Origin of the sequence: Mycolicibacterium bacteremicum (assembly GCF_002086115.1) — a bacterium.
Lineage (GTDB): Bacteria > Actinomycetota > Actinomycetes > Mycobacteriales > Mycobacteriaceae > Mycobacterium > Mycobacterium bacteremicum.
This window is the reverse complement of sequence record NZ_MVHJ01000012.1, coordinates 111,898-166,811: the sequence shown is the minus strand read 5'-3', so window position 1 is coordinate 166,811 and position 54,914 is coordinate 111,898. Positions and strand designations below refer to the sequence as shown.

Below are 54,914 nucleotides of genomic sequence, written 5' to 3'. Positions count from 1 at the left end.
TAGGTGACCAGTCCCCACCACGCCCCCTGCTCGCACAGGCCCCAGCAGGTCAGCTCGGCCTCGACGACCTTGTGCATCTGCAGCCCGTGCGGATGTTGGCGACCCCACCGGCAGTGCGGTTGACGCGGAAACAGCGCGGCGAGGTCGACCAGCACGGTGCGCGGCGGGTCGACCCGGCGGAAGACCTCACGCGTGGGCTGCCCGCCGTACCCGATGGACTGCATTTCACCCACGGCTCGATCATATGTTCGAACCCCGGTGTGGGGAAGTCAGCGTCCGTGAGCGTCGAAGAACACCGCGGCGGCCTGCGACGCGCTGAACGACCGGATGGCCGGGCCCACCTGATCGGCGGGCAGGATCTCCGGGGCACCCGGCCAGGTGTGCCCGCCCCCGTCGACGCGCATGTAGACCACCTCGGAGCCACCGGCGCAGGCATAGCTGACCCGTTCGACGAACTGCGCGTCCACCCCGGGCTGCGGCTCGATCAGCGGGTCCGGTGCGCAGCCGTTGAGCCGGCGCCAGCTGTCCACCAACGCGGTGGCGGCCAGTATGGTGCTCGGCCCGCCCCGGCCCATCATCGGGCCGCCACCGATCGGCACGATCGGATCCAGGGTGCCGTGCGTGGTCAGCACCGACACCGGTTGCGCGGGATGGCATCCGACATTGGCGCCGAGCGTCGCACCGACCGGGGCGATCGCGGCGAACACATCGGCACGGTCACAGGCCAGGCGGTTGGCCATGAAGCCGCCCGCCGACAGCCCGGTGACGAAGACCCGCCCGGGTGGGATACCGAAGTCGGCCACCAGCCGCTGCGCCAGCGCCGTGAGAAACCCGACGTCGTCGACACCGGTACGGTCGGGCACCGAGGCGCCCCGGCCGTCGGCCCAGCTGAAGTCGATACCGTCCGGGTACACCACGACGTAGCCGTGCGCGTCGGCGACCGGATCGAAGTTCGTCAGCGCCGCATGCTGCCCGCCGGTCTGCCCGCCGGCATGCAGGCTGAGCACCAGACCTGTCGGCGTCCCCGGCGGCACATGCAGCTGATACGTCCGGCTCAGGCCACCGAAGTCCAGGTGCGCCACCGGCGGTTGCGCGCGGGCAGGCGCGGGCGGCCCCGCCACCGAGACCATGACCGCCAGCAACGCTGCCGTGAGTTTGCCCCACACCAGCGCGAGCTTAGATGCTTCAGGTGTAGAGCGACTCGAACTTCTCGATCGACCGCTCGATATCGCCCTTGACCGTGCGCGCCGCGACCGAACCGATCGGGCCGAACAGCGGCGGCCCGCCCAGATCGAGGGTGACGGCAAAGGCGCAGCCCGCCGCGGTCGGCTTGACCGCCATCTTCAGCCCGTACTTGGTGCCGCCCACCCCCTTGCCGGTCACCTCCAGCAGTCGCGGCGCATCCATCTTGCGGACTGTCCAGGTGACGCGGTTGCGCATGCCCTTGGCGCCGGCCACGCCGATCAACGTGGTGCCCTCGGTGAGTTCGTCCGGGATCTCGCTGCGCCAGCCTTCGTGCAGCACCAGCCAGTCGCCGAGTTCGTTGAGATTGGACGCATGGTCCCACGCGGTCTGCGGGTCAAGCGACAACTCGCGGGATAGTTCGAGCTTTGCCATGGCCGGAATGCTAGTAGCTTCGTTGTGGTGGACCGCAGCAAAGTCGACGCCAGCAACCTCACCGGGGTCTCCGAAACCGCACTGCTCACCCTGAACGCCCGGGCGCATCAGGCCCGGCACGCCAACCCCGTCATCGACGACCCGATGGCGATCCGGCTGGTCGACGCCATCAACTTCGACTTCGACAAGTTCGGCCGCAAGGGTCAGGAGATGGCGCTGCGTGCCGTCGGCATCGACCGCGCCGCCGCGGACTACCTGTCCGCGCATCCGTCGGCGACCGTCGTCGCACTCGCCGAAGGTTTGCAGACCAGCTTCTGGCGGCTGGCCGACAAGCTGCCGGACGCCGACTTCCGCTGGATCACCGTCGATTTCGCCCCGGTGGTCGAATTGCGTTCGCGGCTGCTGCCGGACTCGCCGCGCGTCACCGCTCTGGCGCAGTCCGCGCTGGACTACAGCTGGATGGATCATGTCGACACCGACGACGGTGTCTTCATCACCGCCGAAGGACTGCTGATGTACCTGCAGCCCGACGAGGCGATGGGCCTGATCGCCGAGTGCGCCAAGCGGTTTCCCGGCGGGCAGATGATCTTCGACCTACCCCCGGTGATCGTCAAGAGATTGACCCGCAAGAACGGCATGCGATCCTCGCGCCGGTACCGCGTGCCGCCGATGCCGTTCAGCCTGTCCCCCGCCGAGCTCGCCGACCTGGTCAACACGGTGCCGGGGGTCCGCGCCGTGCACGATCTGCCGATCCCCAAGGGCCGCGGGCTGCTGTTCGGCAAGCTGTTTCCGGCCTACTGGCAATGGAATTGGAGCAAGCAGTACCGGGGTGCCTACACTCTGCTGGAATTCGGCTGATGGCCCGATACGTTGCCCTGCTGCGCGGGATCAACGTCGGCGGCAAGAACATCATCGCCATGAAGGACCTACGGGCCGCGCTGGAAGACCACGGTTACGGCAACGTCAGCACCTACATCCAGTCCGGCAACGTGCTGTTCGACACCGACGCCGACCCCACGACGTTGGAAGCCGACGTCGAGGCGGTGCTGGAGAAGACGTTCGGGGTGCCCCTGCTGGTGGTCATCCGCTCGCACCGCCAGCTGCGCAGCGTGATCGCAAAGGCGCCGAGCGGTTTCGGCGCGGATCCAGATACCTACTACAGCGACGCGGTGTTCCTGAAGGCACCCTTGACCGCCGCTGCGGTGATGCGCATCATCGAACTGCGCGACGGAGTCGACCAGGCCTGGCCGGGCACCGGCGTGGTGTACTTCGCCCGGTTGGGCGCCGAACGCAGCAAGAGCAAGATGAGCAGGATCACCGCAAAACCCGAGTACAAGCAGATGACGATCCGCAGCTGGACCACGACGGTCAAGCTGCTGGCCCTGCTCGACGCTCAGAGCCCCAGCAGGTAGGCGATCAGTGCAATCACCGGGACTGATGCCAGCGTGGTGATCAGCGTGGCGTTGCGGGCCAGTGCCTCACCCCGCGCGAAGACCGCCGCATAGGTGTTCAGATTCTGCGCCGCCGGCAGCGCGGCCAGCACCGTGGCAATTGCGGTCTGTTCCGGTGACAGCCCGAACACCCAACGCGCCAACACATATGCCAGCGCCGGCATCACCAGGACCTTGAACACCACCGCCAGCCACAGGTCCACCCGGCTGTCGCGGTCATCGCGGCCACGCTCACTGACCAGCGCGATACCGAAGGCCAGCAGGACCGTCGGAATCGCGAGATCGGCCAGCAACTCCAGAGGCTGGTGGATGGCCCGCGGGAGCGTGACCCCGGTGAGCGCCAGCAGCATACCGATCGCGCTACCCACGATGATCGGATTGGTCGCCAGCCCTCTGATCTGAGCGCCGACCGAGCCGCCGTCGCGGCCGGCGGAATTGATGACCGCCACGCCCAGCGGCACGAGCACCACGGTCTGGAACACGATCAGCGCCGACACCTCGGTGGTACTGCCGAGCACGTAGGCGCTCAGCGGGATGCCCAGGTTGCCCGAGTTCACCCATGACGCCGCCCACGCCCCGATGGTGGCGTCGGCCCGGTCCCGCCGCCGCAACGTCACCGCGATGACGAAGAACACCCCGAACATCACCAGCGTGGTGAGCGCCGAAACCAACAGCGGCATCGAGAACACCTGCCCCGGTGCGGAATCCGCCAGCGACAACAACAGCAGGGCAGGCACACCGACGTGGAAGGCGACGCGGTTGAGCACCATCCGTGCGTTGTCACCGAGGACGTTGCTGCGCCCGGCGACCATGCCGACGACGATGATGACGGCGATGACGGCGAAGGCCTCCAGCACCGCCAGCACCACTCACCTCTTCCCGATTGGCCCGAATGCGATCGGTCAGTGCCGGCGTGCGAGCTCGCGCAACACCAGATCGGTTGTCGCCCAGTCCATGCACTTGTCGGTCACCGACTGCCCATAGGTGAGCGGGGTGGCCTCCGGCGCCTGGGCGCCGGCGACCAGGAAACTCTCCAGCATGACGCCGCTGACCGGCAGACCGTCGCGCACCAACTGGGCGACCTCAGCGGCCACTGCGGCCTGGCGCACGTGGTCCTTACCGGAATTGGCGTGGCTGCAGTCGATCACGAGCCGACCGGGCAGTCCGGCCGCCACCAGCTTGTCGGCCGCCGCGCGGATCGCGGTGGCGTCGTAGTTCGGACCCGCGGTGCCCCCGCGCAGGATCACGTGGCAGTCCTCGTTGCCCGCGGTGTTGACCAGCGCACCGCGACCCATATCGTCCATACCGAAGAAAACATGCTGGGCGGCCGCGGCTTTCACGCCGTCGACGGCGACCTGGATGTTGCCGTCGGTGCCGTTCTTGAATCCGACCGGCATGGACAGACCCGAGGCCAGCTGACGGTGCACCTGGGATTCGGTGGTCCGGGCGCCGATGGCGCCCCAGGCGACGGCGTCGGCGATGTACTGCGGGCTGGTGGGTTCCAGGAACTCGCACCCGACCGGCAGACCGATGTCGATGATGTCGAGCAGCAGTTGACGGGCGGTCCGCAGGCCGCGGGCGACATCGAAGGTGTTGTCCATGCCCGGATCGTTGATCAGGCCCTTCCAGCCGATCGTGGTGCGCGGCTTCTCGAAGTACACCCGCATGACGATTTTCAGCTCATCCCTGAGCTCCTCGGCGACCTTGGTCAGCCGGCTGGCGTAGTCCAGCGCCGCGGCGGGGTCGTGGACCGAACACGGCCCCACCACCACGAGCAGTCGATTGTCGCGACCGGCCAGGATGTCGGCGATCTCGTCACGATCGCGGGCCACCCGCTCGGCCCGCCGGGCGCCGAGCGGGAACTCGGTGAGCACGTCGTGCGGGCTGGGGATCTCGCTAAAACTGCGAATCCGCCGGTCCGAAGTCTCGGGTGCGGTGGCGATCTGCGCCAGATTCATGGGGTGCCTTCCTGGTAAGGGCACCTTCGCGGGTTCCGGCGCCCTGTTATGACGAAAGGCAGCGACCGATACGGTCACTGCCTGGGCTCCGGGTGGATGCGTCGCTTAGTGCTGCGCTTTATCGGCTCCGCCCGGAGCCTCGATAAAGCGCCAATAGCCGACGCATGCACGGATGTTCACGGCGGCCACGTTACACGCCCGTCCCGCGACGGCAAAAGTCAGGGCTTGAGCCTCCACGCGTAGCCGGCGATACCCACCCCGATCAACGCGATGATCGGGCCGAGCACCGACCACGTGGTGGTGTTGCTCATCGGGCTGCCGCCCACCGCGCCGAACCCCTGCAGAGCGAACAGGGTGCCGAACATGGCGACGACGATTCCGATGACCAACACCGCGATACGCATACCCGCGACAGTAGCCTCGGCGGAGACGACTCAAACCACCCCAGCGAGGAGAATCCGTGTGACCGACCGTATGGAAGTCCAACGCACCATCGCCGCACCGGCCGCCGACATCTTCGCCGTGCTGACCGACCCGCACGGACACGTCGCCATCGACGCCTCGGGGATGCTGCAGGACGCCACCGGCGATCCCGCGCGCAAAGTCGGCGATCAGTTCGTCGTGCACATGGATCGCGAGGCGCTCAACGACTTCCCGATGGGCAAGTACGACGTGACGGTCGACATCGTCGAGTACGAGCAGGACCGGCTGATCGCCTGGACCATCCTGGGCCAGATCAAACCGCAGATCGGTCACGTTTACGGTTACCGCCTGGAACCGGCCGACGAGGGCACCGTGGTCACCTCGTTCTACGACTGGTCGGGCATCGACGACAAGTGGCGCGAGGCCGGCATCTTCCCGGTGATTCCCGAGACCGCGCTACGGGCGACGCTGGGCATCCTCGACCGGACGGTGCAGCGCGGATACCCCCGTCCGTAGCGTCAACCAATAGTTGACGATCACGCAAAGTCAACCTACGGTTGACGCATGACCGATTCCGTCAGCCTCGACCAACTGATCCGCGCCATCAAGGCCGTCCACTCCGACGCCCTCGAGCAACTCTCCGACGCCGTCCTTGCCGCCGAGCACCTCGGCGAGGTCGCCGACCACCTCGTCGGACACTTCGTCGACCAGGCCCGCCGCTCGGGCGCGTCGTGGACCGAGATCGGCGCCAGCATGGGCGTCACCAAACAGGCCGCCCAGAAACGCTTCGTCCCCAAGGGCGACACGATCGACCCCGATCAGGGATTCGCCCGCTTCACCCCGCGCGCGCGGGCGGCCGTCGTGTTCAGCCAGAACGCCGCGCGCGACGCCCAGAACACCGAGATCACCCCCGACCATCTGCTGCTCGGGCTGCTGGTGGACACCGACTCCCTGGCCGTCGCGATACTGCAGGCCCACGGCATCGCCCCGGCCGGCATCAGGGACGCGATTACCCTGCCACCGGCGACCGGTCAGACGCTGGACCTCGTCCCCTTCGACGGTCCGGCCAAGAAGGTGCTGGAATTGACCTTCCGCGAGGCACTTCGCCTGGGCCACAACTACATCGGGACCGAACATCTGCTGCTGGCGCTGGTGGAATCCGAGGCGGGCGACGGCCCGCTGCACCGCCTCGGTGTCGACAAGGACCGGGTCACCGCCACCGTCGTCGACCTGCTGGCCGCCATCCCGAGGGAATGAAACCCGGCGCCGGACTGTAGAACTCCGACATGGAACTCAACGCAGCCGCGCGCGAACTCATCGGCGCAGGCGCCGACGCCACCCTGGTCACCGTCAACGCCGACGGCAGCCCGCAGGCGTCGGTGGTCTGGGTCGCCTGGGAGTCCACCCCCGACGGTGACGAGCTCGTCGCCGCGCACCTGTCGGACAAGTACCAGAAGGTGCGCAACGTGCGCCGCGATCCCCGGGTGATCGCGACCATCTTGGCGCCGGCCAAGCCCGGCCAACAGCGTGAGTACCTGTCGGTGACGGGTACTGCGCGCATCGTCGAGGGCGGCGGGCTGAAGGTCCTCAAGGGCCTTGCCGTGGCGATGCTGGGCTCCGACGAACACTTCCCGCCGGCCGATGCGCCGGACGGATACCTGACCCGGATCCGCATCGAGTCCCTCGGCGGGCACGGGCCCTGGGTGGCCTAAACGCCCGAACCCCCTAGCCGCCGCCGGGCATGTGCCATCATGCGAGGCAGCAAAGGGAGGGTGTGTATGTCGCGCTTGTTGTCGGTCCTCATCGCCGCGATGACGATGCTGGCGGTCGGTGTCGCGCCGCCGGCGGCCGCCGCCGAGACGCCGATCGGCAATCTCGGACAGCCGCTGCGCGTCGAGTTCGACGACTTCGTCGCCGACGTCACCGTGCATGACGTGCTGCCGGTGCCGGTGCCCCCGGGCTGGGGCTGGAACGGTTCCCCGCGCTGGCGGGCACAGGGCGGCCCGTGGCGCGCCGACGTGACCGTCAACGTCATCTCCGCGCCCAATCCGTACAAGCTGTCGCTCGCCACCACCTTCAGCGGCGTCACCCCGTACGCGGACGCGTACGCCTCCAAGCACACCGACGCCCCGGACGCCCTGGAGCAGGCGCTGCTGAACGCGCCACCGGGATCGACGGTCAAGGGCGGGGTGTACTGGGACGTCTACCGGGCGCGGGTCACCAACGTGGTGATGCTCAATCCGCAGACCGGCACCCACCTGGCACAGTGGAACATCTGGCAGCCGGGCTCACCGTTGCCTTGATCCGCCCCGCTGAACCCGACGACCTCGTCGAGCTGGCCGCGGTGGCGGCAACCACCTTTCCGCTGGCCTGCCCGCCGGGTGTCACCGAGGACAACGTCGCCGCGTTCATCGCGGCCAACCTGTCGGCACCGGCGTTCGCGGGCTACCTGCACGACCCGGACCGCACGGTGCTCATCGCTTCCGATGAGCGCCGAATCCTCGGCTACACCATGCTGATCCGTGGTGTCCCCGATGACGACGATGTGCAGCGCGCCGTCCCGCTGCGACCGGCCACCGAACTGTCCAAGATGTACACCCTGCCCGACGCCCACGGCACCGGGGTCGCCGCGGCATTGATGACCGAGTCACTGCGGCACAGCACCGCCACCGGCGCGGCCGGCGTCTGGCTCGGGGTCAACCAGGAAAACGTGCGGGCCCAACGCTTCTACGGCAAGTTCGGTTTCCGGGTCACGGGCACCAAGACCTTCCGGCTCGGCGAGAGCATCGAGAACGACTACGTGATGACGGTCAGACTCGACTGAGCACGTCGCGCACCGACGCGAGTGTCTCGTCGGGGTGGGTCAGGTGCACCGAATGCGTCGAACCCGGCCAGCTGAGCAGGGATACCCCGAAGGCATCGGACAATTCCCGGTGCGCGCGCCACGTCGCGCCGCCGCTCGGCCGGTCGGCGGTGACGACGGCCGCAGGCACCCGTGGCAGCTGCGCCACGTCGAAACCGGATGCCACCGCACCCAGCCCGGTCACCGCGTGCGCGAGACCGGCCAGATCGGCCTCGGCGGCGATGCGCTGCTGCGCCGCGGCACAATCCGGCCGCATGGTGCGCGCCTCGCGCAGCGACGCGGCCACCGCCCGGGCGGTCAGAACCCCGCCGATCAGCGGGATCCGGGCCACCGCACCCACGACGCGGAACGCCCACTCGGCCCGGCGGCACAGCGCCGCGTCATTGATCGGCGTGACATCCAGCAGGACCAGACCGGCGACATCCTCGGGGTGATCGCGGGCCAGCAGCAGCGCGATGGCGCCGCCGAGACTCTGCCCCACCACGACCACCGGACCGATCCCGGACGCGGTGATGATCTGATGCAGGTGCGCCGACGCCGCGGCAAGGCCGACCGGGATGTCGTGTTCGATGACACGGCAACCGGGTTCGGCGACAAGCGATTCCACCAGGCCGGGGAAGAAGCCGGCGCAGCGGGCGCCCGCCCCGGGGATCAGCAGCACCCCCGGTCCGGCCTCCCCCACGACCCGCATGGCTACGTCGACTGCGCCGCCGCGGTGAGCGCCAACAGACGCGAGGTGGCGCGCAGGTACTTCTTGCGGAAGCCGCCGGCCACCATCTCGTCGCTGAAGATGGTGTCGAGCTTGGTGCCCGAGGCGAGGATCGGTACGCCGGCGTCATAGAGCCGGTCGGTCAGCGCCACCAGCCGCAACGCCACACTCTGATCGGTGATCGGGTGCACCCCGGTGATGAACACCTCGCGGACCCCGTCGATCAGCGCGTGGTAGCGCGACGGATGCATGGTGGCCAGATGGGCGCACAGCGCGTCGAAGTCGTCCAGCGTCGCGCCGTCCACCCCGGTGGCGCGGGCACGTACCTCGTCATCGGTCAGCGGTTCCGGAGCCGGCGGCAACCCGCGGTGCCGGTAATCCGGGCCCTCGACCCGCACGGTGGTGAAGATCGATGCCAGCGTGTTGATCTCGCGCAGGAAGTCCTGCGCGGCGAAGCGGCCCTCGCCGAGCTGCTCAGGCAGCGTGTTGGAGGTGGCCGCGATGGACACCCCGCGCTCGACCAGCGCCGAGAGCAGCCGCGAGATCAGCGTGGTGTTGCCCGGGTCGTCGAGCTCGAACTCGTCGATGCAGATCACCACGTACCGGCTGAGCAGGTCGATGCACTCGGTGAAACCGAACACCCCGGCCAGCTGCGTCAGCTCACCGAAGGTCGCGAACGCCGTGGGCGCCACCTCGGCCTTCGTCAGCGCGTAATAGGTGGAGGCCAGCAGGTGGGTCTTGCCGACACCGAACCCGCCGTCGAGGTACACCCCGACACCGGGCAGCACCTCCTTCTTGCCGAACAACTTCTTCTTGCCGGCCCGCCGCTGCAGCGCCTGCTCGCAGAACGACCGGCACCGCTCCACCGCGGCGGCCTGCGACGGCTCGGCCGGATCCGGACGGTAGGTGTCGAAGCTGACATCGGCGAAAGTGGGCGGCGGCACCAGCCGCTTGACCAGTTGTTCCGGCGTCACCTTGGGGTGCCGATCCACCAGACCGTCGACACCTGCGCCGCTTTGCATGTCGTGCACCCTATCGACGTGCTGCAATGAAACCCATGTCGGATACCGCCGCTGGGACGGATTTCACAACGCTGGGGCCCGTCGACGACGCCGGCGCCGACCTTGCCGGGCTGTACGCCTACCCCGAGGACCTGAGTTCGGCGTGGGTGCGGGCCAACTTCATCACCAGCCTGGACGGGGCCGCCACCGCCGACGGCAAGAGCGGCGTGCTGGGCGGACCCGGCGACCGGGCGCTGTACCGCTTGCTGCGCGAGCTGGCCGACGTGGTGCTCGTCGGTGCCGGCACGGTGCGCGTCGAGGGCTACTCGGGCGCACAGCTCGGCGTGGCCGAACGGCAGCGCCGCCACGCCCGCGGGCAGGACGAGGTGCCGCCGATCGCCATCGTCACCAAGTCGGCGACGCTGGACCAGACCCTGCCGGTGTTCACCCAGACCGAGGTGGCGCCGCTGATCCTGACCACCCACCGGGCCGCGGGCGACGCCCGTGCCCGGTTCGGTGACCTGGCGCGGGTGTACGACTGCTCGTCCCCCGCCGACGGCGACGAGGTCGATCTGGCCACCACGCTGCGCACGCTGGCCGGCCTCGGCCTGCACCGGGTGCTCACCGAGGGCGGCCCCAGCCTGCTGGGCGCACTCATCGCCGGTGGGCTGCTCGACGAGCTGTGCCTGACCATCGCCCCGACGCTGGTCGCTGGTTCGGGCAAGCGCATCACCGACGGCCACGACGAGGCGCTCACCGCGATGCGGCGCCGGCACACCCTCACCGATGACGAGGGCTATCTGTACACGCGCTACAGCCGCGGCTGATCCGGCGCCCATGATCGCTACTGTGGTCGGCATGCGACGTGCGGTAGCGCCCCTGCGGTCAACAATGGTGCTGTCGGTCGCCGTCCTGCTGACCTCCTGCGCGCCGCTGCTGGCCGCGAACCCGCGCTATGCCACCGATGACGGCGCCGGCCCGCAGGGTGCGCCCGAGCCGACCACCGTCGCGTCCGGCCCGCCCGCGCTGGAGGCCCCCAAGAACGATCTGTCCTGGTCCGATTGCACCGCACAGAGTTTCCGCGATGCCGCCATCCCCGCCGTCCCGGGCGTCACGCTGGAGTGCGCCAACTATCAGGCCGACCTGGATTCCATCAAGGGGGCCGGCGGTGACATCAACATCGGCGTGGTGCGGGCCCGCACCACGGCCACCCCGACCGATGCCGGACCGCTGGTCTTCACCACCGGCAGCGATCTGCCGTCCTCGACCCAGCTGCCGGTATGGCTGTCGCGGTCGGGCACCGACATCCTCAAGACCAATCCGATCGTCGCCGTCGACCGTCGCGGTATCGGGCTGTCCGAGGCGATCGACTGCCGGGACCTGTTCGACCGTCAGGAGATGATCGACCAGACCCAGTTCGAGTCCGGCGACGACCCGGTGGCCAACCTGAGCGCGATCGTGCAGACCGCCACCACCACCTGCACCGACTACATCGCCCCCGGGGACTCCGCCTACGACAACGCGCACGCCGCGGAGGACATCGAGGCCCTGCGCAGCACCTGGGATGTGCCGAGCATCGCGCTGCTGGGCATCGGCAACGGCGCCCAGGTGGCATTGGCCTACGCCGGCTCGCACCCGGACAAGGTCGCCCGCCTGGTGCTCGATTCCCCGCTGCCACTGCCGATCAGCGCGGAGGCCGCCGCCGAGCAGAAGGTGAAGGGCCAGCAGGCCGCCCTCGACGCGTTCGCCGCGCAGTGCACCGCCATCAACTGCCCGCTCGGTCCCGATCCCAAGGGCGAGGTCGACGCACTGCTCAAGGCCGCCCGCGACGGACGCGGACCCAACGGGGCCTCCGAGGCGGCCGTCGCCGACGCCATCACCACCGCGCTGGCCTTCCCACGCGGCGACCGGGTGGCCGCGACGAATGCCCTCGGCGGGGCCGTCGCCGCCGCCCGCTCCGGGGACACCGGGGCGATGACGGATCTGATCGCCCAGGCCGAGGATCTGCGCCAGACCGACGGACAGTTCGTCAACAGCTGTAGCGACGCCCTCAACCGACCGACCCCCGACCGGGTCCGCGAACTCGTCGTCGCCTGGAACCGGATCTATCCGCAGTTCGGCACGGTCGCCGCGCTGCGGATGGTCAACTGCCTGAGCTGGCCCAGCGGGTCGGCCCCCGAGGATCCCAAGGACCTGAAGATCCCGACGCTGTTGCTCGGGGTGCAGAACGACCCCATCAACGGCAATGAGGGCGTCGCCGCCGTGGCCGCGACCATCATCAACGCCGGCTCGAACAGCAAGCGGGTCATCTTCCAGGGCATCGGGCACGGCGCCAGCATCTACTCGCCGTGCGCGCTGCCCCCGGTGATCGGTTACCTCGCCGAGGGCAAACTGCCCGAGACCGACACGTTCTGCCCTGCCTGAGTGGGCCGTCAGGCGGCCCGGTGTAAATTGCGCAGGTGTCGTTCCAGCAGTCCGTCCTGAACGCGTTCCGCCCCCGCACCGCACCGCCGTCCACGGCGACGATCCTGCGGTCGGTCCTGTGGCCCATCGCGATCCTGTCGGTCATCCACCGCAGCTACGTGCTGGGCACCAACGGCTACATCACCGATGACTTCGGCCCCGTCTACCGCGCCGTCATCAACTTCAAGATGGGCTGGGACATCTACAACGAGAACTTCGATCACGTAGACCCGCACTATCTGTACCCGCCGGGCGGCACCCTGCTGCTCGCCCCGTTCGGCTATCTGCCCGTCGACGCCGCGCGCTACTGGTACATCACCTTCAACGTCATCGCGTTCCTGATCGCGGCGTATCTGCTGCTGCGGATGTTCAACTACACGCTGTCCTCGGTGGCCGCACCCGCGCTGCTACTGGCCATGTTCTGCACCGAATCCGTCACCAACACATTGGTTTTCACCAACATCAACGGCTGCATGCTGCTGGGCGGCGTGCTGTTCTTCCGGTTCCTGCTCAAGGGGGGCCGCACCGCCGAGCTGCTGGCCGGCGCTGCGATCGGGCTGACGCTGGTGGTCAAACCGTCGCTGGCGCCGCTGCTGTTGCTACCGGTGTTGAACCGCCAGTTCTACACGCTCATCACCGCTTTCGGCGTCCCGCTGGTGTTCAACGCGGCGGCCTGGCCGCTGGTGTCGGACCCGATGAGCTTCGTGCACCGCACCGTGCCCTACATCTTGGAGACCCGCGACTACTTCAACTCCTCGATCCTGGGCAACGGCATCTACTACGGCCTGCCGATGTGGCTGATCCTGGCGCTGCGCATCCTGTTCCTGCTGCTGGCCGCCGGCAGCCTGTATCTGCTCTACAAGTACTACCGCGAGCGCGATCCGCTGTTCTGGCTGCTGACATCCTCCGGTGTCCTGCTGACGGCGTCGTTCCTGGTGCTGTCGCTGGGCCAGGGCTACTACTCGACGATGCTGTTCCCCTTCCTGATGACGGTGGTGCTGCGCAACTCGGTGCTGCACAACTGGCCGGCCTGGCTGGCGGTGTACGGGTTCATGACGATGGACCGGTGGCTGCTGGGGCACTGGCCGACCACCGGACGCTTCCTGGAGTACATGAAGATCACCTACGGCTGGTCGCTGCTGCTGATCGTGGTGTTCTGCGTGCTGTACTTCCGCTATCTGGACGCCAAGGCCGAGAACAGACTGGATTCCGGGATCGATCCGCCGTGGATGACGGATGGGCGTCGGCGCGCTAGCGTTGAAGCATGACACACCCCGGTCCCAAGCTTGAGCTGACCGACGACCAGTGGCGCGAGAAGCTCAACCCCGCCGAATTCCAGGTGCTGCGCCGTGCGGGCACCGAGCGGCCGTTCACCGGCGAGTACACCGACACCAAGACCGCCGGAATCTACGAATGCCGGGCATGCGGAGCCGAACTGTTCCGCAGCACCGAGAAGTTCGAATCGCACTGCGGCTGGCCCTCTTTCTACGACCCCGCCGACTCCGACGCGGTGATCCTGAAACGGGACGACTCGCTGGGCATGACCCGGGTGGAAGTGATCTGCGCCAACTGTCACAGCCACCTCGGCCACGTCTTCGAGGGTGAGGGTTATCCGACGCCGACCGATCAGCGCTACTGCATCAATTCGATATCGCTGCGTCTGGTTCCCGCGGGCGCGTCCTGAGCAACGCCAGCATCTCCTGCGGTGGCAACGGTTCACTGAAGTAATAGCCCTGGCCGATCTGGCATCCGTACACGCGCAGCAGCGCGGCGGTTTCGGCGCTCTCCACGCCCTCGGCCACGGTGGTCAGCCCGAGTCCACGGGCCAGTTCGATGACCGATTTCACGATGGCCGCCGAGCGCGGGTCCTCGGTCACCGCGGTGACGAATCCCTTGTCGAGCTTCAATTCATCGATGTGTAGATCGCGCAGGTACGACAACGCCGAGTAGCCGCTGCCGAAATCGTCGATCGCCACCCGGACCCCGCTGTCGCGCAGCCGGTCGATCACCTCGGCGGCCTGCTCGTGGTTACCGATCAGCAGGTCCTCGGTGATCTCCACGGTCAGGGTCTCGAACGGCAGGCCGTGGGCGCGTAACGTCCGCTCGATGCGGTCGGGCAACCCTTGGTCGGCCAGTGACGGTGCAAAGATGTTGACCGCGACGGGAACCCGGAAACCGAGCTGACGCCAGATCGCCACCTGACCGAGGGCCTGGTCGAGAACGAGCTCGTTGATCGGGCGCATCAGCCCGTGATCGCGGACCAGCTGCAGGAACTGATCGGGCCCCAGCAGGCCGCGTTCGGGATGTGGCCAGCGGACCAGTGCCTCCACCCCGGTGATCGACTCGTCGGCCAGATCGAACTTCGGCTGGTACACCAGAGTGAGTTCGAGGTTGTCGATGGCGTGCCGCAGCTGCCCGAGCATCTGGAACGCGACGGTGCTGTCATGGGCGCCGCCGTCGACCGTACGCAGCTGTTGGGCCGAATCGCCGATCCCGGTGGGCAGATCGGCCTCGGAATAGGTGTGCACGCCGCTGATCCGGCGTCGTTTGGCCGCATACATCGCCAGGTCGGCGTGCTTGAGCAGGTCGTCGGCCGTCAACCGCGGCCCGCCCGAGCCGGCGACCGCCAATCCCGCACTGGGACATAGTCGCAACTCGTGGCCGTCGATGACGAACGGATCGGCGAAGGCGGCCACCACCTGGTGGGCCACCAGGCGAGCGGCCGCCTCGTCACCCTCCATGAGCACCACGAACTCGTCACCACCCATCCGCGCGACGGTGTCGCTGGACCGGACGCAACGCAGAATCCGCTCCGCGGCCTGCACCAGCAGCCGGTCCCCGGCCGGATGCCCCAGACCGTCGTTGACGAGTTTGAAATCGTCAAGGTCCAGGGACAGCACCGTCACCGACTGCTCGTCGCGGTGATGCAACGCCATCGCGTGCGCCAGCCGATCCTGGAACAGCGCACGGTTGGCCAGGCCGGTGAGCGGATCCCGCATGGCCTGTGCGGCGACCGTCTCCAGCAGCCGGCGATTCTCCCCCACCACGATGAACTGGCGCGCCAGCACCAGGACGATCAGGAGTACCGATGCCAGCAAGGCGGGCGGCATTCCCGGCGAGGCGGCGAAACGCACCGTTGCCGCGACCAGGGCGGCGACGATCGGCACGTAGGGCAGCCACATCGCGGCGCGGGAGATCCGCTGATCGGCGTCGGCATGCACACCGGCGGACCGGCCCGCCACCAGCGCCGCCAGCGCGATCAGCAGCAGCCCCAGTGCCCAGCCGACGCTGCCGAAGCGCACCAGCGCGACATCGTCGTGTGCGTTGGTGTAGACGAAGATGCCGTCCGCGATGGCGATCGAAGTCATGCCGCCGACCAGCAGCGCCAGCGAACGGCGTTGCGCGGCGGGCGCCCGGGCCAGCACCAGGACCGCGACGGTGAGCACCCCGAGATCCAGCACCGGGTAGGCCAGCGCCACACCGACGGCGAACCGACTGCTGCCGCCGGTCTGGAACAGCTGGTCCAGCACCGTCCACCAACCGATCTGGAAGAACGCGACGGCGACGATGAACCCGTCCAGTGCCAACCGGCCGTGGGTGTATCCCGAGACGCCGGCCGGCACGGCCAGCAGACCGATGCAGACGAAGACCGGCAGCGTCAGATAGGCGATGTCGGCGATGGTCGGGAACGGCGACTCGGCCAGCCACCACTCGTAGTAGGCCCAGATGGCCGATCCGATGGTGTAGCCCACCAGGCCGAGCGTGACGCAGACCCAGACGGTGCGCTGACGGCCGTATGCACGCCGGGCCGCGTGAGCACAGCAACCGGTGACGAACACCGCAAGGACGACGAACACCAGGTCTTCGACGGCGATCCGCTGTTCTGGCGAACCCCAGCCGGACACCAGCCAGCCACAGAATGCGAGGGTTGCGGCCGTTGCCCCGCCCCCCACCCGGGCGACTGTCGGCATCGTTGAACGCTAGCAAATTTCGACGTCGCCGGTGCCCCGACCGAGCGGAGTTAGGGCAGCTTGGTCAGCAGGTTTTCCACGCTCACCCGCGGCCCGGTGAAGAACGGGGTCTCCTCGCGGACGTGGCGGCGGGCGTCGGTGTAACGCAACTTCCACATCAACTCGACGATGCGCGCCAGGTCCGGTCCCTCGAAGGCCAGGATCCACTCGTAGTCACCGAGCGCGAACGCCGGCACGGTGTTGGCCCGCACATCCGGGTACTCCCGGCCGGCCATCCCGTGCTCGACGAGCATCTTGCGCCGCTCGTCATCGGGTAGCAGGTACCAATCCAGCGACCGCACAAAGGGATACACGCAGATGTAGTCACCGGGGTCCTCGCCGGCGATGAACGCCGGGACGTGACTCTTGTTGAACTCGGCGGGCCGGTGCAGGGCGACCACGCTCCACACCGGATCGCTCGCCTGGCCCAGCGTGGTGCGCCGGAACGCCGAATAGGTCGCCTGCAGATCCTCGACGCGCTCGGCATGCGTCCAGATCATGTAGTCGGCATCGGCCCGGAATCCGGTCACGTCGTAGAGTCCGCGGACCACGACGTCGCCTTCCTCCTGGTGTTTGAAGAACGTCGCGGTCTCGTCGATGACGGCGCTACGGTCGGCGTCGAGTGCCTCGGGCTGAACCGCGAAGACCGAGATCATCATGTACCTGGTCATCGAGTTGAGCGTGTCGTAATCGAGCTTGGCCATAGGGCTATCCTGCCACCAGCCGGGCCGCGGCTTTGGTGCCGGACCCCACACAGGCGGGCACGCCGATCCCGTCGAGATAGCCGCCCGCGACGGCGACCGTCGGCGGCAACCCCGCGCGCAGCTCGGCCACCAGGTCGGCGTGGCCGGGCCCGTACTGCGGCATGGCCTCGATCCAGCGCTGGACTCGATAGTCGACCGGGTCGACACCGATGCCGAACACCTGCTGCAGATCGGCCAGCGACTGGTTCAGCAGATCGTCGTCGCCGACGCTGCGTGCCAGATTGTCCCCGAATCGCCCGTAGGACAACCGAACCAGCTCGACGTTGCCGCGCCGACCCCACTTGCGCGAGGTCAGGGTGATCGCCTTGGTGTGCAGCTGCTCGCCGCTGGCGACCAGCACCCCGGACTGGTCGGGCAGCGGTGTGCCACCCGGCAGGGCCAGCGCCACCAGGGCGGTGGAGGCCACCGGGATGCGGCGCGCCGCGGCGGCACTGCGTGGGGCGAGATGGTCGACCAGGCGGGCCAACCGCGGCGCGGGAACCGCGAGCACCACGGCGTCGGCCGACCAGTGCACGCCCTCGTCGTCGACCAGATCCCAGCCGTGCCTGTCGCGTGTCACCCGCTCGATGCCGACCTGCGCCCAGTGCAGACCGGCACGGCGGGCGAGCTCGTCGACCAGAACGGCGTAGCCGCCGTCGAGGGCCCCGAAGATCGGGCCCGGCTGCGGTTGCGGCAGCGCGGCGCGCACCGCCTCGGTGAGGCTGCGGGCGCCCCGATCCAGGGCGGCCGCCAGCGTCGGGAACGCCGCGCGCACACCGATGGTGGCGGCCGACCCGGCGTAGACGCCGGTCAGCAGCGGCTCCACCGACCGCGTCACGACCTGGGAACCGAACCGGTCACCGATCAGTTCGGCCACCGAGGGATCCGCCCCCGGGCGCCAGGTCAGCGGACGGCGGGGTTCGTCGGCGATCCGTGCGACGGTCGCATCGTCCACCAGACCGGCCATCGACTCGGCGCGGGCCGGGACACCCTGCAGGGTGCCGGTGGGCAGCGGGTGCAGCCGGCCCTGGCTGTAGAGCAGCGGGCGGGCGCCGGCGCTGGCGACCTGACGGCCGGTCAGGCCGAGTTCACCGAGCAGCGCCGGGACCTCGGGTCTGCGGGTGATGAAGGCCTCGGCGCCCAGGTCCATCGTCATGCCACCGACCTGTTCGGTGCGCAGCACCCCGCCGAGGCGGTCGGCCGGGTCGAAGATTGTGATCCGTGCGTCGGGGCCCACCGATACGCGCAGCCGGTAGGCGGCGGTCAATCCCGAGATACCGCCTCCGACAACGCAGTACGAAGTCACAACGAGTGCACCAGCGCGACGAGGTCGGTCACCACCTCGGGATCGGTGGCGGGCAGCACACCGTGACCGAGGTTGAAGATGTGTCCGGACGCGCCGGCCGCGACCGCAGCCCGGCCGTCCTCGACGACGGCGCGCGCGGCTCGCTCGACAGCCGGCCACCCGGCGAACAGGGTGACCGGATCCAGGTTGCCCTGCAGCGCCTTTCCGGCACCCACCCGCTGCGCGGCCGCCGTCAGCGAGGTCCGCCAGTCGACCCCGACGACGGTGGCACCGGCCTCACCCATCGCGCCGAGCAATTCGGCGGTGCCGACGCCGAAGTGCGTCATCGGCACGCCGTGTACCGCCAGCGTCGCGAAGATCCGCGAGCTGTGCGGCAGCACGTAGGCGCGGTAGTCGGCCAGCGACAGGGTGCCGGCCCAGGAATCGAAGAGCTGGATCGCGTCGACCCCGGCGTCCAGTTGCGCCTCCAGGAAGGCGATCGTCAGATCCGTCAGCGATGTCATCAGCGCATGCCAGGTGTCCGGCTCGCCGAGCATCATCGCCTTGGTCTTCTCGTGATTGCGGCTCGGACCGCCCTCGACCAGATAGGACGCCAGGGTGAACGGGGCACCGGCGAACCCGATCAGCGGAACCTCGCCGAGCGCGGCGACCAGCAGCGACACCGCGTCGCTGACCGGGGCCACCTGGGAGCGTTCCAGTGGCTTGAGGGCATCCACATCGGCCCGCGAGCGGATCGGGTGCTCGATGACCGGGCCGACGTCGGGGACGATGTCCAGCGCGACACCGGCGGCCCGCAACGGGACCACGATGTCGGAGAACAGGATGGCCGCGTCCACCTGGTGCCTGCGCACCGGCTGCAGGGTGATCTCGCAGACCAGCTCGGAATCGAAGCAGGCAGACAACATGCTGTGCTGTGCCCGCAGGGCCCGGTATTCGGGTAGCGAACGTCCGGCCTGCCGCATGAACCACACCGGAGTGTGGGTCGGTGTGCGGCCGGCAGCGGCGGCCAGGAAGGGTGACGCTGGCAGGTCACGACGGGTGCTCATCGGCCCCTATGTTGCCACGCGCCGGACAGTCGGCGCGCCTGCGCAAGGCTGAGACCAGTTGGGGCTAGCGTCCACCAATGTGACATCCGTCGAACCGGCTCAATTCCGCACCGCGGTTGCGGCGATGAATGCCGCAACCGTGCGGCCGGAAATCGAGCTCGGTCCGATCCGTCCGCCGCAGCGACTGGCACCCTTCAGCTATGCGCTGGGCGCCGAGGTCCGCCACCCGGACGCCGCCGTGGTGCCGGAGAAATCCGACGGTGACGCGTTCGGCCGGCTGATCCTGCTGCACGATCCCGAGGGCGCCGAGGCCTGGGATGGCACCATGCGGCTGGTCGCCTACATCCAGGCCGATCTGGACTCCACCGAGGCCGTCGACCCGCTGCTGCCGGAGGTGGCGTGGAGCTGGCTGGTGGACGCCCTGGCCGGGCACGCCGAGGCGGTCACCGCGCTGGGCGGCACGGTCACGGCCACCACATCGGTGCGCTACGGCGACATCTCCGGCCCGCCGCGGGCACACCAGCTGGAGCTGCGGGCCTCCTGGACGGCCACCGACCTGGAGTTGGGTCCGCACGTGCAGGCGTTCTGCGAGGTGCTCGAGCATGCGGCCGGTCTGCCACCGGCCGGCGTGACCAGCTTGGGATCCCGCACGCGCGCCTGATGACCGAATCCGAGGAATCCGGGGCCGAAGTCGAGCCCGACGCCGAACCCGAACCGACTCCCCTGCTGGCACCCGCCGACGGTGTGCCGGCGGTGTCCTTCTACCCCAGCGACATGGTCAAGGCGGCCGAATTGTTGGCGTCGGGAACGGGGCCGTTCGCCGTCGACGCCGAACGCGCGTCGGGCTTCCGGTACTCCAACCGCGCCTACCTGATCCAGATCAAGCGAGCCGGTGCCGGCATCGTGCTGATCGACCCGGTCAATCACGGCGGCGATCCGCTGACGGTGATGGCGCCGCTGGCGGAGGTGTTGAGCACCGACGAGTGGGTGCTGCACGCCGCCGACCAGGATCTGCCGTGCCTGGCCGAGCTCGGCATGACACCCCCGCGGCTCTACGACACCGAACTCGGCGCCCGGTTGGCCGGTTTCGAGCGGGTGAACCTCGCCGAGATGGTGCGCAGGCTGCTCGGCCTGGGCCTGGTGAAGGGACACGGGGCGGCCGACTGGTCCAAGCGCCCGCTGCCGGCGGACTGGTTGAACTACGCCGCGCTGGATGTCGAGGTGCTGCTGGAGTTGCGCGACGCCGTGGCCGCCGTGCTGGCCGAGCAGGGCAAATCCGATTGGGCGGCACAGGAATTCGAATACCTGCGCACCGCCGAACCGACCGTCACCCGGCGCGACAGGTGGCGGCGGACATCGGGGATCCACAAGGTGCGCGATCCGCGGGCGCTGGCGGCGGTGCGTGAACTGTGGATCACCAGGGACCGTATCGCGCAGCGTCGCGATATCGCGCCGGGCCGCATCCTGCCCGATGCCGCGATCGTCAACGCGGCGACCGCCGATCCCGACACCGTCGAGAAACTCACGGCGCTACCGGTTTTCGGTGGTAGTCGCCAGCGCCGCAGCGCGCAGGTGTGGTTGGACGCATTGGCGCGCGCCCGCACGGATCCGAATCCGCCGTCGGGTTCCGAGCCGACCACCGGTCCGCCGCCGCCGGCCCGCTGGTCGCGGCGTAAGCCCGAGGCCGCCGAGCGTCTGGAGGCTGCCCGCGCCGGACTAGCCGCACTCTCGGAACGGGTTTCGGTGCCCACCGAGAATCTGCTGACCCCCGATACCGTCCGCCGGTTGTGCTGGGATTGGCAGCCGGTCGCCGATGTGCGAGCCGGCGTCGAGGAGTTCCTGGTGCAGGCCGGTGCCCGGCCGTGGCAACGGGAGCTGACGGTGCCCGTGTTGACCGAGGCGCTGACCGCGGCGCCCGACGCGTCGTCGGACTGACCGGCGAGAATCTCGACCACCTGCGACCTGGAGGACGATCACCGTGGCCGAGAAAGACGAGACGCACGACGAGAAGGACCGGCAACGGTTCGCCGACCGCGTGCTGAGCATCGTCGAGGACGCCATCTATTGGGCCATCGCGGTCATTTTGGTCGCCGGGGCGGTGGCTCTGCTGGTGGCCCAGGTCAAGACCATGTTCTCGTTACTGGACACGCCCACCTCCAACGTCATGCTGGAGGTCTTGGACGGCGTACTGCTGATCTTCATCTTCGTCGAGCTGCTCTACGCCGTGCGGACCAGCCTGCGGTCCCACGAGATCGCCGTCGAACCGTTTCTGGTCGTCGGAATCCTGGCTTGCATCAAGGAGATCGTGGTGCAGTCGGTGGAGGCGGCCAAACTCGTGGGCCAGGGTCCGGAATTCGCCAGGACCATCGTCCAGACCGGGGTGCTCGGCGCACTGGTGCTGGTGCTCGCGGTGGCGGCGTGGGTGCTCAGGCAACGCCGACTGGCGGGCCCCAGGACGACGGGGACGCCTGAGCGTCATCGGCCGACCGAATGTCCGTCCCACAGCGCCGGTGTGGCCATATCTGCACGACGACGCTCTCAGCGGGACATTGCGGGTACCGCTTGGTCCTGAAATTGGCGTGAAGGCATGTTCTGATCTTCGATTAGGGTAACTGTCGGAGGGACGAAGACGGCGGGGGGCTAACGGTGCAGGTTGACCCAGAGATCCTGCGCGCCTTCGCCGGCCAGGTCGATATTGCGGCAGGCATCATTCGCGAGGCCGACGTCGGCGGCAAGGTTGCCGCCGCGGCCGATGGGCTGGACGGTTCGACCACCCAATGGACGGCCCGCCTTGTGGGTGCCCACATCACACAGATCGCCGACCAGATCGCCGCTGACATTAACCAGATGGGCACCTCGGTGCGGGGCGCCGGCGGCGCCTACGACGTCAGCGATTCTGATCTGGCCGGCAGCTTCGGCGGGATTTTCTGAGACCGTGCTGCCCTCGCGTTCTCGGCTGGAACGGTGGAATCCTGATTCCCTCACGTTCACCGGTCAAGCGGTCAAAGACGGCGGCGTCGCGGTCGACAACGCCGTCACCACGCTGAATACCAACATCGCGACCATGCCCGACACCAAGGCATGGTCAGGTGATGCCCACACTGCCGCCACGTCGATGTTCGACCGTGCGCAGAAGCAAACCGGTGCCTTTTCCACCTATGCGACGGCGGTAGGTGAAGCCCTGATCTCGGGCGCCGGCACCATTGCTCCACCCCGGACGGCGTTGCTGAACAAGGCGGATCAGATCGACATGAGCGGTCAGTTGCGGGTCAACGAGCAGTGGGTTGTGCTGATCGCCGGCGCGCAAATGACCATTGAGCAGGTCGCGGCCTTGGAGCGGCGTGCACAGGCCGAACAGGTCATCGTGAACGGCTTGTTGACAGCCGTGGGATCGGCTGATGACACCGCCGCAGCCGCATTGACCGACGCCGCGCAGCCGCACGGCTTCGTACCACCGAATCCCCTCGACCCCGGAAGTCTGATGATTCCGGGATCTCAGCGTCCAGGTGATGAGGTACCCGATCCGTTGAGTCCGCTCGGAGCGATTCAGCAGGGACTGATCCGCGATACGGAGATGTCGCAGACGGTCCGCGAAACCACGACGGAGAAGCGATACGACCCGATGACCGGAGAGGAGCTGGCGACCGTCACCACCATCTACATGCAGGATGGCAGCAAGCACGTCAGGACGGCGAACGCCAACGCCCAGTTCTCCGATCGAGGTCCGGCCACGACCGAGATCCACTACGACAAGGATGGCAATGAGATCTCAAAATCGACATCGGTGACATTCAATGAGTTCGCCCACCACAGCATTGCCAACGCAGATGTGACGACGATTCAGATGGCCGACGGCACCATCACGACCTTGATTGAGCGTCCGGACGGCAGCAGGACCGGAACGATCAGAACCCCCGACGGCCGACAGGCGGACGTCCCGGTTCAATTGCTCAGCAATCCCGCGCTGATGACGATCGATGCAGGTATCACCGGTTTGGGTGCGCAGGCCGAGCACGGCATTCCCATGCTGAGCCAGGAGGCCCTGGAACACGTCAAGACGGGGGCTAAGTACGGAGGTCCCGCTTTCGGCCTGGCGACCGCGCTCTGGGACGTTGCGGTAGCCGACACGGGCTTTCAGAAGTGTGTGGCTGCCGCGGAAGGTGCGACGTCCTTGACGGCAGGCGCGTTGGCCGGAGTAGCGACCTCGGGCGGCGGCCCGGTAACCGCTGTTCTGGCGGCGACCGTGGCGGCCGGCGGAGGCAAAGCCCTGGGCAACTGGATTGGAAACACGTTTTGTCCACGATGAAGCTCAAACCAAAGCCGGCCGTCATCGCGGTAGCACTCTTCGGATTCGGCGTGTTCGCTGCCGTCTGGGCGGTGATCTGGTTGTCACGCAACAGCTATTTGACCGCTGCGGTAATGCTCGGTCTGGCGCTGTGGGCATTCGGATTCGCCTACTACTTCATCTACGCGACATCCGGTAGGTCAACACCCCGCAGGTCCGTGGGCTCGGGCGCGATTCTGTTGCGGCCGCCGTCGAGTTTGGACACCGTCTTTGTGGTCGCCACCGCCGCGACGACGGTCACGGCTACTTTGTTCCTGGTCTTCAACACGCTCGGCATGCTCGACTACGTACCGACCGGAGTCGAACGGTCCATGGCATACACCGGGTCGGTCTTCCTGCTTCTCTTCGGAATCCCCACCCTCTTCCGAATAATCAAACACGGTGGCGGTGGCCATCTACGGCTCAGCCCAGCCGGTTTCGAAGTGTGGAACGGGCAATGGGGCACCTATAAGCAGGGGCCCTGGAGCGATGTGGAGGACATCCTCGACCATCAACCGAAGCGAAAGAAGTCTTTTCACGACGTCATCGTCTTCATCCTTCCCGAGGGCCGCAGCATCATGCTGGTAGCCGACGCCATCATGGGCGATTCGAACTCACTCCGGCGGTGGGTCCGGTTCTACTGGCAGCATCCCGAGCACCGTGACGAACTGGCGGACAGTCGCGGACTACGCCGGCTCGACGAGCAGGATTTCAGCGTCGACTGAGATCGGCGGCGATGAGCCCGGCAACACATCCCGTCATCGTCTCGATGTCGAGCGGCTCTGCGCTGCCCGGCTCAGCAGGATCGAGTATGTAGTCGCCATCACCATCGATCTGCACCCATTGCACGAATCTGTCGCCGACTCGCAGCGTTCCTGTCGCGGTGATGGACCCGCGGTCGACGATGGTGGCATTCGACCGCTCACGCTCACTGCCCGGAATCAGAAAACCCAGATCGTCATAACGGTCCGCATCGGCATGGCGGTCGGCCAACTCGATGCGCCAGCGTGTACCGGCACCGACCAGCCCGGCCGATTCCGCAACTGCTTGGCTCAGCACATCCGGCGCTGCCGAGTACACGTCAATCGTGTCCATCCCGTCGCATCGGCGTTGCACTGCAACGAATCCCACGCCCTGGCCACGCACGGCATACAGTCGCCGGTCATCGGCGTTTCCGTCCGAATACTCGACCCGACACTGCACACTTACATCGGGCCGGACAAGGGCCGCCACCCATGGCTGCATACGGCGCAGATCACCGTCGCTCAGGCGAGTCTCGATGGGCTCGACGTTTCGGCTGGCCAACCACAGGGACCCGACCGGCCGGCTGCGGCCCAGTGGTTCGGGCAGCACTGTTTCGGCATACAGCTCCAGCGCAGCCTCCAGATCAACGACTGCGATAGAGCCGACCTGAATCAGCACCGACTCAGTCGACGCTGTTCTCGACCCGATCCCCCACCGCTGATCCCAGCGCGGCCACCCACCCGGTGATCTGCCGGGCGATGTGCTGATCGGTCAAGCCGATGTCGGTGAGCACCTCACCCCGCGAGGCGTGCGGCTGGAACTCCTGCGGCACACCCACATCGCGGCACGGCACGTCGATCTCGTTGCGACGCAGGGCCGCCGACACCGATGATCCGATGCCACCGTGCACGCCGCTGTCCTCGACGGTGACCACCAGCTTGTGTGCCTTGGCCAACGTGTGCAGCGCCTCGGGTACCGGCAACACCCAGCGCGGATCGACGACGGTGACGCCGATGCCCTGCTGCTGCAGGCGTTGCGCCACCGACAGACCCATCTGGGCGAAGGAGCCGACCGCGATGAGCAGGACGTCCTCGGACAGTTCGGGGCCGGGCTTGGCCAGGATGTCCAGGCCGTCACGGCGCTCCAGGGCCGGGATGTCCTCGCCGACAGCACCCTTGGGGAACCGGATGGCCGTGGGGCCGTCCTTGACGTCGAGTGCCTCACCGAGTTCCTCGCGCAACCGCGAGGCGTCCCGCGGTGCGGCGACGCGCATTCCGGGCACGATGCCGAGGATGGACAGATCCCACACACCGTGATGGCTGGCCCCGTCGGGACCGGTCACGCCCGCACGGTCGAGCACGATCGTCACCGGCAGTTTGTGCAGGGCAACGTCCATCATCATCTGATCGAAGGCGCGGTTGAGGAAGGTCGAGTAGACCGCCACCACCGGATGCAGGCCGCCCATCGCCAGACCCGCCGCCGAGGTCATCGCGTGCTGCTCGGCGATGCCGACGTCGAACAGCCGGTCGGGGTAGAGCTGGCCGAAAGCCGCCAGTCCGGTGGGTCCGGGCATGGCCGCGGTGATCGCGACGACGTCGCGGCGGCGCTTGGCGATCTTGATCAGTTCGTCGGAGAACGTGCCGGTCCACCCCGGCGCTGAGACGGCGGTCGCCTGCCCGGTGACCGGATCGATGACGCCGCAGGCATGCATCTGCTCGGCCTCGTCGGCCTCGGCCGGGGCGTAGCCCATGCCCTTGCGGGTCACCACGTGCACGATGACCGGCGCGTTGAACCCACGTGCGTGCCGCAGCGCCGCCTCGACCGCGTGCTCGTCATGACCGTCGATCGGGCCGACGTACTTCAGGCCCAGATCGGTGAACATGGCCTGCGGCTGCAGCGCATCCTTGAGACCCGCCTTGACGCTGTGCATGGCCTGGTAGCAGATCTCGCCGATGACCGGCACGCCGCGCACCACATCGCGGCCCCGCTCCAGGAACTTCTCGTACTCGGGCTGCAGCCGGAGCGCGGCCAGATGGTCGGCCAGGCCGCCGATGGTCGGCGCGTAGCTGCGGCCGTTGTCGTTGACCACGACGACGACGGGCCGGTTGGACCCGGCGATGTTGTTCAGCGCCTCCCAGCACATACCGCCGGTGAGCGCGCCGTCACCGACGACGGCGACGACATGGCGGTTACGGTGCCCGGCCAACTCGAATGCCTTGGCCAACCCGTCGGCATAGGACAGCGCGGTGCTGGCGTGGCTCGACTCGACCCAGTCGTGTTCGCTCTCGGTGCGGGCCGGATAGCCGGAGAGGCCGTCCTTCATCCGCAGACGGTCGAAGTCGTCGGCGCGTCCGGTCAGGATCTTGTGCACATAGGACTGATGTCCGGTGTCGAAGATGATCGGATCATGCGGCGAATCGAACACCCGGTGCAACGCCAGGGTCAGCTCGACGACGCCGAGGTTGGGGCCCAAATGTCCGCCGGTTGCAGCTACCTTGTGAATCAGGAATTCACGGATCTCACCGGCCAGCTCGCCGAGCTGAGACTGCGACAGGCGCTGCAGATCTGCGGGTCCGCGGATCTGTTTAAGCATCCCGCCAGCTTACCCACGCGATACCCCTCAGTCCTGTCGAGGCTGGTAGATGTCGGGCACGCCGTCGTGATCATCGTCGGCTGTCTCCGCCGCCTGAATTCGGCGATATGTGGCGTTTCTCGTGGCCAGCAGCACCGACGCCAGTACCGCGGCGGTCAGCGACCCGGTCAGCACCCCGACTTTCACGAACTCCTCGCGTGTCGTGTCGCTGTAAGCCAAATCACCGATCAGCAGCGACACGGTGAACCCGATCCCGGCGAGCATCGACACTCCGAGCACGTCGACCCACCGCAACGACGAGTCCAATTCGGCGCGGCTGACCTTCGAGAGCGTCCACGTCGTCAGGAAGATGCCGACCGGTTTGCCGAGCACGAGGCCGGCGATGATGCCCAGGGTGATGGGATTGGTCAGCGCCTCGGCCAAACCACTGAATCCGCCCAGGGCGACGCCCGCGGCGAAGAAGGCGAAGACCGGGATGGCGACACCCGCCGACAGCGGGCGGGTCTTGTGCTCGAAGTATTCGGCCATTCCCGACCCGAGCTCGGCGCCGGCGCGGGTCACCGAGCGGTGGACGGGCACTGCGAAGCCGAGCAGCACGCCGGCGACGGTGGCATGGACACCGGATTCGTGCATCAGCACCCACGTCGCGATCGACAACGGGACCAGGATCCACCAGGCCTTGATCCCGCGTTGTACGCACAGCGCGAACAGGGCCAGCGGTATGACCGCCGCGGCCAGCGCGCCGATGTCGAGATCATCGGTGTAGAACACGGCGATGACCGTGATGGCCAGCAGATCGTCGACCACGGCCAGGGTCAGCAGGAACATCCGCAGCGCCGAGGGCAGGTGCGTGGAGATGACCGCGAGCACGGCCACCGCGAAGGCGATGTCGGTCGCCGTGGGGATGGCCCAGCCGTGTAGCGCCCCCTCGCCTCCCCGCCAGGCGATGGCGGCGAAGATCAGCGCGGGGGCTGCCATGCCGCCGACGGCCGCGGCGATGGGCAGTGCCGCGCGGCCCGGGTCACGCAGGTCGCCGGCGACGAACTCGCGTTTGAGCTCCAGGCCGACGACGAAGAAGAACAGTGCGAGCAGGCCGTCGGCGGCCCAGTGTCCGATCGACAACGACAGGTGCAGACCGAATGGCTCGCCCCCGATGTGGAAGTCGCGGATCGCGAAATAGCTGCCGGCCCATGGCGAATTGGCCCAGATGATCGCGGCCCCGGCGGCGACGAGCAGGATGACGCCCCCGACGGTCTCCTTGCGCAGGATCTCCGATACCCGCTTGGCCTCCGGCCAGGAACCGAGTGCGAGAAGTCTGCGGTTGCTCATGGGTCTCCCTTGGTCAGCGCGATGTGAACGCCGACCAGACTTCCCGGCACACCGGGGATGACCCTATTACACGTCGTCGGGTTCGGGGTCGGGGCGAGTCCAACCGAGGATCATCGCCGGCGCGCATCCGCCGATGAGCAGCACCGTCAGCGCCATCGAGCCACCCGCATAGGCCATGTTCACATCGGTGCCGCCGGTTATGACGGAGCCGAAGATCAGGTAGAAGACCGGGATCATCATCAGGTTCTGGGTGATGGTGAGCCCGATCGACCGGGCGCTGTTGCGCTGGGCGATCTCGAATTCGTCGAGAGCACCCTGTGGCGCGTCGCCGCGCCGACTGGAAACGATCTGCATGACGATCCAGACCGGGAAGAACACCAGGCAGGCAGGAAGCCAGAGCACCGGTGCCCAGGGCACGCCGAACGCACACAGCACGCTGATACCGAACATGACGGCGAAGGTCACCACGAGGGTGACGACGAGCGCGCGCCTGCGGCGCTTGGCACGCCAGGCCGGCAACGAATTCGCCCACACCTGTTCCTGTTTCAGAAACCGCTTGGTCCGGAAGTCCTGATACCGCTCGATCAGATCCGTATCAGCCATCGCTCAACCGCCTCCTTCGATGCGTCGGTACACCTGCGCGGACAGCGGTGCGAACGCGGTCCGCGAGAACACCGCCTCGACCGGGAGGTCGAACACCTCGCAGATCCGGAACGCCAGATCGAGGCTCGGGTAGTGGTCGCCCCGTTCCAGCGCGCCGACGGTCTGCGGGTTGACCTCAATGCGTGCCGCCAGGTCGGCCCGGCTCATCCCGCGCTCCGCACGCAGGACGCGGATGCGGTTGTGGATCGGGAGAGTTTCCGCCCGCCTCACCGGACTCATACAACTAATTGTTAGGAAAACCCAACATTTCGTCAAGTAGCAGTGGTGAAGCGGCAGGCCGTCGCCCGAACCGTCAAGCGGCCCGGGTCGACGAGCGACCGACCCGGCCGCGCCGCGATCGACCGCGGTATCTGGCCTTATAGACACGCAGATCGTCGTCGGTGACCGGCTTGGCCCAGACACTGCCGAACCGGCGCGCCCCGATCCGGAAGCCCGCGACCGCCGCCGCGAACGACGCCACCGACACGATCGCGCACACCAGAGCCGAGGCACTGCCGACGGCCAGTGCCGTGACGAACAGACCCAGCGATATGAAGCCGACGATGAAGAACACATAGCCGCCGTAGGCGACCGCCGTACCCGAGATCTTTTTCATGACTTGCTCACCCCGAACGGCGGGTACCCGCTTCGGCGATTTTCACCACGGCTTGTCAGAGGGCCGCAGTAGAGTCGGAAACGTGTTCGAAAGTTTGTTCGATATCGATCCCGAAGCCTCCGAGGCGGATCTGCGGGACGTGATCGAGCGCTGCGAACGCCTCAAGTCAACGGCCGCCGCAGCCCAGGCGCGCGCGGCCGCTCAGTGGTCGACTGCGCGGCGGGACGCCGAAGCGGCCGCCGGGGTGGCGCCGACGAGGCGCGGACGAGGGTTGGCGGCAGAGATCGCCCTGGCCCGCCGCGACTCACCGAAGAAGGGTGACCAGCACCTCGGCTTGGCCAGGGCTCTGGTGCACGAGATGCCCCACACCCTCGCGGCCCTGGAGGCCGGCGTGCTCTCCGAGTGGCGGGCGACCATCCTCGTTCGCGAGTCGGCCTGCCTGACCGCCGATGATCGACGCCGCCTCGACCACGAGATGTGCGCCGACCCCGCTCAGCTCGAGGGCCTGGGCGACAAGCGCATCACGGCCGAGGCCAAGCGAATCGCCTACCGGCTGGATCCGCATGCCGTGGTCGACAAGGCCGCCAAGGCACCCCAGGACCGCACCGTCACCACCCGGCCCGCCGCCGACAACATGGTCTACCTCACCGCGCTGATGCCGCTGGCCCAGGGCATCGCCTGCTACGCCAGCCTCAAACGGGAGGCCGACGCCAATCCAAATGGCCGCTCGCGCGGGCAGACGATGTCCGACACCGTGTACGAGCGTCTCACCGGACGGTCTGTGGCGGAACCGGTGCCGTTGACGGTCAACGTGGTGCTCTCCGACGAGGCGCTCATCGGCACCAGCGACGATGCCGCGACGGTGGCAGACCACGGGCCGATCCCGGCCGAGGTGGCCCGGAAACTGATCACCGACGCCATCGACGAGCAGGGGTGGGTCGAGCTGCGGCGGCTCTACGCCGCCCCGGGTACCGGCGCGCTGGTCGCCTTGGAATCGCACGCCCGCACGTTTTCCGGCGGGCTGGCACAGTTCATCCGGCTACGCGACCAGACCTGCCGAACACCGTTCTGCAATGCACCCATCCGCCACATCGACCATGCCGAGCCACACCGGCGGGGCGGGTCCACCGACGCGCGCAATGGGCGTGGTTGCTGCGAACAGTGCAACTACTCCAAGGAAGCACCCGGCTGGCGGGTCAAGACCTACTTCGACCCGCACGGTCGGCACGTCGCCGAGCACATCACCCCGACCGGGGCCGTCTACCGCTCGACCGCGCCGCCGGTGGCCGGCGGGATGCGCATCCTCACCCGTGACGTGCACCTCGTCATGGTGCACAAAGCGGCCTGAGTCAGCGCGTCAGCACCGCCATGCATTCGACGTGGTGGGTCAACGGGAACGAATCGAACACCCGCAGGGATTCCACGGTGTAGCCCTGACGCAGGTACTCCCCCACGTCCCGCGCGAAGGACGCTGCCTCACAACCGATGTGGATGATTCGCGGCACCCCGGCCAACGCCTCGATGATCTCCTTGCCGGCACCCGAGCGCGGCGGGTCCAACACGGCGACATCGGGCCGGGAACGCTGCGCCCCCACCACCCGGCGCACCGAATCGGTCACCACCGACACCTGCGGCGCGTCGGCCAGCGCGGCCCGCGCCGCGCGGGCCGCACCGCGCGAGGTGTCGACCGTCAGCACCTTGCCGCTCTCCCCCACCCGGTCGGCGAGTACGGACGCGAACACCCCGGCGCCGCCGTAGAGATCCCACGCCGTCATGCCCGGCTGCAGCGCCGCGGCGTCGCCGACCAACGCGCTGTAGGTACGCGGCGCATCCCGGTGCGCCTGCCAGAACGCGGTCACCGGAACCCGCCAGCGCCGGCCACCGATCTGCTGGACGGCCTCGTACTCGCCCTCCACCACCTGCGTGCTCGCCTGACGTCCGGTGCGTGGGCCGGCCTGCACGACATGCCGGCGGCCCTCGTCATCGACGGCGATGTGCAACTGCGCCCCGGGCGGCCACCGGGATCCGTCCAGGCCATCGAGCATGCCGCCCGGCAGCTGCGCGCAATTCAACGATTCGGCCAACTCGTCGCTGTGATAGCGGTGAAACCCGGCGCGGCCGGTCTCGGAGACGTCGAGGCGCACCCGGGTGCGCCAGCCGGTCGCCGAGCCGTCGCCGACTTCCTCGGCGACACCGTCCCAGTCGAATCCGCCCAAGCGGCCCAACTGATTGGCCACCACCTCGCCCTTGATGCGCCGAGCGGCCGACGGCTGCGCGAACGCCAGATCGCAGCATCCAGAACCCTGCGAACCGGCGATGGCACACAACGATTTCACCCGGTCCGGTGACGGCTCGACAACCTCCACGACATCGGCGTGCCAATAGGATCCCCGCTCGGAGACCACCCGCACCCGCACCTGCTCGCCGGGTAGCGCATAGCGAACGAAGACCACCCGGCCGTCGTGACGCGCGACGCAACTGCCCCCGTTGGCCGCAGGCCCGGTGGTCAGTGTCAGTTCGGTCAATCCAGAAATCCTCTGCGTGCATCGCCGGGAGCGGATTGCGGTTGCATGGTCTTGAGCCGTTCCGACGAGTTGAGCTGCCAGGGTACCGAAGTCACCATGACGTTCGGCTCGAAGAGCAACCGGCCCTTGAGGCGCAGCGCGCTCTGGTTGTGCAGCACCTGCTCCCACCAGTGCCCCACCACGTATTCGGGGATGAACACGGTGACCACCGTGCGCGGCGATTCCTTGGTGACACGCTTCACGTAATCCAGTACCGGCCTGGTGATTTCACGGTACGGCGAGGCGATCACCTTCAGCGGTGTGCTGATGTCGCTCTCCTCCCAGGTGTGCACCAGTGCACGGGTCTCGGCGTCGTCGACGCTGACCGTGATGGCCTCCAGCACATCCGGGCGGGTGGCGCGGGCGTAGGCCAGCGCACGCTTGGTCGGCAGGTGCAGTTTGGACACCAGCACCACCGCGTGGTTGCGACTGGGCAGCACCACGTCCTCGACCTCGGCCTCCTGCTCGTCGAGTTCCCGCGCGACGGTGTCGTAGTGCCGGCGGATCAGCTTCATCAGCACGAACAGCGATCCCATCGCCAGGATCGCGATCCACGCGCCGGCCATGAACTTGGTGATCACCACGACGATCAGGACGGAGCCGGTGCACGCACACCCGACGGCGTTGATCACCCGCGAGCGCATCATGTGCCTGCGCACCGCCGGGTCGGTCTCGACCTTCAGATAGCGCGTCCAGTGCCGGACCATGCCGATCTGGCTGAGTGTGAACGATACGAACACGCCCACGATGTAGAGCTGGATCAGATGCGTCACCTCGGCCTGGAACGCCACCACGAAGGCGATGGCCGCCAAGGCCAGGAACAGGATGCCGTTGGAGAACGCCAGCCGGTCACCGCGGGTGTGCAACTGGCGCGGCAGGAACCGGTCCTGGGCCAGGATCGAACCCAGCACCGGGAAACCGTTGAACGCGGTGTTGGCCGCCAGCACCAAGATCAAGGCGGTCACACCGGCGATGGCGTAGAGACCGACCGGGAAATCGTGGAACACCGCGTCGGCGAGCTGGGCGATCAGCGTCTTCTGGTGATACCCCTCCGGAGCGCCCACCAGCTGGGTCTCCGGATGCTCGGCGATCTTCACGCCGGTTTCCTTGGCCAGCATGATGATCCCGATGAACAGCGTGGTGGCGATCACACCCAGCATCAGCAGTGTGGACGCCGCGTTGCGGGACTTGGGCTTCTGGAATGCCGGCACCCCGTTGCTGATCGCCTCGACACCGGTCAGTGCCGCACAGCCGGACGAAAATGCGCGCGCCACCAGGAACACCATGGCCACCGCCATCAGATCGCCGTGGTCGGAATTCACGTCGAAGGACGCCGACTCGGCCTTCAGATCGTGGCCCAGGACGTAGATCTGGAACAGGCCCCAACCCAGCATGACGAAGATGCCGATCATGAACGCGTAGGTCGGGATCGCGAAAGCGGTGCCGGATTCCCGGATGCCGCGCAGGTTCAGCGCGGCCAGCAGCAGGATCGCCACCACCGCGAACAGCACCTTGTGCTGGTTGATGAACGGCACCGCCGAGCCGATGTTGGCCATCGCCGAGGACATCGACACCGCCACCGTCAGCACGTAGTCGACCAGCAGCGCGCTGGCCACCGTCAGGCCGGCCGTACCGCCCAGGTTGGTGGTCACCACCTCGTAATCGCCGCCACCGGAGGGATAGGCATGCACGTTCTGCCGGTAGCTGGCGATGACGATCAGCATCACCGCGGCGACAGCCAGACCGATCCACGGGGCGAACGAGTACGCCGCCAGGCCGGCCACCGACAGCACCAGGAAGATCTCCTCTGGTGCGTAGGCAACCGAGGACAGCGCGTCGGAAGCGAACACCGGCAAGGCGATCCGCTTCGGCAACAGCGTGTGCGACAACTTGTCGCTGCGAAACGGTCTCCCCAGGACCAACCGCCGGGCGGCGGTCGAAAGCTTGGACACGAGTGCCAAGAGTAAGCGCACCGGCGAGTGGCTGTAGCGTTCCGGGTGCGCTGGTTCAATCGCGTGTTGGATGGCGTGTGGGAAGTGACGGTATTCCTGGACGACGGCCAGAGAGGACCGAGTGTGCGGGTAGTGGTGATGGGGTGCGGCCGGGTTGGCGCATCGCTGGCGGACGGACTGGCCAGGATCGGCCATGAGGTCGCCGTGATCGATCGTGATTCGACCGCGTTCAACCGGCTGTCCCCGGAGTTCACCGGCGAGCGCGTGCTCGGCATGGGCTTCGACCGGGATGTGCTGCTGCGCGCGGGAATCGAGGAAGCCGGGGCCTTCGCAGCGGTGTCCTCCGGCGACAACTCGAACATCATCTCGGCGCGGGTGGCCCGGGAGACCTTCGGCGTCGAGCGCGTCGTCGCCCGCATCTACGACGCCAAGCGCGCCGCGGTCTACGAGCGGCTCGGGATCCCGACGGTGGCCACCGTGCCGTGGACCACCGACCGGTTGCTCAACGTGCTCACCCGCGAGTCCGAGACCACCAAGTGGCGCGACCCGTCCGGCAACGTGGGGGTGGCCGAACTGCCGCTGCACGAGGACTGGGCCGGTCATCCGGTGACCGAACTCGAAGCCGCGACCGGCGGGCGGGTGGCGTTCATGCTGCGCCTGGGGACCGGCCTGCTACCCGACGGCAAGACCATCATCCAGGCCGGCGACCACGTGTTCATCGCCGCCATCTCCGGCCACATCGCCGAGGCGCTGGCGATCTCGGCCCTACCGCCCAGCGAGGACAACGAATGAAGGTCGCCATCGCCGGGGCCGGGGCGGTCGGCCGGTCCATCGCGCGCGAGCTCGTCGGCAATCACGAGGTGACGCTGCTGGAACGCGACCCCGAGCACATCGACGTCGACGCCATCCCGGCCGCGCACTGGCGCCTCGGCGACGCCTGCGAGTTGAGCCTGCTGGAATCGGTGAAGCTCGAGGACTTCGACGTGGTGATCGCCGCCACCGGCGACGACAAGGCCAACGTGGTGCTCAGCCTGCTGGCCAAGACCGAATTCGCGGTGCCGCGCGTGGTGGCCCGGGTCAACGATCCGCGCAACGAGTGGCTGTTCGACGAGAACTGGGGCGTCGACGTCGCGGTGTCCACGCCGCGCATGCTCGCCTCACTCGTCGAGGAGGCCGTGGCGGTGGGCGATCTGGTGCGGCTGCTGAGTTTCCGCAAGGGTCAGGCCAACCTGGTCGAGATCACCCTGCCCGACGACACCCCGTGGGGCGGTAAGGCGGTCAAGCGGCTCAACCTGCCGCGGGATGCCTCGCTGGTGACGATCCTGCGCGGCCCCCGCGTGATCGTGCCCGAGGGCGACGAACCGCTGGAGGGCGGCGACGAGCTGGTGTTCGTGGCCACCACCGAGGCCGAGGACGAACTGCGCGAGCTACTGCTGCGGCCGCAGGCGCGCTAGCGTGCCGTCAAGGGCGAGTCGCTGACTCCTGCAGCGCCCTCTGCGCGGCGCGGATGGCGAACCAGGTGATCAGTGCGGCCACACCGGTCAACGGCCAGCCCATCGCGATCCGGGCCACGCCGAGCATGCCGACGTCGTCGGCGTCGTAGAGGTGGCGCTGCACCACGAAGCGGGAGGCGAACACGATCGCCCAGGCGCACGTCGCCACGTCGAAGGCCAGGACCGCGCGGCGCACCGAGCGCCAGTCGCGACCGTGGCCGCTGAACCAGCCCCACGCGTAACCGACCAGCGGTCGGCGGACCAGTACCGACAGGGTGAACACGGCCGCGTACACCAGCGACATCCAGATGCCGTAGGCGAAGTAGCCGCGGGATTCGCCGAGCCACCAGGCGATCAGTGCGCTGATGCCGACGCCGATGAACCCGGACACCGCCGGTTGCACGGACTCGCGGCGGATCAGCCGCCACACCAGGACCAGCGCCGCGGTCCCCAGGGCGGCGTAGATGGCGGGCATCAACCCGAACTTGGTCGAGACCGGCACGAACACCAGGACCGGCAGCGAGGAGTAGATCAGGCCGCTGAGGCCGCCCATCTGCTCGAGGATCGCCTGCCCGCCCTTCTTGGCAGGTTCCTCGGGTGTGGCGGTCTCGTCTTCGGCGGGTTTGGGCTCCGTCACTTCTGAATCTCGTAGTGCGGGTTGTAGATCGCCTTCGCACCGTTGTCCAGCTTGCCGATCCGCCCGTGCACACGCAGGGTCCGCCCGGTCTCGATGCCCGGGATCCGGCGCTGTCCCAACCAGACCAACATCACCGCGTCGGTGCCGTCGAACAACTCGGCCTTCACCCCGCCGGCGCAGGCCTTGCCGTTGCATTCGACGCTGCGCAGGGTGCCGACCATGGTGACTTCCTGGCCACGCTCACAGTCGATGGCCTTCTGCGCGCCGGTGCCGGCCGCCTCATCGCTGAGTTCCTCGACATCGCGTTGCTCGGGGTCTTCCGTCAACCGGCGGGTAAGCCGGCGAAGATACCCTTCGGCCGTAGCCATGACCTCTCCCTCACCGTGAATCGTCTTCGATCCACACGTTGACCAACGCCACGGTAGACCTGTTGGTTCCGATTCGCCACGCCGGGCTTCGGCGCGGCACGATCGAGTGATGACCGTCGACCTGAGTGGTGTCACGACCGTTCTGATGGCAGGCACCGGCTCCGACGACGACTACGCCTATCGGGCGTTCGCCGGGCCGCTGCACGAGGCCGGCGCGGTGGTGCTGACCCCCGCCCCCGATCCCCACCGGCTGGTCGCCCACTATCTCGACGTGCTCGACGAGGCCCTGCGGGCCGGCGGACCGATCGCTGTCGGCGGCGTGTCGATCGGCGCAGCGATCGCAGCCAACTGGGCGCTGGCGCATCCGGACGGCACGGTGGCCGTGCTGGCCGCGCTGCCGGCCTGGTCGGGGTCGCCGCACGCCGCCGCGGCGGCGCTGGCGGCCCGGGCCTCGGCGCAGCAGTTGCGCACCGACGGACTGACCGCGACCGTCGCGGCGATGCGGGTGTCGACACCGGCCTGGCTGGCCGATGAGCTGGCCCGATCCTGGACCGCACAGTGGCCGGGGCTGCCCGAGGCGATGGATGAGGCGGCCGGCTATGTGGCGCCGACGGTCGAGGAGCTGCGGACACTGCGGGCGCCGATGGGTATCGCGGCGGCCACCGACGACCCGGTGCATCCGGCCGAGGTGGCCGTCGAATGGGCGGCGGCGGCACCGCGCGCAGCACTGCGCACGGTGACCCTCGACCAGCTGGGTACCGACGCGTCGTGCCTGGGCCTGTCGTGCCTGGCCGCGCTGTCAGAGGCCGCGCAGCGTTAGCCGCCGGTGATGGTGCTGCGCATCTGCTGCATGGCCGTGCCCTGTGCGCTGCGGCGGGCGGCCGGCTCGGGTGGGGTCTGCCCCTGGGCCTGGGCCTGCGCGGCGGCCTGCTGGGCGGCGGCGGCACGCAACTGGGCGGCCATCGCCTCGGGAAGTTGCACCGCCAGCGGGGTGCGCACCGGCAGCGGGGTGTCACCGCGACGAACCACGGTGTCGGCCAACGCTTCCCGAGCCTCGACCGCCAGGGCCTCGACGTTCTCGGGCAGCCCGTTGACCACACAGCGGATCATCCAGCGATAGCCGTCGACGCCGATGAAACGCACCACGCCGGGCTGCTGTCCCTGCGGCGCCGAAGTGCTGGCACCCACCACCTCACGGCCCCACTTGCCGTCCTCGATGCGGACCTTCGCGCCGTCCTTGCGCAGTGAGTCGGCCAGCTCGCCGGCCACCTCCCGCCACAGGCCGGCCGATTTGGGTGCCGCGTAGGCGGCGATGGTGAAGCGGCCGTTGGGGGTGACCACCCACACCGAACTCGGCACCCCCTGATCGGTCAGCTCGACCTGCACCTGGCCCGCGGCCGGCAGCGGGATGAGCACCGAGCCGAGGTCCAGGCGCGCCACCGTCGCGGACTCCGGATCGTCGAAGTCCTCGATGTCGAACGGGCCGTCAAAATCGTCGTCGTTATCTACCATCACAAACTCGCATGTCCGCCTGAAGAGCCGTGGCCACCACTGCCACGGGAGGTGTCAGCCAGCCCGGCCTCGTCGAACGACGACACCTCGACCAGCTCGGGAAGTTCGACCCGCTGCACCAACAGCTGTGCGATGCGATCTCCGCGCCGCACCGCTATCGGCTGCTGCGGGTCGAGGTTGATCAACGCCACCTTGATCTCACCACGGTACCCGGCGTCGACGGTGCCCGGACTGTTGACGATCGAAAGGCCAACGCGCGTAGCCAATCCCGACCGCGGATGAATCAGACCGACCATGCCGTGCGGGATGGCCACCGCGATCCCGGTGGGCACCAGACTGCGGTGCCCGGGTGCCAGATCGACGTCCACGGCGCTGTACAGGTCGACACCGGCATCGCCGTCGTGGGCCCGGCTGGGCATCGGAAGGTCGCGATCCAGTCGCACGACCGCCAGAGAAGTGGGCACGGCCGATGAGATTACTCTTGGGCACGTGTCCGACACGCGCGCCATCGCCCAAACCGTGCGTTACCGCGAGCGCCTCCGGGTGCCGTGGTGGTTCTGGCTGCCCGGCCTGGGATTGGCGGCCCTGATCGCCGCCGAGGTCAACATGGGTGTCGCCGCCCTGCCCGATTGGCTGCCGTACGCGGTGTTGTTGCCGGTCGCGGCGGCGGCGTTGATGTGGATGGGCCGCATGGAGGTCCGGGTCGTCGCGAGCGGCCCGTCAGGTGATGCGGCGGTCGAATTGTGGGCGGGCCCGGCACATCTGCCGGTGAATGTGATCGCCCGGTCGGCCGAAGTTCCCCGATCGGCCAAGTCGGCGGCCCTGGGTCGCCAACTGGACCCAGCGGCCTATGTGCTGCACCGGGCCTGGGTCGGCCCGATGGTTCTCATAGTGCTCGACGATCCCGACGATCCCACCCCCTATTGGCTGGTCAGCTGCCGGCACCCCGATCGGGTGCTGGCTGCCTTGCGGAGCTGACCGCCCGGGATCGCCGGGCCTGCGCTGCCGGTGATCAGGCCGCGCAGTCCGTGCAGATCATCACGCCGCCCTTTTCACTCGCCAGTCGGCTGCGGTGGTGGACCAGGAAGCAGCTCGAGCAGGTGAACTCGTCGGCCTGCTTCGGGACGACACGCACCGACAGTTCCTCACCGGACAGATCGGCACCGGGCAGCTCGAACGATTCGGCAGACTCCGATTCGTCGACGTCCACGACGGCCGACTGGGCCTCGTTACGTCGCGCCTTGAGCTCCTCGAGCGAATCCTCCGAGACATCGTCGGTCTCGGTCCGTCGCGGAGCGTCGTAGTCGGTTGCCATTCAATCCCCTCCAAAATCCTTGTGCGTGGTGCAGCAGAGCTTTGTACCAGCGCAGAACGCCTACGCCAAATGATTCGTGCCCCGAATCGGTCCGGATTGACTGTGATTTATATCACAGTACAAAACTCCTGGTAGAGGCTGCGAGGGCGGCATACCTCTAAGGTGCAGGGGTGGTCGCATCCATCACCGAGGGCACGGCGTTCGACAAACACGGCCGGCCGTTCCGTCGCCGCAACTTCGTTCCCGTGCTGTGCCTGTTCGTGGCGCTGGCCCTGGTCACCGGCGTGGTGTGGGTGATCGCGCTCAACCAGTCCACCGCGGTACCGGAGGCGGTGGCCTGCAACGCACCCCCACCTCCGGCCGGCGGTGACTCCGCCACCCAGACCCAGCTCGGCGAGCCGGTGTCGCGCACCGAGATGGCCGAGGTGATGCCGGCCCGCCTGGCAGACACCAAGATCCAGGTCCTCAACGCCAGCGGGCAGGGCGGCCAGGCCGCCGAGGTGTCCGGGGCGCTGCAAGGCCTCGGCTTCGCCCAGCCGACCGCCGCCAACGATCCCGTGTACGCCAACAGCCGCCTGGAATGCCAGGGCCAGATCCGGTTCGGCGAGGCGGGCCGGGCGGCCGCGGCCGCGGTGTGGCTGGTCGCCCCGTGCACCGAGCTGTTCCAGGACAGCCGCACCGACGACACCGTCGACCTCGCGGTCGGCACCGAGTTCACCGAGTTCAGCCGCAGCGACGATATCGACGCAATGCTGGCGGGTCTGCGTCCCGACGCGACCCAGCCCGCCGATGCGGCGCTGCTGACCAAGATCCACAGCGCGACCTGCTGACCTACCCGATCCGGGCCGCCAGCGCCTCGGCGATCCCCGGCGCGGCGGCCATCAGTGCGGTACCGGCGTCCTCGCTCGGCAACCGGACCACCGCCCCCGCCTCGGCGGCGATCAGCGCACCGGCGGCCCAGTCCCACACCCGCACGTCGTTCTCGAAGTAGGCGTCGAGCCGGCCCTCTGCGACCATGCACAGGTCCAGCGCGCAGGATCCGATGCGTCGGACATCACGCACCTGGGCCAGCAACTCGGCCAGCACCGCCGCCTGCCGGGCGCGCTGCTGGGCCTGATAGGAGAACCCGGTTCCCACCAGGGCCATCGACAGATCGTCAATGACGTTGCAGCGCAGTGCCGTCTGCGTGCCCGCTCCGGTCAGCGTGGCACCGTGGCCCAGCGCCGCCGAGTACACCTCGCCGGTAGACACGTTGGCCACCGCACCGGCCACCGACACCCCGTCGATCTGCACGCCCACCGAGACGGCGTAGGCCTCGATGCCGTAGACGAAGTTCACGGTGCCGTCGATGGGGTCGATGACCCAGACCGGGACGCCGGGCTCGCCGACCGCCGAACCGCCCTCCTCCTCGCCGAGCACATGATCACCGGGCCGCAGCTCGGCCAGCCGCTCGCGCAGCAGACGCTCGGTCTCCTTGTCCACCACCGTCACCGGATCGGTCGGCGTGCTCTTGGCCTCCACCGCGCCCTGCACCGGGGTCGCGCCGAACACCTCGGCCCGCCGGGTCTGTACGAAAGTCGCCGCCTCCGTGGCCAGTTGCTCGGACACCGTGCGCAGGGTCTGCGGATCAGTCATGGCATACATCGCACCACAACCCGTTAGGGTGGTGTCGAATTGCGTTGTCTCCCCGCCTGCCTAGGAGCGCTCCCGTGACCGATTCGCCCAATACCGGCTTCGGCGTCGATGTCGGCGGCAGCGGCATCAAAGGCGGCATCGTCGACCTCGACACCGGCGCCCTCGTCGGCGACCGCTTCAAGCTGGCCACCCCGCAGCCGGCCACCCCGGAGGCCGTGGCGGCCACGGTCGCAGCCGTGGTGCGCGAGTTCGGCTGGACCGGCAAGCTGGGGGTCACCTATCCCGGTGTGGTGACCGGCGGTGTGGTGCGCACCGCGGCCAATGTCGACAAGGCCTGGATCGGCACCAACGCCGCCGAGACCATCTCCGGAGTCCTGGACGGCCAGCCGGTCACCGTCCTCAACGACGCCGACGCCGCCGGACTGGCCGAGGAGCGCTACGGCGCGGGCAAGGACAACAGCGGGCTGATCGTGCTGCTGACCTTCGGCACCGGCATCGGGTCGGCCGTCATCCACAACGGCGTGCTGCTGCCCAACACCGAGTTCGGCCACCTCGAGGTGGGCGGCAAGGAGGCCGAGCACCGCGCGGCGTCCTCGGTGAAGGAACGCAAGGAATGGAACTACCAGCGCTGGACCGAGGAGGTCACCAAGGTGCTGGTGACGATCGAGAACGCGATCTGGCCCGATCTGTTCATCGCCGGCGGCGGCATCAGCCGCAAGGCCGACCGGTGGATCCCGATGCTGAAGAATCGCACCCCGGTGGTCCCCGCGGCGCTGCTCAATTCGGCCGGAATCGTCGGCGCGGCGATGGCCGCCGAGGGCATTCACGTGCAGTAACACGCCGCCGAATTTGCCGCGCGGCGCGGTGCTGGACCACACTGTCGTTACAATGGTCGATGGCGGCCGCCTTGAGAAGATAGCGGCGGATATCCCAGCAGAGATATGACGCCAATATTCGAGACAGCCGACGAACTTGCGGTGACGCCTGCGCGCGGTCACCGTCCAGCATTACCGAGAGGGTGTACGTGGCAGCGACAGAGGCAAGCCCGGCAACCGAAGAGCCGGTGAAGGCCACCGCCACCAAGACCGCCGCGAAGAAGGCGCCGGCCAAGAAGGCACCGGCCAAGAAGGCCGCGAAGAAGGCTCCCGCCAAGAAGGCACCGGCCAAGGCCGGGTCACCGCGGGCCAAGAAGGACGAGTCCGGCGAGGAAGTGAACCTCGGCGAGGAACTCGACGGCGCCGACGACCTGGAAGCAGAACCGGGCGACGAGCTCGAAGACGTCGAAATCGACGATCTGGACACCGATGACGACGCCGACGGTGCCGAGGCCGAGGACGCCGACGAGGAGGCCGAGGGCGACGACGCCGCGCCGGTCACCGCGGCCAAGCCGGCCAAGGACGGCGACGACGAGCATCCCGAGCCGACCGAGAAGGACAAGGCCTCCGGCGACTTCGTCTGGGACGAGGAGGAGTCCGAGGCGCTGCGCCAGGCCCGCAAGGACGCCGAACTCACCGCCTCGGCCGACTCGGTGCGCGCCTATCTCAAGCAGATCGGCAAGGTCGCGCTGCTCAACGCCGAGGAAGAGGTCGAGCTCGCCAAGCGCATCGAGGCCGGGCTCTACGCCACCCAGCTGATGACCGAGCTCGCCGACAAGGGTGAGAAGCTGCCCGCCGCGCAGCGCCGCGACATGCAGTGGATCTGCCGCGACGGCGACCGCGCCAAGAACCACCTGCTGGAGGCCAACCTGCGCCTGGTCGTCTCGCTGGCCAAGCGCTACACCGGCCGCGGCATGGCGTTCCTGGACCTCATCCAGGAGGGCAACCTCGGCCTGATCCGCGCGGTCGAGAAGTTCGACTACACCAAGGGCTACAAGTTCTCCACGTACGCCACCTGGTGGATCCGCCAGGCGATCACCCGCGCGATGGCCGACCAGGCCCGCACCATCCGTATCCCGGTGCACATGGTCGAGGTCATCAACAAGCTGGGCCGGATCCAGCGCGAGCTGCTGCAGGACCTGGGTCGCGAACCCACGCCCGAAGAGCTGGCCAAGGAGATGGACATCACGCCGGAGAAGGTGCTGGAGATCCAGCAGTACGCCCGGGAACCCATCTCGCTGGACCAGACCATCGGCGACGAGGGCGACAGCCAGCTCGGTGACTTCATCGAGGACTCCGAGGCCGTCGTGGCCGTCGACGCGGTGAGCTTCACGCTGCTGCAGGATCAGCTGCAGTCGGTGCTGGAGACGCTGTCGGAGCGCGAGGCCGGTGTGGTCCGGCTGCGGTTCGGCCTGACCGACGGTCAGCCGCGCACCCTGGACGAGATCGGCCAGGTCTACGGGGTGACCCGTGAGCGCATCCGCCAGATCGAGTCCAAGACCATGAGCAAGCTGCGCCACCCGAGCCGCTCACAGGTGCTGCGCGACTACCTGGACTAGCAGAGCGTCACGACGACGAAACGGTCGCCTCCGGATGCGGGGGCGACCGTTTCGTCGTCAATGCTTGATTCTGCGCTCGCGCAGCTTGTAGCTCATGGGCCAGGACTCCCGTGATTCGTCCCCGGTCAGCGGCACGCCCTGGCTACCGAGCTTGACGTCATAGGCCTCCAGATCCGGCCCGGCCTCGCGCTCGGCCCGCTCACGCGCGAGGTAGTACAGCTGGTCGATCTCCAGTTCCTTGAACGCCACGAATGTCGACTTCCGCACGGTGTGCGGACTGGTCGCCTCCGCGACCATCCGCTCGGTGAGCACCCGCCCGGCCAGTACCGCGGCACCGAGGAAGGCGAACGGCAGCACCCAGTAGCAGACGAATGACAGTGGGGTCCGGGTGTCGAGGATGGTCGCGTCGCCATAGACGATCGGCGGGATGGCCGCGGACACCGTCATCGCGGCGAACGCCGCCACCCAGATCCAGGTGACCAGCGTGGTGATCCGGCCGAACAGCTCGCTCTTGATCACCTCCGGTGACTGGTCGGCCTCGGCGAACTCACGCACGAACGGCCGGCCGGCCAGCACGCCGATCAGGGCGACCAGCAGGATCCCGGCCGCGCTCAACGGCTGGATCCAGCGTTCCATGAAGGCCTGGCTGGTGGTCAGCGTGAGCACGGCCAGCACCACGAAGGTGGCGATGGCGCCGATCTCCAACGTCCTGGCCCGTGCGCCGCGCACCCTGCCGATGACGAAGGACGCCACCGCGACGGCCAGCGCCACCAGTACCGCGGCTGGGAACGGCACGTTGCCGACCAGAATCCAGTAGACGATCCACGGCGCGAAGCCGGACAGTATTGCCACAGTTGGTCAGTTTACGAAACGGGACCGATGTGTCACGCGAGTCAGCGCAGCACGACGCTACTGGGCGCCCGCGGGGCACCGAGCATCTCGCGGTGCGACGGCGGCGTGCGCCCACCCGCGTCGGTGATGCCGTACCGCTGCGCGAGTTCGGCGCCGATCACCGTCTGCCCGGACAGCGCCGCCAACTCGGGGTCAGCGAACACCGCGTCGATCAGATGTCCGGTGAACTCCGGGGTCTCGGCGTGCTGGGCCGTCGCCGCCAGCGCCTCGGGCTGCCCGGCGAAGGCGGCCCGCAGCCGCTCGGTCAGCAGGATGCCCATCCAGATGGACAGCGTGGCGACCCCGGTCCCGCGGAAGTCGACGGCCATGTCCGCGGCCATCTTGTCGATGCCCGCCTTCTGGGCGCCGTAGGCGGGACCGTGCATGTAGCACACCGATCCCGGTGACGAGGTGAAGGCGATCAGCCCGCGCGGCCTGCGCACCAGCAGCGGCGCGGCGTGCCAGGACGCCACATAGGCCGATCGCAGTCCGACATCGAGCACATTGCCCAATTCGATCGGCTTGTCCCAGAACGGTTTCGAGCCGGTCAACTCGTCGTGCACGACGGCCGCGTTGTTCACCAACAGGTCCAGCCCACCCGATTCCCGGCCGACCCGCTCGAACAGGGCCGCCACCGCGTCGTCATCGCGGTGGTCCAGCCGCACCGCGACGCCGCCGGGCGGCGCCGCCCCGATGGTCCGGCCGGTGCCGTAGACCTTCCAGCCGCGCTCGCCCAGGGCCGCCGCGATCCCGCGGCCTGCGCCGCGACTGGCTCCGGTCACCACCGCGACCCGCTGGGCTGCCGTCACCGCATCAACCTACTTCGACGATCGGGTGACTACCATGGCGACGTGCCCGAACACCGTCAGTCCATCGCGGCGAATGTGCCGTCGGCCGATGGCAGATAGGGCGTGACACTTGTCACAGCAGCGGCCGGCAACGGGCCGTAAAGATGTGGGAACAACATTGATTCGGGATCACCCGGCACCCCCGGTTCCCAGCGCACCTCGTCGGTCAGCGCGGCGGGGTCGATGCGCAGCAGGACGAGGTCGGTCCGCCCCGCAAAGAGCCGATTGGCCGGGAGATGAACCTGCTCAGGCGACGAAAGATGGACGAACCCGACTTCGCTCAGCGATGCCGGCCGGTGTTCGCCGACGACACGCGCCCGCTCCCAATCGGTGTCGGCGCACAGGTGCAAAAGGACGTCAGTGTGGGTACTCACGCTGTCCAGGTTGCCCGCACGGTAACGCAGGTGCAGTGAGACACGACACACCGGTGAACCACCAGGGAACAAGGCCAGAACCGAAAACGTCTGACACAGTAGACATACGCACCAAAGCAGAACGGAGGAAGCGCCGTGAACGCAACCTTGACCAGTCCGGAACTGACTCGGGCCGATCGCTGCGACCGCTGTGGTGCCGCCGCGCGGGTACGCGCGAAGCTGCCCTCCGGAGCGGAGCTTCTGTTCTGCCAGCACCACGCCAACGAGCACGAGGCGAAGCTGATCGAACTGGCGGCCGTCATCGAAGTGAGTCCGGTCGACGCCTGACCAATGAACCACACCGCCCGACCGGGCGGTGTGGTTCGGCGTCCGGAATGCTGGAGCGGTGATGACCGACCAGCCACCGGCAAAGCCATCACGCCATCACATCTGGCCCATTCTCAAGCGCACCCTGTCGAAGGCCTGGGATGACTCCATCTTCTCGGAGTCCGCGCAGGCGGCCTTCTGGTGCGCGCTGTCGTTACCGCCCCTGCTGCTCGGAATGTTGGGCAGCCTGGCGTATCTGGCCCCACTGTTCGGACCGGACACGCTGCCCACCATCGAAGACCAACTCATCGGCACCTCGGAACGGTTCTTCTCCCAGAACGTCGTCAACGAGATCATCGAGCCGACGATCTACGACATCGTCCGGTCGGCGCGCGGCGAGGTGGTGTCGCTGGGCTTCGTCATATCGCTGTGGGCCGGATCATCGGCGGTGTCGGCGTTCGTGGACTCGGTGGTCGAGGCGCACGATCAGACCCCGCTGCGGCATCCGGTGCGGCAGCGCTTCTTCGCCCTCGGGCTGTACGTGATCATGTTGGTGAGCGCGGTGCTGACCGCCCCGTTCATCGCGCTGGGCCCGCGCAAGATCGTGGAGTTCATCCCGGAGAGCTGGTCACACGTACTGCAGTACGGCTACTACCCGGTGTTGGTGGTCGCGCTGATCGTGGTGGTGACGGTGCTCTACCGGGTGTCGCTGCCCAGCCCGCTGCCCACCCATCGACTGGTCGTCGGGGCCGTGTTGGCCACGGCGGTGTTCCTGATCGCCACCTTCAGTCTGCGGTTCTACCTGACCTGGATCACCGCCACCGGGTACACCTACGGGGCGTTGGCGACGCCGATCGCCTTCCTGCTGTTCGCGTTCCTCGCCGGTTTCGCGGTGATGATCGGTGCCGAACTGAACGCCGCGATCCAGGAGGAATGGCCGGCACCGGAAACCCATGCCCGGCGGCTGCGCGCATGGATCGCCGTGAAGACCGAGAAGGCCGAGAAGAACCCGGCTACTTCTTGAGCTGCTCGTAGATCTTCTTGCAGTCGGGGCACACCGGCGAGCCAGGTTTGGCTGCCTTCGTCACCGGGAACACCTCTCCGCACAACGCGACGACATGCGTGCCCATGACCGCACTTTCGGCGATCTTGTCCTTCTTGACGTAGTGGAAAACCTTGGGGGCGTCGTCATCTGTCCCATCGTCGACGCGTTCGTCGGTATCGGGACGTTCGATGGTCTGGGTCTGCATCCCACCATTGTGCCCGGCAGGTGCGGGAGGTGTCGCAGGTGTGGGACAGTAAAGATATGAAACAAAGCCCTGAGCTGAGTTTCGACGACGAAGGTCGCCCGGTGCTCATCACGCGCGCTGCACTGCCCCACGACGAGCAGCATCGCGCACGGGTGCGCAAATACCTCACGCTCATGTCCTTCCGCATCCCGGCACTGGTGCTCGCCGCCGTCGCCTACGGCATCTGGAACAACGGCCTCATCTCGTTGGCGATCATCGTCGCGTCGATCCCGCTGCCGTGGATCGCGGTGCTGATCGCCAACGACCGGCCACCGCGCACCGCCTCGGAGCCACGCCGCTATCCCGACGCGCGGGACGGCCGGCGTACGCCGTTGTTCCCCACCGCCGAACGCCCGGCGCTGCAGGCGCCCGTGCGTCCCCGCCCGAGTACCGGCGGCCCGCAGGCCGGTCCCGGCGTTCCCGACTGAGCAGGCTCTTCGCCACTTCTCAGGACATTCTCAGGTCGACTGTTTAAAGCCGCAGGTCAAGTGGTACGCCACCAGGACCGGGTGGGAACTCACTGACCCCCTCGGGCGTTGTACGCAGTGACAGTTCCGCCGAGCAGGAGGCCGTAAATGGCGATCGCCACCGCAAGCCGCATCGATTCCGATCTGGACGCCCAGAGCCCCGCCGCCGACCTGGTCCGCGTTTATCTCAACGGCATCGGCAAGACCGCGCTGCTCAATGCAGCCGACGAGGTCGAGCTGGCCAAGCGCATCGAAGCGGGCCTGTACGCACGGCACGTGTTGGACACCAAGAAGCGTCTCGGCGAGGCCAAGCGCCGCGACCTGGCCGCCGTGGTCCGTGACGGCGATGCCGCCCGCCGGCATCTGCTGGAGGCCAACCTGCGTCTGGTGGTGTCCCTGGCCAAGCGGTACACCGGCCGCGGTATGCCGCTGCTGGACCTCATCCAGGAGGGCAACCTCGGGCTGATCCGCGCGATGGAGAAGTTCGACTACGCCAAGGGATTCAAGTTCTCCACCTATGCCACCTGGTGGATCCGGCAGGCGATCACCCGCGGCATGGCCGACCAGAGCCGCACCATCCGGCTGCCCGTCCATCTGGTCGAGCAGGTCAACAAGCTGGCCCGGATCAAGCGCGAGATGCACCAGAACCTCGGCCGCGAGGCCACCGACGAGGAACTGGCCGAAGAGTCCGGGATCCCGGTCGAGAAGATCACCGACCTGTTGGAGCACAGCCGGGATCCGGTGAGCCTGGACATGCCGGTCGGCAGCGATGAAGAGGCCCCGCTGGGCGACTTCATCGAGGATGCCGAGGCGATGTCGGCCGAGAACGCCGTCATCTCCGAGCTGCTGCACACCGACATCCGGTACGTGCTGGCCACCCTGGACGAACGCGAGCAGCAGGTCATCCGGCTGCGTTTCGGTCTCGACGACGGCCAGCCACGCACCCTGGATCAGATCGGCAAGCTGTTCGGGCTGTCCCGCGAGCGGGTCCGTCAGATCGAGCGCGAAGTGATGTCGAAGCTGCGCAACGGGGACCGGGCCGAGCGCCTGCGGTCCTACGCCAGCTAGACCGAATCTTCCTCACCCGTGATGCCCGTCGCGTTCCGCGGCGGGCATCACAACGCTGTGGGGATGTTGGAACCCTGTTCAGACCACCGGACCGCTAGACTCGGGTGGTAATTGCAGGGCCTGGAAGGTAGGGCATGAACGATCTCATCGATACCACCGAGATGTACCTGCGGACCATCTATGACCTCGAGGAAGAGGGCGTGGTGCCGCTGCGGGCGCGCATCGCCGAACGTCTGGAGCAGAGCGGCCCGACCGTGAGTCAGACCGTGTCCCGGATGGAGCGCGACGGCCTGCTGCACGTCGCCGGCGACCGCCACCTCGAGCTCACCGAGAAGGGCCGCTACCTGGCCATCTCCGTCATGCGCAAGCACCGCCTGGCCGAGCGGCTGCTGGTCGACGTCATCGGCCTGCCATGGGAAGAAGTGCACGCCGAGGCATGCCGGTGGGAACACGTGATGAGCGAGGATGTCGAGCGCCGCCTGGTGCAGGTGCTCGACAACCCCACCACGTCGCCGTTCGGCAACCCGATTCCGGGCCTGTCCGAGCTCGGCTTCGGTGGGGCCGGCAACGGTGAGGACGCCAACCTGGTGCGCCTGACCGAACTGCCCGCCGGCTCGCCCGTGGCCGTCGTGGTGCGACAGCTGACTGAACACGTCCAGGGTGATGTCGAATTGATCGGCCGACTCAAGGACGCCGGGGTGGTTCCCAACGCCCGGGTGACCGTGCAGGCCAGCGATGATCCCGGCGATCAGGGCGGCGTCCTGATCCTCATTCCGGGGCATCAGGAAGTCGAACTCCCCCACCACATGGCGCACGCCGTCAAGGTCGAGAAGGTCTAACCGGCCCGCCTGCCGAACGTCAGCCGCGGGGGCAGCCGCACCCCGAGGGTGCCCGCCGCCCGGTAGCCCGACATCGCCAATTCACGGATCTGTTCCGGCCGCATCCCGGACTGCAACGCGCAGTCGAGCATGCCGGCCATCCGATGTCCCGGATCGAGGGTCACCGCGGCCGCCAGCGCGATCCCGGCCAGCGGCCCGTCACCGCGCGCGTACGCCGAAAAGGCAAGCAGCGTCAGCACTTCCTGCCGCCACGGGGCGGGCAGCACCCGGGCCAGCACACCCCACAGCGCCTCGGCATCGGCAGCCGCAGCACCGACCGCCAGGGCGTAGAGCATGTCGCGCACCCGCGGATCGCGTAGGGCCGCGACGACGGTGACGATCTCGTCGTCGGCCGGGTCTTCCCCGGCGCCCACCCGGGTGGCCAGGACGATCGCCGCCTCGATCGCGCGCCGCGCCGACCGGGCACTCGCCGACCCGCGGCGCACCGACCGCAACGCCTCGGCGATCCGCTCGCCGCGCGGGCCGTCGGACACCTCGATGACCGCCTGTAGGTCATCGCGGCGCCGGTAGAGCCGACGACCGTCCAGTACGGCGGCCGCGGCCAGTGGCGAGGACTCCGGGTCGTCGATGACACCGTGCGCGCCGCACCCACAGACGCAGGACCACCGCCCGCCGGCGACTATCCGGTCGACCAGCAGGACGGCCAGCAGGTCGATGCCCTCGTCGGCCATCGACATACCCAGATCGTCAGCCAGTGCCTCGTGATCGGCGGACCGCTCGTCGACGATCACCGCCACCGCGCCGTCGTGACCGGATGCGGCCACCACCTCGGCCAGGTGCGCGGTGTTGCCGACCAGTCCGGGTTCCAGGTCGACCCGCATGACGCAGCCCAGATCGCCACGGTCGAGGGTGACGACGGTCAACGAGTTCTCCGGGACAAATCCCAATACCGCCGGCAGCGCGGCGATCAGCGTTGCGGGTCGGCCGAGGTCGAATCCGCGAGGTTGTTCTGTCATGCGCTGATCGTGACCGCACCCGCCGACCGGGCCGGCCGACACCGACCCCGACGGCGGTGCGGCTGTGGATCAATCCGCGACTGTGGGTAACTCAGCTCGCGGCATCGGCCGTCGGCAGCAGTCGCTGCAACACGTCGGTCAGCGTGATCAATCCGAGGATGTGACCGTCGGTATCGGTGATCACCACCAGATGGTTGCGGGTCTCCCGCATGGTCCGCAGCGCGGCATAGGCCGGGGTCTCGGCTGCCATGGTGAGCGCCGGGCGCATCAGGTCGGCGGCCGTCGTCTCGGCGCCGGCGGCGACGGTGTCCCGGACGTGCACGACACCTTCGACCGTCCCGTTGTCGCGGACCAGCAGGCGCAGATGCCCGGTGCGCTTGGACTCGGCCTGGATCTCGACGCGGGTGGCCGCCGAACGCACGCTGCTGGGCGCGGCCCCGGTGCGCAACATGTCACCGACGGTGAGCGCCTGCAGTTCCAGCGCGCTGACCAGGTGGCCGTGATAGCGCTCGTCGAGTGTGCCGACGGTGGCCGAATGCTCGACAAGATGCCGCAGCGCGTCGGGATCCTGGCCGGTGGCGACCTGGTCGACCGGTTCGACGCCGACCTTGCGCAGACACCAGTTCGCCAACCGGTTCAGCGTGCCGATCAACGGACGGGTCACCCACATGAACGCCCGCATCGGCAGCGCCAGCATGGTTGCCGACCGCTCCGGGTGCGCGATGGCCCAGGACTTGGGGGCCATCTCACCCACCACCAGATGCAGGAAGGTGACGATGATCAGTGCCAGGACGAAACCACCGACATCCGCCAGCCAGGCCGGCGCTCCCCAGCCCGCGATGGCCGGCGTGAGCCAGTGGTGCACAGCGGGTTTGGTGATGGCGCCCAGCGCCAGGGTGCAGATGGTGATGCCCAGCTGCGACCCGGCCAGCAGCACCGAGAGCTCGGAGGCCGAGCGCAGTGCCGCGCGCGCCGAGCGACTGCGCGGGGCCGCGTCTTCGAGTCGGTGACGGCGCGCCGCGATCAGGGCGAACTCCACGGCCACGAAGAAGGCGCTGGCCGCGATCAGCCCGATGGTGACCAGTACGACGGTCCAGGGGTTACTCATCGGCGGCCCCCTCCTCCTCGGGTTCGACGGGTATGTCGACCACGGTCACCAGAACGCTTGCCGGAACATGCTTTTCGACCGCCTGCACGGTCGCGTCGAGGCGCCGGCGCAGCGGCGGATGATCGGCGATCAGCTCGTACGGTTCGACTCCCAGGTCGACCGAGATGCTGTCGCCGACGGCGGGCAGACCACCGAATTCGGCGATCAGCAGACCGGACAGGGTTTCGTAGTCGCCCTCGGGCAGGTCGTGTCCGACGGTGCGGCTGAGCTCGTCGAGAGCCACGTCTCCGCGCACCAGCCAGCCGTCCCCACTGGCCACGATGTCGTCATCGGCGCTGTCGATATCGTGTTCGTCGTCGATCTCGCCGACCAGTTCCTCGGCGAGGTCCTCGACGGTCAGTACGCCGGCGAATCCGCCGTATTCGTCGATCACCAAGGCCATCTCGTCGTGGGCTTCCGTCAGCGAGCGCAGCGCGACCGGTAAGGGCAGCGTCTCGGGCACGATCACCGCGGGGCGACACGAGGTGCCCGCCGTCGCGGACGGATCGGCCACGCCCAGCAGATCGTGCAGATGCACCACACCGACCAGGTCGTCGGGCGACTCGCCGATCACCGGGTACCGGGTATGCCCGGTGGCCATCTTGGCCAGCACCGCCTCCACCGGTTCATCGGCTCCGACGACATCGACGCGGGCACGCGGGATCATCGCGTGTTCGGTGGTGCGGGTCGGGAAGTCCAGGATGCGATCGAGCAGGGTGGACAGCTCCTCGGGGATGTCGCCGGCCTGCCGCGAGTCGGCGACGATGTGCTCCAGATCGCGTGCGGTGGCCGAGTGTTCGACATCGTGTACCGGTTCGATGCGCAGCGCACGCAACAACAGGTTCGAGGACGCATCGAACAGCTTGATCAGCCAGCCGAACACCCCGAGATAGATGTTGGTGGACAGCGCCAACCGGCGGGCCACCGGCTCGGGCCGGGCGATGGCCAGGTTCTTCGGGAACAGCTCGCCGAAGACCATCTGCACCACCGTGGAGAACACCATGGCGAGCACGGTGCCGATCGCGATACCGACGGCCAGCGGGACACCGACACCGCCGAGCAACTGGCCCATCCCCTCGCCGATCAGTGGTTCGGCGACATAGCCGACCAGCAGACCGGTGACGGTGATACCCAGCTGAGCGCCGGACAGCATGAACGAGGTGCGCCGGGTGACCTGCAGTGCCCGGGCGGCCCCGCTGTCACCGGCCTCGGCGCGCGCCTTGAGCCGCGACCGGTCCACCGCCATGTAGGCGAACTCCTGGGCGACGAAGTAGCCGGTCAACGCCGTGATGGCGGATACCACCAGAATGCCGGCGAGGATTCCGAGCGCGGTCAGCATCGGATCGCCAGGGCGGCGCGGTGGGGCTGGTCGGTGCCGGCCTCAGCGGGTCGGCGGCGGGGTCTTCGGGGTTTGCGCTTGGCGCGTCGCATTGTGCTCTCTGTGTGGTCGGAAACTCCGTCACGATGACAGACGAACGGTACCGCCGGGAAGTTCCCGGACAGCGAAATTTCGCCCGGCCGGAAATGTTCACACGGATTTTGCCGTCCACGGCGTGCGCGGCCACCGGCGCGGGCGTAGGACTGCACCCATGGCATCCACGCAGGACTACGACCTCGTCGTCATCGGCTCCGGACCGGGTGGCCAGAAGGCCGCCATCGCCGCGGCCAAGTTGGGCAGATCGGTGGCGGTGATCGAACGCGGACGCATGCTCGGCGGGGTCTGCGTGAACACCGGCACCATCCCGAGTAAGACCCTGCGCGAGGCCGTCGTCTACCTCACCGGGATGAACCAGCGCGAGCTCTACGGGGCCAGCTACCGGGTCAAGGAGAAAATCACCCCCGCCGACCTGCTGGCCCGCACCCAGCACGTCATCGGCAAGGAGATCGATGTGGTGCGGTCCCAGCTGATGCGCAACCGGGTGGAGCTCTACGTCGGGCACGCCCGCTTCGTCGACGCGCACACCATCGATGTGCAGGATCCGGGCCGGGCCGAGCGCGTCACGGTGAGCGGCCGCAAATTCGTCATCGCCACCGGCACCAAACCGGCCCGGCCCGGCGGGGTGGACTTCGACGACCACCGGGTGCTCGATTCCGACGGCATCCTCGACCTCAAGACCATCCCGACCTCGATGGTGGTGGTCGGCGCCGGCGTCATCGGGATCGAGTACGCCTCGATGTTCGCCGCGTTGGGCACCAAGGTGACCGTGGTCGAGAAGCGTGCCAACATGCTGGAGTTCTGCGATCCCGAGATCATCGAGTCGTTGAAGTTCCACCTGCGCGATCTGGCGGTGACGTTCCGCTTCGGCGAGGAGGTGACCGCCGTCGACGTCGGGGCGGCCGGGACCGTCACCACACTGGCCAGCGGCAAGCAGATCCCGGCCGAGACGGTGATGTATTCCGCGGGCCGCCAGGGTCAGACCGCCGAACTGGATCTGCCCGACGCCGGTCTGGAGGCCGACGACCGCGGCCGGATCTTCGTCGATGACAACTACCAGACCAAGGTGGACCACATCTACGCCGTCGGTGATGTGATCGGCTTTCCCGCACTGGCCGCGACCTCCATGGATCAGGGCCGGCTGGCCGCCTATCACGCGTTCGGCGAACCATGCCACGCGATGACCGACTTGCAGCCGATCGGCATCTACTCCATTCCCGAGGTGTCCTATGTCGGGGCCACCGAGGTGGATCTGACCAAGGGCTCGGTGCCGTATGAGGTCGGGGTGTCGCGCTATCGCGAACTGGCCCGCGGCCAGATCGCCGGAGACTCCTACGGCATGCTCAAGCTGCTGGTCTCCACCGAGGACCTGCGGCTGCTCGGCGTGCACATCTTCGGCACCAATGCCACCGAGATGGTGCACATCGGTCAGGCGGTGATGGGCTGCGGGGGCACCATCGAGTATCTGGTCGATGCGGTGTTCAAC

The 54,914-nt window shown here is 68.1% G+C and carries 64 protein-coding genes (2 of these 64 only partly in view); 31 read left to right on the top strand and 33 right to left on the bottom strand.

Features of this window, described 5'->3' with window-relative positions; translation table 11 throughout:
• The 3 genes in view from BST17_RS16515 to BST17_RS16505 are tightly spaced (at most 55 nt apart) and all read right to left on the bottom strand, a layout consistent with a single transcriptional unit that may run on beyond the window.
• Positions 1-233 carry the 5' portion of a hypothetical protein gene (locus BST17_RS16515; RefSeq protein WP_083059855.1) on the bottom strand. It extends 73 nt beyond the left edge of the window, so only the first 233 of its 306 coding nucleotides appear in the window; the start codon lies at positions 231-233; its stop codon lies beyond the left edge, outside the window.
• Positions 234-269: 36 nt separating this feature from the next.
• The gene (locus BST17_RS16510; RefSeq protein ID WP_083059903.1) at positions 270-1,130 is read right to left on the bottom strand and encodes an extracellular catalytic domain type 1 short-chain-length polyhydroxyalkanoate depolymerase; all 861 of its coding nucleotides are present in this window, start codon (positions 1,128-1,130) and stop codon (positions 270-272) included.
• A gap of 55 nt (positions 1,131-1,185) precedes the next feature.
• Positions 1,186-1,617 carry a type II toxin-antitoxin system Rv0910 family toxin gene (locus BST17_RS16505; RefSeq protein WP_083059853.1) on the bottom strand — a complete coding sequence of 144 codons (432 nt, stop codon included), beginning with the start codon at positions 1,615-1,617 and terminating at the stop codon, positions 1,186-1,188.
• Positions 1,618-1,644: 27 nt separating this feature from the next.
• Between BST17_RS16505 and BST17_RS16500 the strand changes: the two genes are divergently transcribed.
• Positions 1,645-2,475, top strand: a complete 831-nt coding sequence (locus tag BST17_RS16500) for a class I SAM-dependent methyltransferase (RefSeq protein WP_083059902.1) — start codon at positions 1,645-1,647, stop codon at positions 2,473-2,475.
• A complete protein-coding gene (locus tag BST17_RS16495; RefSeq protein WP_083059851.1) occupies positions 2,475-3,029 on the top strand; it encodes a DUF1697 domain-containing protein in 555 nt (184 codons plus the stop codon). Before BST17_RS16500 ends, BST17_RS16495 begins: the two co-directional genes overlap by 1 nt.
• On the opposite strand, the gene BST17_RS16490 is transcribed toward BST17_RS16495, so the two are convergent.
• The 3 genes from BST17_RS16490 to BST17_RS16480 form a co-directional block, all read right to left on the bottom strand.
• Positions 3,011-3,937, bottom strand: coding sequence for an AEC family transporter (locus tag BST17_RS16490; protein ID WP_083059849.1), 927 nt, complete (start codon positions 3,935-3,937; stop codon positions 3,011-3,013). The two genes, BST17_RS16495 and BST17_RS16490, sit on opposite strands and share 19 nt — an antisense overlap.
• Positions 3,938-3,970: 33 nt before the next feature.
• Positions 3,971-5,026 carry a 3-deoxy-7-phosphoheptulonate synthase gene (locus BST17_RS16485; protein WP_083059847.1) on the bottom strand — a complete coding sequence of 352 codons (1,056 nt, stop codon included), beginning with the start codon at positions 5,024-5,026 and terminating at the stop codon, positions 3,971-3,973.
• A 218-nt stretch (positions 5,027-5,244) separates the two neighbouring features.
• Positions 5,245-5,430: a hypothetical protein gene (locus tag BST17_RS16480; protein WP_083059845.1), complete on the bottom strand. Its 186-nt coding sequence runs from the start codon at positions 5,428-5,430 to the stop codon at positions 5,245-5,247.
• A gap of 58 nt (positions 5,431-5,488) precedes the next feature.
• Here BST17_RS16480 and BST17_RS16475 point away from each other — a divergent pair, with 58 nt between their 5' ends.
• From BST17_RS16475 to BST17_RS16455, 5 genes are all read left to right on the top strand, one after another.
• On the top strand, positions 5,489-5,965 hold the full coding sequence (locus tag BST17_RS16475) for an SRPBCC family protein (RefSeq protein ID WP_083059844.1): 477 nt from the start codon (positions 5,489-5,491) through the stop codon (positions 5,963-5,965).
• Between the two features lie 48 nt (positions 5,966-6,013).
• The gene (locus BST17_RS16470) at positions 6,014-6,706 is read left to right on the top strand and encodes a Clp protease N-terminal domain-containing protein (RefSeq protein WP_083059842.1); all 693 of its coding nucleotides are present in this window, start codon (positions 6,014-6,016) and stop codon (positions 6,704-6,706) included.
• A 29-nt stretch (positions 6,707-6,735) separates the two neighbouring features.
• Complete coding sequence (locus tag BST17_RS16465) at positions 6,736-7,161, top strand: PPOX class F420-dependent oxidoreductase (RefSeq protein WP_083059840.1); 426 nt, start codon at positions 6,736-6,738, stop codon at positions 7,159-7,161.
• A gap of 66 nt (positions 7,162-7,227) precedes the next feature.
• Positions 7,228-7,752 (top strand): hypothetical protein, encoded by a 525-nt coding sequence (locus BST17_RS16460; RefSeq protein ID WP_083059839.1) that lies wholly within the window; start codon positions 7,228-7,230, stop codon positions 7,750-7,752.
• Positions 7,716-8,273 carry a GNAT family N-acetyltransferase gene (locus tag BST17_RS16455; protein ID WP_083059838.1) on the top strand — a complete coding sequence of 186 codons (558 nt, stop codon included), beginning with the start codon at positions 7,716-7,718 and terminating at the stop codon, positions 8,271-8,273. The genes BST17_RS16460 and BST17_RS16455 overlap by 37 nt, the downstream gene beginning before the upstream one ends.
• On the opposite strand, the gene BST17_RS16450 is transcribed toward BST17_RS16455, so the two are convergent.
• Positions 8,260-9,003, bottom strand: a complete 744-nt coding sequence (locus BST17_RS16450; RefSeq protein ID WP_083059837.1) for an alpha/beta fold hydrolase — start codon at positions 9,001-9,003, stop codon at positions 8,260-8,262. The two genes, BST17_RS16455 and BST17_RS16450, sit on opposite strands and share 14 nt — an antisense overlap.
• Positions 9,004-9,005: 2 nt before the next feature.
• A complete protein-coding gene (gene zapE, locus BST17_RS16445) occupies positions 9,006-10,043 on the bottom strand; it encodes a cell division protein ZapE (protein WP_083059901.1) in 1,038 nt (345 codons plus the stop codon).
• A 35-nt stretch (positions 10,044-10,078) separates the two neighbouring features.
• Here zapE and BST17_RS16440 point away from each other — a divergent pair, with 35 nt between their 5' ends.
• The 4 genes from BST17_RS16440 to msrB are packed head-to-tail and all read left to right on the top strand — an operon-like array spanning position 10,079 to position 14,169.
• Entirely contained in the window at positions 10,079-10,849 is a 771-nt protein-coding gene (locus tag BST17_RS16440; protein WP_083059836.1) for a pyrimidine reductase family protein, read from the top strand.
• 31 nt (positions 10,850-10,880) lie between these two features.
• Positions 10,881-12,446 (top strand): alpha/beta hydrolase, encoded by a 1,566-nt coding sequence (locus BST17_RS16435; RefSeq protein ID WP_207573655.1) that lies wholly within the window; start codon positions 10,881-10,883, stop codon positions 12,444-12,446.
• A gap of 35 nt (positions 12,447-12,481) precedes the next feature.
• Entirely contained in the window at positions 12,482-13,753 is a 1,272-nt protein-coding gene (aftC, locus tag BST17_RS16430) for an arabinofuranan 3-O-arabinosyltransferase (RefSeq protein ID WP_234807699.1), read from the top strand.
• Positions 13,750-14,169 carry a peptide-methionine (R)-S-oxide reductase MsrB gene (msrB, locus tag BST17_RS16425; RefSeq protein WP_083059833.1) on the top strand — a complete coding sequence of 140 codons (420 nt, stop codon included), beginning with the start codon at positions 13,750-13,752 and terminating at the stop codon, positions 14,167-14,169. Before aftC ends, msrB begins: the two co-directional genes overlap by 4 nt.
• Here msrB and BST17_RS16420 read toward each other — a convergent pair.
• From BST17_RS16420 to hemE, 4 genes are read right to left on the bottom strand one after another with little or no spacing between them, the layout of a single operon-like run.
• Positions 14,126-16,456, bottom strand: coding sequence for a putative bifunctional diguanylate cyclase/phosphodiesterase (locus tag BST17_RS16420; protein ID WP_083059831.1), 2,331 nt, complete (start codon positions 16,454-16,456; stop codon positions 14,126-14,128). The genes msrB and BST17_RS16420 overlap by 44 nt on opposite strands.
• Positions 16,457-16,506: 50 nt before the next feature.
• A complete protein-coding gene (gene hemQ / locus BST17_RS16415; protein ID WP_083059829.1) occupies positions 16,507-17,199 on the bottom strand; it encodes a hydrogen peroxide-dependent heme synthase in 693 nt (230 codons plus the stop codon).
• Between the two features lie 4 nt (positions 17,200-17,203).
• Positions 17,204-18,544, bottom strand: a complete 1,341-nt coding sequence (locus BST17_RS16410) for a protoporphyrinogen oxidase (protein WP_083059827.1) — start codon at positions 18,542-18,544, stop codon at positions 17,204-17,206.
• The gene (gene hemE / locus BST17_RS16405) at positions 18,541-19,590 is read right to left on the bottom strand and encodes a uroporphyrinogen decarboxylase (protein ID WP_083059825.1); all 1,050 of its coding nucleotides are present in this window, start codon (positions 19,588-19,590) and stop codon (positions 18,541-18,543) included. Before hemE ends, BST17_RS16410 begins: the two co-directional genes overlap by 4 nt.
• A gap of 124 nt (positions 19,591-19,714) precedes the next feature.
• Between hemE and BST17_RS16400 the strand changes: the two genes are divergently transcribed.
• From BST17_RS16400 to BST17_RS16375, 6 genes are all read left to right on the top strand, one after another.
• Positions 19,715-20,251, top strand: a complete 537-nt coding sequence (locus BST17_RS16400) for a DUF3000 domain-containing protein (RefSeq protein ID WP_234807704.1) — start codon at positions 19,715-19,717, stop codon at positions 20,249-20,251.
• A complete protein-coding gene (locus BST17_RS16395) occupies positions 20,251-21,525 on the top strand; it encodes an HRDC domain-containing protein (protein WP_083059822.1) in 1,275 nt (424 codons plus the stop codon). The genes BST17_RS16400 and BST17_RS16395 overlap by 1 nt, the downstream gene beginning before the upstream one ends.
• 43 nt (positions 21,526-21,568) lie before the next feature.
• The gene (locus tag BST17_RS16390) at positions 21,569-22,162 is read left to right on the top strand and encodes a phosphate-starvation-inducible PsiE family protein (protein WP_234807698.1); all 594 of its coding nucleotides are present in this window, start codon (positions 21,569-21,571) and stop codon (positions 22,160-22,162) included.
• Between the two features lie 74 nt (positions 22,163-22,236).
• Positions 22,237-22,521, top strand: a complete 285-nt coding sequence (locus tag BST17_RS16385; RefSeq protein ID WP_083059821.1) for a type VII secretion target — start codon at positions 22,237-22,239, stop codon at positions 22,519-22,521.
• Positions 22,522-22,525: 4 nt separating this feature from the next.
• Positions 22,526-23,896 (top strand): hypothetical protein, encoded by a 1,371-nt coding sequence (locus tag BST17_RS16380; RefSeq protein ID WP_083059820.1) that lies wholly within the window; start codon positions 22,526-22,528, stop codon positions 23,894-23,896.
• The gene (locus BST17_RS16375) at positions 23,893-24,639 is read left to right on the top strand and encodes a hypothetical protein (RefSeq protein WP_234807697.1); all 747 of its coding nucleotides are present in this window, start codon (positions 23,893-23,895) and stop codon (positions 24,637-24,639) included. Before BST17_RS16380 ends, BST17_RS16375 begins: the two co-directional genes overlap by 4 nt.
• Here BST17_RS16375 and BST17_RS16370 read toward each other — a convergent pair.
• The 6 genes from BST17_RS16370 to BST17_RS16345 all read right to left on the bottom strand — a co-directional run bounded on the left by BST17_RS16370 (position 24,626) and on the right by BST17_RS16345 (position 29,838).
• Positions 24,626-25,336 carry a hypothetical protein gene (locus BST17_RS16370; RefSeq protein WP_234807696.1) on the bottom strand — a complete coding sequence of 237 codons (711 nt, stop codon included), beginning with the start codon at positions 25,334-25,336 and terminating at the stop codon, positions 24,626-24,628. The genes BST17_RS16375 and BST17_RS16370 overlap by 14 nt on opposite strands.
• Before the next feature lie 4 nt (positions 25,337-25,340).
• Complete coding sequence (gene dxs, locus BST17_RS16365) at positions 25,341-27,251, bottom strand: 1-deoxy-D-xylulose-5-phosphate synthase (RefSeq protein ID WP_083059818.1); 1,911 nt, start codon at positions 27,249-27,251, stop codon at positions 25,341-25,343.
• A gap of 27 nt (positions 27,252-27,278) precedes the next feature.
• Positions 27,279-28,580, bottom strand: coding sequence for a Na+/H+ antiporter NhaA (gene nhaA / locus BST17_RS16360; protein WP_083059817.1), 1,302 nt, complete (start codon positions 28,578-28,580; stop codon positions 27,279-27,281).
• A 66-nt stretch (positions 28,581-28,646) separates the two neighbouring features.
• On the bottom strand, positions 28,647-29,183 hold the full coding sequence (locus BST17_RS16355; RefSeq protein WP_083059815.1) for a hypothetical protein: 537 nt from the start codon (positions 29,181-29,183) through the stop codon (positions 28,647-28,649).
• A gap of 3 nt (positions 29,184-29,186) precedes the next feature.
• Positions 29,187-29,462, bottom strand: coding sequence for a helix-turn-helix transcriptional regulator (locus BST17_RS16350; RefSeq protein ID WP_083059814.1), 276 nt, complete (start codon positions 29,460-29,462; stop codon positions 29,187-29,189).
• Between the two features lie 73 nt (positions 29,463-29,535).
• Positions 29,536-29,838, bottom strand: coding sequence for a hypothetical protein (locus BST17_RS16345; RefSeq protein WP_083059812.1), 303 nt, complete (start codon positions 29,836-29,838; stop codon positions 29,536-29,538).
• 82 nt (positions 29,839-29,920) lie between these two features.
• On the opposite strand from BST17_RS16345, the gene BST17_RS16340 reads away from it, so the two are divergent.
• A complete protein-coding gene (locus tag BST17_RS16340; RefSeq protein WP_083059810.1) occupies positions 29,921-31,186 on the top strand; it encodes an HNH endonuclease signature motif containing protein in 1,266 nt (421 codons plus the stop codon).
• Position 31,187: 1 nt separating this feature from the next.
• Here the strand turns inward: BST17_RS16340 and BST17_RS16335 are convergent, their stop codons facing one another.
• Together BST17_RS16335 and BST17_RS16330 are read right to left on the bottom strand one after the other, a co-directional pair.
• Positions 31,188-32,363 carry a class I SAM-dependent RNA methyltransferase gene (locus BST17_RS16335; RefSeq protein ID WP_083059809.1) on the bottom strand — a complete coding sequence of 392 codons (1,176 nt, stop codon included), beginning with the start codon at positions 32,361-32,363 and terminating at the stop codon, positions 31,188-31,190.
• Complete coding sequence (locus BST17_RS16330; protein WP_207573657.1) at positions 32,360-34,363, bottom strand: APC family permease; 2,004 nt, start codon at positions 34,361-34,363, stop codon at positions 32,360-32,362. The genes BST17_RS16335 and BST17_RS16330 overlap by 4 nt, the downstream gene beginning before the upstream one ends.
• Positions 34,364-34,477: 114 nt before the next feature.
• Here BST17_RS16330 and BST17_RS16325 point away from each other — a divergent pair, with 114 nt between their 5' ends.
• Positions 34,478-35,146, top strand: coding sequence for a potassium channel family protein (locus BST17_RS16325; RefSeq protein WP_109750172.1), 669 nt, complete (start codon positions 34,478-34,480; stop codon positions 35,144-35,146).
• Positions 35,143-35,808 (top strand): potassium channel family protein, encoded by a 666-nt coding sequence (locus tag BST17_RS16320; protein ID WP_083059806.1) that lies wholly within the window; start codon positions 35,143-35,145, stop codon positions 35,806-35,808. Before BST17_RS16325 ends, BST17_RS16320 begins: the two co-directional genes overlap by 4 nt.
• A gap of 7 nt (positions 35,809-35,815) precedes the next feature.
• Here the strand turns inward: BST17_RS16320 and BST17_RS16315 are convergent, their stop codons facing one another.
• Together BST17_RS16315 and BST17_RS16310 are read right to left on the bottom strand one after the other, a co-directional pair.
• Positions 35,816-36,484 carry a DUF3159 domain-containing protein gene (locus tag BST17_RS16315; protein WP_234807695.1) on the bottom strand — a complete coding sequence of 223 codons (669 nt, stop codon included), beginning with the start codon at positions 36,482-36,484 and terminating at the stop codon, positions 35,816-35,818.
• On the bottom strand, positions 36,481-36,852 hold the full coding sequence (locus tag BST17_RS16310; RefSeq protein ID WP_019512968.1) for an OB-fold nucleic acid binding domain-containing protein: 372 nt from the start codon (positions 36,850-36,852) through the stop codon (positions 36,481-36,483). Before BST17_RS16310 ends, BST17_RS16315 begins: the two co-directional genes overlap by 4 nt.
• A 109-nt stretch (positions 36,853-36,961) precedes the next feature.
• Between BST17_RS16310 and BST17_RS16305 the strand changes: the two genes are divergently transcribed.
• Positions 36,962-37,672 carry an alpha/beta fold hydrolase gene (locus tag BST17_RS16305; protein WP_083059805.1) on the top strand — a complete coding sequence of 237 codons (711 nt, stop codon included), beginning with the start codon at positions 36,962-36,964 and terminating at the stop codon, positions 37,670-37,672.
• Here the strand turns inward: BST17_RS16305 and BST17_RS16300 are convergent.
• Positions 37,669-38,364 (bottom strand): DUF3710 domain-containing protein, encoded by a 696-nt coding sequence (locus BST17_RS16300; protein ID WP_083059804.1) that lies wholly within the window; start codon positions 38,362-38,364, stop codon positions 37,669-37,671. The genes BST17_RS16305 and BST17_RS16300 overlap by 4 nt on opposite strands.
• A complete protein-coding gene (dut, locus tag BST17_RS16295; protein WP_083059803.1) occupies positions 38,364-38,828 on the bottom strand; it encodes a dUTP diphosphatase in 465 nt (154 codons plus the stop codon). The genes BST17_RS16300 and dut overlap by 1 nt, the downstream gene beginning before the upstream one ends.
• Before the next feature lie 25 nt (positions 38,829-38,853).
• Here dut and BST17_RS16290 point away from each other — a divergent pair, with 25 nt between their 5' ends.
• Positions 38,854-39,342 (top strand): DUF3093 domain-containing protein, encoded by a 489-nt coding sequence (locus BST17_RS16290; protein WP_083059802.1) that lies wholly within the window; start codon positions 38,854-38,856, stop codon positions 39,340-39,342.
• 34 nt (positions 39,343-39,376) lie between these two features.
• Here the strand turns inward: BST17_RS16290 and BST17_RS16285 are convergent, their stop codons facing one another.
• A complete protein-coding gene (locus tag BST17_RS16285; RefSeq protein WP_083059801.1) occupies positions 39,377-39,679 on the bottom strand; it encodes a DUF4193 domain-containing protein in 303 nt (100 codons plus the stop codon).
• 170 nt (positions 39,680-39,849) lie between these two features.
• Between BST17_RS16285 and cei the strand changes: the two genes are divergently transcribed.
• Positions 39,850-40,509 (top strand): envelope integrity protein Cei, encoded by a 660-nt coding sequence (gene cei, locus BST17_RS16280; protein WP_083059800.1) that lies wholly within the window; start codon positions 39,850-39,852, stop codon positions 40,507-40,509.
• A 1-nt stretch (position 40,510) separates the two neighbouring features.
• Here cei and BST17_RS16275 read toward each other — a convergent pair whose 3' ends face one another.
• Positions 40,511-41,314: an inositol monophosphatase family protein gene (locus tag BST17_RS16275; RefSeq protein WP_083059896.1), complete on the bottom strand. Its 804-nt coding sequence runs from the start codon at positions 41,312-41,314 to the stop codon at positions 40,511-40,513.
• A 74-nt stretch (positions 41,315-41,388) separates the two neighbouring features.
• On the opposite strand from BST17_RS16275, the gene ppgK reads away from it, so the two are divergent.
• Both ppgK and BST17_RS16265 read left to right on the top strand, forming a co-directional pair.
• Positions 41,389-42,150, top strand: a complete 762-nt coding sequence (gene ppgK / locus BST17_RS16270; RefSeq protein WP_207573654.1) for a polyphosphate--glucose phosphotransferase — start codon at positions 41,389-41,391, stop codon at positions 42,148-42,150.
• A 188-nt stretch (positions 42,151-42,338) separates the two neighbouring features.
• The gene (locus BST17_RS16265; protein ID WP_083059894.1) at positions 42,339-43,748 is read left to right on the top strand and encodes an RNA polymerase sigma factor; all 1,410 of its coding nucleotides are present in this window, start codon (positions 42,339-42,341) and stop codon (positions 43,746-43,748) included.
• Positions 43,749-43,805: 57 nt separating this feature from the next.
• Here BST17_RS16265 and BST17_RS16260 read toward each other — a convergent pair whose 3' ends face one another.
• From BST17_RS16260 to BST17_RS16250, 3 genes are read right to left on the bottom strand one after another with little or no spacing between them, the layout of a single operon-like run.
• The gene (locus BST17_RS16260) at positions 43,806-44,600 is read right to left on the bottom strand and encodes a hypothetical protein (protein WP_083059798.1); all 795 of its coding nucleotides are present in this window, start codon (positions 44,598-44,600) and stop codon (positions 43,806-43,808) included.
• Between the two features lie 41 nt (positions 44,601-44,641).
• The gene (locus tag BST17_RS16255; RefSeq protein WP_083059797.1) at positions 44,642-45,448 is read right to left on the bottom strand and encodes an SDR family NAD(P)-dependent oxidoreductase; all 807 of its coding nucleotides are present in this window, start codon (positions 45,446-45,448) and stop codon (positions 44,642-44,644) included.
• Between the two features lie 56 nt (positions 45,449-45,504).
• Entirely contained in the window at positions 45,505-45,861 is a 357-nt protein-coding gene (locus BST17_RS16250; protein ID WP_234807703.1) for a DUF952 domain-containing protein, read from the bottom strand.
• A gap of 135 nt (positions 45,862-45,996) precedes the next feature.
• Here BST17_RS16250 and BST17_RS16245 point away from each other — a divergent pair, with 135 nt between their 5' ends.
• Both BST17_RS16245 and BST17_RS16240 read left to right on the top strand, forming a co-directional pair.
• Entirely contained in the window at positions 45,997-46,188 is a 192-nt protein-coding gene (locus BST17_RS16245; protein WP_083059795.1) for a DUF7455 domain-containing protein, read from the top strand.
• Positions 46,189-46,249: 61 nt separating this feature from the next.
• The gene (locus BST17_RS16240) at positions 46,250-47,191 is read left to right on the top strand and encodes a YihY/virulence factor BrkB family protein (RefSeq protein WP_083059793.1); all 942 of its coding nucleotides are present in this window, start codon (positions 46,250-46,252) and stop codon (positions 47,189-47,191) included.
• Here the strand turns inward: BST17_RS16240 and BST17_RS16235 are convergent.
• Entirely contained in the window at positions 47,181-47,417 is a 237-nt protein-coding gene (locus BST17_RS16235) for a DUF3039 domain-containing protein (RefSeq protein ID WP_030135100.1), read from the bottom strand. The genes BST17_RS16240 and BST17_RS16235 overlap by 11 nt on opposite strands.
• Before the next feature lie 56 nt (positions 47,418-47,473).
• On the opposite strand from BST17_RS16235, the gene BST17_RS16230 reads away from it, so the two are divergent.
• The 3 genes from BST17_RS16230 to BST17_RS16220 all read left to right on the top strand — a co-directional run bounded on the left by BST17_RS16230 (position 47,474) and on the right by BST17_RS16220 (position 49,830).
• A complete protein-coding gene (locus BST17_RS16230) occupies positions 47,474-47,884 on the top strand; it encodes a DUF3099 domain-containing protein (RefSeq protein ID WP_083059791.1) in 411 nt (136 codons plus the stop codon).
• Positions 47,885-48,031: 147 nt separating this feature from the next.
• Positions 48,032-48,991 (top strand): sigma-70 family RNA polymerase sigma factor, encoded by a 960-nt coding sequence (locus BST17_RS16225; RefSeq protein ID WP_083059789.1) that lies wholly within the window; start codon positions 48,032-48,034, stop codon positions 48,989-48,991.
• Between the two features lie 134 nt (positions 48,992-49,125).
• Complete coding sequence (locus tag BST17_RS16220) at positions 49,126-49,830, top strand: iron-dependent transcriptional repressor DtxR (protein ID WP_083059787.1); 705 nt, start codon at positions 49,126-49,128, stop codon at positions 49,828-49,830.
• Here the strand turns inward: BST17_RS16220 and BST17_RS16215 are convergent.
• From BST17_RS16215 to BST17_RS16205, 3 genes are all read right to left on the bottom strand, one after another.
• On the bottom strand, positions 49,827-50,846 hold the full coding sequence (locus BST17_RS16215; protein ID WP_083059893.1) for a DUF4192 domain-containing protein: 1,020 nt from the start codon (positions 50,844-50,846) through the stop codon (positions 49,827-49,829). The two genes, BST17_RS16220 and BST17_RS16215, sit on opposite strands and share 4 nt — an antisense overlap.
• 91 nt (positions 50,847-50,937) lie before the next feature.
• Complete coding sequence (locus BST17_RS16210; protein WP_083059785.1) at positions 50,938-51,954, bottom strand: hemolysin family protein; 1,017 nt, start codon at positions 51,952-51,954, stop codon at positions 50,938-50,940.
• Positions 51,947-53,332: a hemolysin family protein gene (locus BST17_RS16205; protein WP_083059784.1), complete on the bottom strand. Its 1,386-nt coding sequence runs from the start codon at positions 53,330-53,332 to the stop codon at positions 51,947-51,949. Before BST17_RS16205 ends, BST17_RS16210 begins: the two co-directional genes overlap by 8 nt.
• A gap of 250 nt (positions 53,333-53,582) precedes the next feature.
• Between BST17_RS16205 and sthA the strand changes: the two genes are divergently transcribed.
• Positions 53,583-54,914, top strand: partial view of a Si-specific NAD(P)(+) transhydrogenase gene (gene sthA, locus BST17_RS16200; RefSeq protein WP_083059783.1) — the 5' portion only. It continues 84 nt past the right edge of the window; 1,332 of the gene's 1,416 nt are visible here — the first part of the coding sequence; the start codon lies at positions 53,583-53,585; the stop codon falls past the right edge of the window.

What these genes read in the sequence shown, in the direction of transcription:
- BST17_RS16510 (WP_083059903.1), bottom strand. Translation starts at nt 1,130, where the DNA reads ATGGTCTCGGTGGCGGGGCCGCCCGCGCCTGCCCGCGCGCAACCGCCG.
- BST17_RS16505 (WP_083059853.1), bottom strand. Translation starts at nt 1,617, where the DNA reads ATGGCAAAGCTCGAACTATCCCGCGAGTTGTCGCTTGACCCGCAGACC.
- BST17_RS16495 (WP_083059851.1), top strand. Translation starts at nt 2,475, where the DNA reads ATGGCCCGATACGTTGCCCTGCTGCGCGGGATCAACGTCGGCGGCAAG.
- BST17_RS16485 (WP_083059847.1), bottom strand. Translation starts at nt 5,026, where the DNA reads ATGAATCTGGCGCAGATCGCCACCGCACCCGAGACTTCGGACCGGCGG.
- BST17_RS16480 (WP_083059845.1), bottom strand. Translation starts at nt 5,430, where the DNA reads ATGCGTATCGCGGTGTTGGTCATCGGAATCGTCGTCGCCATGTTCGGC.
- BST17_RS16470 (WP_083059842.1), top strand. Translation starts at nt 6,014, where the DNA reads ATGACCGATTCCGTCAGCCTCGACCAACTGATCCGCGCCATCAAGGCC.
- BST17_RS16465 (WP_083059840.1), top strand. Translation starts at nt 6,736, where the DNA reads ATGGAACTCAACGCAGCCGCGCGCGAACTCATCGGCGCAGGCGCCGAC.
- BST17_RS16460 (WP_083059839.1), top strand. Translation starts at nt 7,228, where the DNA reads ATGTCGCGCTTGTTGTCGGTCCTCATCGCCGCGATGACGATGCTGGCG.
- BST17_RS16450 (WP_083059837.1), bottom strand. Translation starts at nt 9,003, where the DNA reads ATGCGGGTCGTGGGGGAGGCCGGACCGGGGGTGCTGCTGATCCCCGGG.
- zapE (WP_083059901.1), bottom strand. Translation starts at nt 10,043, where the DNA reads ATGCAAAGCGGCGCAGGTGTCGACGGTCTGGTGGATCGGCACCCCAAG.
- BST17_RS16440 (WP_083059836.1), top strand. Translation starts at nt 10,079, where the DNA reads ATGTCGGATACCGCCGCTGGGACGGATTTCACAACGCTGGGGCCCGTC.
- BST17_RS16435 (WP_207573655.1), top strand. Translation starts at nt 10,881, where the DNA reads ATGCGACGTGCGGTAGCGCCCCTGCGGTCAACAATGGTGCTGTCGGTC.
- msrB (WP_083059833.1), top strand. Translation starts at nt 13,750, where the DNA reads ATGACACACCCCGGTCCCAAGCTTGAGCTGACCGACGACCAGTGGCGC.
- BST17_RS16420 (WP_083059831.1), bottom strand. Translation starts at nt 16,456, where the DNA reads ATGCCGACAGTCGCCCGGGTGGGGGGCGGGGCAACGGCCGCAACCCTC.
- hemQ (WP_083059829.1), bottom strand. Translation starts at nt 17,199, where the DNA reads ATGGCCAAGCTCGATTACGACACGCTCAACTCGATGACCAGGTACATG.
- hemE (WP_083059825.1), bottom strand. Translation starts at nt 19,590, where the DNA reads ATGAGCACCCGTCGTGACCTGCCAGCGTCACCCTTCCTGGCCGCCGCT.
- BST17_RS16400 (WP_234807704.1), top strand. Translation starts at nt 19,715, where the DNA reads ATGAATGCCGCAACCGTGCGGCCGGAAATCGAGCTCGGTCCGATCCGT.
- BST17_RS16395 (WP_083059822.1), top strand. Translation starts at nt 20,251, where the DNA reads ATGACCGAATCCGAGGAATCCGGGGCCGAAGTCGAGCCCGACGCCGAA.
- BST17_RS16375 (WP_234807697.1), top strand. Translation starts at nt 23,893, where the DNA reads ATGAAGCTCAAACCAAAGCCGGCCGTCATCGCGGTAGCACTCTTCGGA.
- dxs (WP_083059818.1), bottom strand. Translation starts at nt 27,251, where the DNA reads ATGCTTAAACAGATCCGCGGACCCGCAGATCTGCAGCGCCTGTCGCAG.
- nhaA (WP_083059817.1), bottom strand. Translation starts at nt 28,580, where the DNA reads ATGAGCAACCGCAGACTTCTCGCACTCGGTTCCTGGCCGGAGGCCAAG.
- BST17_RS16355 (WP_083059815.1), bottom strand. Translation starts at nt 29,183, where the DNA reads ATGGCTGATACGGATCTGATCGAGCGGTATCAGGACTTCCGGACCAAG.
- BST17_RS16350 (WP_083059814.1), bottom strand. Translation starts at nt 29,462, where the DNA reads ATGAGTCCGGTGAGGCGGGCGGAAACTCTCCCGATCCACAACCGCATC.
- BST17_RS16345 (WP_083059812.1), bottom strand. Translation starts at nt 29,838, where the DNA reads ATGAAAAAGATCTCGGGTACGGCGGTCGCCTACGGCGGCTATGTGTTC.
- BST17_RS16320 (WP_083059806.1), top strand. Translation starts at nt 35,143, where the DNA reads ATGAAGGTCGCCATCGCCGGGGCCGGGGCGGTCGGCCGGTCCATCGCG.
- BST17_RS16310 (WP_019512968.1), bottom strand. Translation starts at nt 36,852, where the DNA reads ATGGCTACGGCCGAAGGGTATCTTCGCCGGCTTACCCGCCGGTTGACG.
- BST17_RS16305 (WP_083059805.1), top strand. Translation starts at nt 36,962, where the DNA reads ATGACCGTCGACCTGAGTGGTGTCACGACCGTTCTGATGGCAGGCACC.
- BST17_RS16300 (WP_083059804.1), bottom strand. Translation starts at nt 38,364, where the DNA reads ATGGTAGATAACGACGACGATTTTGACGGCCCGTTCGACATCGAGGAC.
- BST17_RS16285 (WP_083059801.1), bottom strand. Translation starts at nt 39,679, where the DNA reads ATGGCAACCGACTACGACGCTCCGCGACGGACCGAGACCGACGATGTC.
- BST17_RS16275 (WP_083059896.1), bottom strand. Translation starts at nt 41,314, where the DNA reads ATGACTGATCCGCAGACCCTGCGCACGGTGTCCGAGCAACTGGCCACG.
- BST17_RS16240 (WP_083059793.1), top strand. Translation starts at nt 46,250, where the DNA reads ATGACCGACCAGCCACCGGCAAAGCCATCACGCCATCACATCTGGCCC.
- BST17_RS16235 (WP_030135100.1), bottom strand. Translation starts at nt 47,417, where the DNA reads ATGCAGACCCAGACCATCGAACGTCCCGATACCGACGAACGCGTCGAC.
- BST17_RS16230 (WP_083059791.1), top strand. Translation starts at nt 47,474, where the DNA reads ATGAAACAAAGCCCTGAGCTGAGTTTCGACGACGAAGGTCGCCCGGTG.
- BST17_RS16225 (WP_083059789.1), top strand. Translation starts at nt 48,032, where the DNA reads ATGGCGATCGCCACCGCAAGCCGCATCGATTCCGATCTGGACGCCCAG.
- BST17_RS16220 (WP_083059787.1), top strand. Translation starts at nt 49,126, where the DNA reads ATGAACGATCTCATCGATACCACCGAGATGTACCTGCGGACCATCTAT.
- BST17_RS16215 (WP_083059893.1), bottom strand. Translation starts at nt 50,846, where the DNA reads ATGACAGAACAACCTCGCGGATTCGACCTCGGCCGACCCGCAACGCTG.
- BST17_RS16210 (WP_083059785.1), bottom strand. Translation starts at nt 51,954, where the DNA reads ATGAGTAACCCCTGGACCGTCGTACTGGTCACCATCGGGCTGATCGCG.
- BST17_RS16205 (WP_083059784.1), bottom strand. Translation starts at nt 53,332, where the DNA reads ATGCTGACCGCGCTCGGAATCCTCGCCGGCATTCTGGTGGTATCCGCC.